The organism is Paenibacillus sp. MY03 (assembly GCF_002165585.1).
In the GTDB taxonomy this organism is placed as follows: Bacteria; Bacillota; Bacilli; order Paenibacillales; family Paenibacillaceae; genus Pristimantibacillus; species Pristimantibacillus agaridevorans.
Genome location: NZ_MXQD01000006.1, coordinates 1 through 56,522 on the forward strand (window position 1 = coordinate 1; position 56,522 = coordinate 56,522).

At 52.4% G+C, this 56,522-nt stretch carries 61 protein-coding genes (1 of these 61 running past the window's edge); 7 read left to right on the forward strand and 54 right to left on the reverse strand.

The genetic code is table 11. The features are described from left to right. The first annotated feature begins 101 nt into the window (after window positions 1-101). The 6 genes from B1748_RS05825 (at window position 102) to B1748_RS05850 (ending at window position 6,161) form a co-directional block, all read left to right on the forward strand. A complete protein-coding gene (locus tag B1748_RS05825) occupies window positions 102-608 on the forward strand; it encodes a hypothetical protein (protein WP_087566950.1) in 507 nt (168 codons plus the stop codon). 150 nt (window positions 609-758) lie between these two features. Further along, window positions 759-1,955 (forward strand): pyridoxal phosphate-dependent aminotransferase, encoded by a 1,197-nt coding sequence (locus B1748_RS05830; RefSeq protein ID WP_087566951.1) that lies wholly within the window; start codon window positions 759-761, stop codon window positions 1,953-1,955. A 546-nt stretch (window positions 1,956-2,501) separates the two neighbouring features. After that, the gene (gene proB, locus B1748_RS05835) at window positions 2,502-3,608 is read left to right on the forward strand and encodes a glutamate 5-kinase (protein WP_087566952.1); all 1,107 of its coding nucleotides are present in this window, start codon (window positions 2,502-2,504) and stop codon (window positions 3,606-3,608) included. A gap of 26 nt (window positions 3,609-3,634) precedes the next feature. Next, window positions 3,635-4,885 (forward strand): glutamate-5-semialdehyde dehydrogenase, encoded by a 1,251-nt coding sequence (locus B1748_RS05840; RefSeq protein WP_256975547.1) that lies wholly within the window; start codon window positions 3,635-3,637, stop codon window positions 4,883-4,885. Between the two features lie 53 nt (window positions 4,886-4,938). Further along, entirely contained in the window at window positions 4,939-5,808 is an 870-nt protein-coding gene (gene proC, locus B1748_RS05845; protein WP_087566953.1) for a pyrroline-5-carboxylate reductase, read from the forward strand. Between the two features lie 125 nt (window positions 5,809-5,933). Beyond that, on the forward strand, window positions 5,934-6,161 hold the full coding sequence (locus B1748_RS05850) for a hypothetical protein (RefSeq protein WP_087566954.1): 228 nt from the start codon (window positions 5,934-5,936) through the stop codon (window positions 6,159-6,161). A 246-nt stretch (window positions 6,162-6,407) separates the two neighbouring features. On the opposite strand, the gene B1748_RS05855 is transcribed toward B1748_RS05850, so the two are convergent. The 21 genes from B1748_RS05855 to B1748_RS05955 form a co-directional block, all read right to left on the reverse strand. Beyond that, entirely contained in the window at window positions 6,408-7,106 is a 699-nt protein-coding gene (locus B1748_RS05855; protein WP_087566955.1) for a DnaD domain protein, read from the reverse strand. A 74-nt stretch (window positions 7,107-7,180) separates the two neighbouring features. Next, a complete protein-coding gene (locus B1748_RS05860) occupies window positions 7,181-8,380 on the reverse strand; it encodes an acetate kinase (RefSeq protein WP_087566956.1) in 1,200 nt (399 codons plus the stop codon). After that, entirely contained in the window at window positions 8,377-9,249 is an 873-nt protein-coding gene (locus tag B1748_RS05865; protein ID WP_087567289.1) for a 3-hydroxyacyl-CoA dehydrogenase family protein, read from the reverse strand. The genes B1748_RS05860 and B1748_RS05865 overlap by 4 nt, the downstream gene beginning before the upstream one ends. A gap of 107 nt (window positions 9,250-9,356) precedes the next feature. Then, window positions 9,357-10,850, reverse strand: a complete 1,494-nt coding sequence (locus tag B1748_RS05870; RefSeq protein WP_087566957.1) for an AAA family ATPase — start codon at window positions 10,848-10,850, stop codon at window positions 9,357-9,359. After that, on the reverse strand, window positions 10,850-11,386 hold the full coding sequence (locus B1748_RS05875; protein ID WP_087566958.1) for a hypothetical protein: 537 nt from the start codon (window positions 11,384-11,386) through the stop codon (window positions 10,850-10,852). Before B1748_RS05875 ends, B1748_RS05870 begins: the two co-directional genes overlap by 1 nt. A gap of 225 nt (window positions 11,387-11,611) precedes the next feature. After that, window positions 11,612-12,106, reverse strand: coding sequence for a hypothetical protein (locus tag B1748_RS05880; protein ID WP_143810255.1), 495 nt, complete (start codon window positions 12,104-12,106; stop codon window positions 11,612-11,614). 32 nt (window positions 12,107-12,138) lie between these two features. Then, window positions 12,139-13,452, reverse strand: a complete 1,314-nt coding sequence (locus tag B1748_RS05885) for an amidohydrolase (protein ID WP_373271261.1) — start codon at window positions 13,450-13,452, stop codon at window positions 12,139-12,141. Then, a complete protein-coding gene (locus B1748_RS05890) occupies window positions 13,427-14,083 on the reverse strand; it encodes a redox-sensing transcriptional repressor Rex (RefSeq protein WP_087566961.1) in 657 nt (218 codons plus the stop codon). The genes B1748_RS05885 and B1748_RS05890 overlap by 26 nt, the downstream gene beginning before the upstream one ends. After that, window positions 14,080-16,983, reverse strand: coding sequence for an ATP-dependent DNA helicase DinG (gene dinG / locus B1748_RS05895; RefSeq protein WP_087566962.1), 2,904 nt, complete (start codon window positions 16,981-16,983; stop codon window positions 14,080-14,082). Before dinG ends, B1748_RS05890 begins: the two co-directional genes overlap by 4 nt. A 15-nt stretch (window positions 16,984-16,998) precedes the next feature. Further along, complete coding sequence (locus B1748_RS05900; protein WP_087566963.1) at window positions 16,999-17,784, reverse strand: tetratricopeptide repeat protein; 786 nt, start codon at window positions 17,782-17,784, stop codon at window positions 16,999-17,001. A gap of 118 nt (window positions 17,785-17,902) precedes the next feature. Further along, window positions 17,903-18,286, reverse strand: coding sequence for an aspartate 1-decarboxylase (gene panD / locus B1748_RS05905; protein WP_087566964.1), 384 nt, complete (start codon window positions 18,284-18,286; stop codon window positions 17,903-17,905). Between the two features lie 2 nt (window positions 18,287-18,288). Further along, entirely contained in the window at window positions 18,289-19,173 is an 885-nt protein-coding gene (gene panC, locus B1748_RS05910) for a pantoate--beta-alanine ligase (protein WP_087566965.1), read from the reverse strand. Then, window positions 19,170-20,075, reverse strand: a complete 906-nt coding sequence (panB, locus tag B1748_RS05915; RefSeq protein ID WP_087566966.1) for a 3-methyl-2-oxobutanoate hydroxymethyltransferase — start codon at window positions 20,073-20,075, stop codon at window positions 19,170-19,172. Before panB ends, panC begins: the two co-directional genes overlap by 4 nt. A 355-nt stretch (window positions 20,076-20,430) precedes the next feature. Then, entirely contained in the window at window positions 20,431-21,411 is a 981-nt protein-coding gene (locus B1748_RS05920; protein WP_087566967.1) for a biotin--[acetyl-CoA-carboxylase] ligase, read from the reverse strand. An 11-nt stretch (window positions 21,412-21,422) separates the two neighbouring features. Beyond that, a complete protein-coding gene (locus B1748_RS05925) occupies window positions 21,423-22,712 on the reverse strand; it encodes a CCA tRNA nucleotidyltransferase (RefSeq protein ID WP_087566968.1) in 1,290 nt (429 codons plus the stop codon). Then, on the reverse strand, window positions 22,709-23,869 hold the full coding sequence (gene bshA / locus B1748_RS05930) for an N-acetyl-alpha-D-glucosaminyl L-malate synthase BshA (protein ID WP_087566969.1): 1,161 nt from the start codon (window positions 23,867-23,869) through the stop codon (window positions 22,709-22,711). The genes B1748_RS05925 and bshA overlap by 4 nt, the downstream gene beginning before the upstream one ends. Before the next feature lie 84 nt (window positions 23,870-23,953). Then, a complete protein-coding gene (bshB1, locus tag B1748_RS05935; protein WP_087567290.1) occupies window positions 23,954-24,649 on the reverse strand; it encodes a bacillithiol biosynthesis deacetylase BshB1 in 696 nt (231 codons plus the stop codon). Next, complete coding sequence (gene mgsA / locus B1748_RS05940; protein ID WP_087566970.1) at window positions 24,646-25,068, reverse strand: methylglyoxal synthase; 423 nt, start codon at window positions 25,066-25,068, stop codon at window positions 24,646-24,648. Before mgsA ends, bshB1 begins: the two co-directional genes overlap by 4 nt. A 67-nt stretch (window positions 25,069-25,135) precedes the next feature. Continuing rightward, window positions 25,136-25,942: a 4-hydroxy-tetrahydrodipicolinate reductase gene (gene dapB / locus B1748_RS05945; protein ID WP_087566971.1), complete on the reverse strand. Its 807-nt coding sequence runs from the start codon at window positions 25,940-25,942 to the stop codon at window positions 25,136-25,138. 10 nt (window positions 25,943-25,952) lie between these two features. Then, window positions 25,953-26,468: a tetratricopeptide repeat protein gene (locus tag B1748_RS05950; protein WP_087566972.1), complete on the reverse strand. Its 516-nt coding sequence runs from the start codon at window positions 26,466-26,468 to the stop codon at window positions 25,953-25,955. A gap of 69 nt (window positions 26,469-26,537) precedes the next feature. Then, window positions 26,538-26,861: a nucleotide pyrophosphohydrolase gene (locus tag B1748_RS05955; RefSeq protein WP_087566973.1), complete on the reverse strand. Its 324-nt coding sequence runs from the start codon at window positions 26,859-26,861 to the stop codon at window positions 26,538-26,540. 305 nt (window positions 26,862-27,166) lie between these two features. Between B1748_RS05955 and B1748_RS05960 the strand changes: the two genes are divergently transcribed. Then, window positions 27,167-28,027, forward strand: coding sequence for a YitT family protein (locus tag B1748_RS05960; protein WP_087566974.1), 861 nt, complete (start codon window positions 27,167-27,169; stop codon window positions 28,025-28,027). A gap of 193 nt (window positions 28,028-28,220) precedes the next feature. Here the strand turns inward: B1748_RS05960 and B1748_RS05965 are convergent, their stop codons facing one another. From B1748_RS05965 to B1748_RS06120, 33 genes are all read right to left on the reverse strand, one after another. Then, on the reverse strand, window positions 28,221-29,108 hold the full coding sequence (locus B1748_RS05965; RefSeq protein WP_179215427.1) for a sporulation protein YpjB: 888 nt from the start codon (window positions 29,106-29,108) through the stop codon (window positions 28,221-28,223). Window positions 29,109-29,166: 58 nt separating this feature from the next. Beyond that, window positions 29,167-29,796, reverse strand: coding sequence for a DUF1405 domain-containing protein (locus B1748_RS05970; RefSeq protein WP_087566976.1), 630 nt, complete (start codon window positions 29,794-29,796; stop codon window positions 29,167-29,169). A gap of 61 nt (window positions 29,797-29,857) precedes the next feature. Next, a complete protein-coding gene (locus tag B1748_RS05975) occupies window positions 29,858-30,706 on the reverse strand; it encodes a menaquinol-cytochrome c reductase cytochrome b/c subunit (RefSeq protein ID WP_087566977.1) in 849 nt (282 codons plus the stop codon). Window positions 30,707-30,724: 18 nt separating this feature from the next. Continuing rightward, a complete protein-coding gene (qcrB, locus tag B1748_RS05980) occupies window positions 30,725-31,396 on the reverse strand; it encodes a menaquinol-cytochrome c reductase cytochrome b subunit (protein ID WP_087566978.1) in 672 nt (223 codons plus the stop codon). A gap of 16 nt (window positions 31,397-31,412) precedes the next feature. Then, window positions 31,413-31,943, reverse strand: coding sequence for a Rieske (2Fe-2S) protein (locus tag B1748_RS05985; protein ID WP_087566979.1), 531 nt, complete (start codon window positions 31,941-31,943; stop codon window positions 31,413-31,415). 239 nt (window positions 31,944-32,182) lie between these two features. Continuing rightward, window positions 32,183-32,608, reverse strand: coding sequence for a DUF2487 family protein (locus B1748_RS05990; RefSeq protein WP_087567291.1), 426 nt, complete (start codon window positions 32,606-32,608; stop codon window positions 32,183-32,185). A 112-nt stretch (window positions 32,609-32,720) separates the two neighbouring features. Then, window positions 32,721-32,903: an IDEAL domain-containing protein gene (locus tag B1748_RS05995; protein WP_087566980.1), complete on the reverse strand. Its 183-nt coding sequence runs from the start codon at window positions 32,901-32,903 to the stop codon at window positions 32,721-32,723. A gap of 21 nt (window positions 32,904-32,924) precedes the next feature. After that, window positions 32,925-33,431: a gamma carbonic anhydrase family protein gene (locus B1748_RS06000; protein ID WP_087566981.1), complete on the reverse strand. Its 507-nt coding sequence runs from the start codon at window positions 33,429-33,431 to the stop codon at window positions 32,925-32,927. A gap of 67 nt (window positions 33,432-33,498) precedes the next feature. Beyond that, window positions 33,499-34,656: a hypothetical protein gene (locus tag B1748_RS06005; protein WP_087566982.1), complete on the reverse strand. Its 1,158-nt coding sequence runs from the start codon at window positions 34,654-34,656 to the stop codon at window positions 33,499-33,501. A 693-nt stretch (window positions 34,657-35,349) separates the two neighbouring features. After that, window positions 35,350-35,937: a histidine phosphatase family protein gene (locus tag B1748_RS06010; RefSeq protein ID WP_087566983.1), complete on the reverse strand. Its 588-nt coding sequence runs from the start codon at window positions 35,935-35,937 to the stop codon at window positions 35,350-35,352. A gap of 45 nt (window positions 35,938-35,982) precedes the next feature. Continuing rightward, window positions 35,983-36,588, reverse strand: a complete 606-nt coding sequence (locus B1748_RS06015) for an anti-sigma factor family protein (RefSeq protein ID WP_087566984.1) — start codon at window positions 36,586-36,588, stop codon at window positions 35,983-35,985. Continuing rightward, window positions 36,585-37,181, reverse strand: a complete 597-nt coding sequence (locus B1748_RS06020; RefSeq protein ID WP_087566985.1) for an RNA polymerase sigma factor — start codon at window positions 37,179-37,181, stop codon at window positions 36,585-36,587. The genes B1748_RS06015 and B1748_RS06020 overlap by 4 nt, the downstream gene beginning before the upstream one ends. A 449-nt stretch (window positions 37,182-37,630) precedes the next feature. Then, window positions 37,631-38,722: a prephenate dehydrogenase gene (locus tag B1748_RS06025; protein WP_087566986.1), complete on the reverse strand. Its 1,092-nt coding sequence runs from the start codon at window positions 38,720-38,722 to the stop codon at window positions 37,631-37,633. A 10-nt stretch (window positions 38,723-38,732) separates the two neighbouring features. Beyond that, window positions 38,733-39,824 (reverse strand): histidinol-phosphate transaminase, encoded by a 1,092-nt coding sequence (gene hisC, locus B1748_RS06030; RefSeq protein WP_087566987.1) that lies wholly within the window; start codon window positions 39,822-39,824, stop codon window positions 38,733-38,735. Between the two features lie 183 nt (window positions 39,825-40,007). Further along, on the reverse strand, window positions 40,008-40,814 hold the full coding sequence (trpA, locus tag B1748_RS06035) for a tryptophan synthase subunit alpha (RefSeq protein ID WP_087566988.1): 807 nt from the start codon (window positions 40,812-40,814) through the stop codon (window positions 40,008-40,010). Further along, window positions 40,801-42,006 (reverse strand): tryptophan synthase subunit beta, encoded by a 1,206-nt coding sequence (trpB, locus tag B1748_RS06040; RefSeq protein ID WP_179215428.1) that lies wholly within the window; start codon window positions 42,004-42,006, stop codon window positions 40,801-40,803. Before trpB ends, trpA begins: the two co-directional genes overlap by 14 nt. Next, window positions 42,003-42,704 carry a phosphoribosylanthranilate isomerase gene (locus tag B1748_RS06045; RefSeq protein WP_087566990.1) on the reverse strand — a complete coding sequence of 234 codons (702 nt, stop codon included), beginning with the start codon at window positions 42,702-42,704 and terminating at the stop codon, window positions 42,003-42,005. The genes trpB and B1748_RS06045 overlap by 4 nt, the downstream gene beginning before the upstream one ends. Further along, window positions 42,701-43,498 carry an indole-3-glycerol phosphate synthase TrpC gene (gene trpC, locus B1748_RS06050; protein WP_087566991.1) on the reverse strand — a complete coding sequence of 266 codons (798 nt, stop codon included), beginning with the start codon at window positions 43,496-43,498 and terminating at the stop codon, window positions 42,701-42,703. Before trpC ends, B1748_RS06045 begins: the two co-directional genes overlap by 4 nt. Continuing rightward, window positions 43,488-44,534 (reverse strand): anthranilate phosphoribosyltransferase, encoded by a 1,047-nt coding sequence (gene trpD / locus B1748_RS06055; protein WP_087566992.1) that lies wholly within the window; start codon window positions 44,532-44,534, stop codon window positions 43,488-43,490. Before trpD ends, trpC begins: the two co-directional genes overlap by 11 nt. Window position 44,535: 1 nt before the next feature. Then, window positions 44,536-46,119, reverse strand: a complete 1,584-nt coding sequence (gene trpE, locus B1748_RS06060) for an anthranilate synthase component I (RefSeq protein WP_087566993.1) — start codon at window positions 46,117-46,119, stop codon at window positions 44,536-44,538. Between the two features lie 372 nt (window positions 46,120-46,491). Next, window positions 46,492-46,866 (reverse strand): chorismate mutase, encoded by a 375-nt coding sequence (gene aroH, locus B1748_RS06065; protein WP_087566994.1) that lies wholly within the window; start codon window positions 46,864-46,866, stop codon window positions 46,492-46,494. Continuing rightward, on the reverse strand, window positions 46,863-47,966 hold the full coding sequence (gene aroB, locus B1748_RS06070) for a 3-dehydroquinate synthase (protein WP_087566995.1): 1,104 nt from the start codon (window positions 47,964-47,966) through the stop codon (window positions 46,863-46,865). The genes aroH and aroB overlap by 4 nt, the downstream gene beginning before the upstream one ends. After that, window positions 47,966-49,135, reverse strand: coding sequence for a chorismate synthase (gene aroC / locus B1748_RS06075; RefSeq protein WP_087566996.1), 1,170 nt, complete (start codon window positions 49,133-49,135; stop codon window positions 47,966-47,968). Before aroC ends, aroB begins: the two co-directional genes overlap by 1 nt. Before the next feature lie 280 nt (window positions 49,136-49,415). Continuing rightward, window positions 49,416-49,577 (reverse strand): hypothetical protein, encoded by a 162-nt coding sequence (locus tag B1748_RS36755; RefSeq protein WP_179215429.1) that lies wholly within the window; start codon window positions 49,575-49,577, stop codon window positions 49,416-49,418. Window positions 49,578-49,648: 71 nt separating this feature from the next. Continuing rightward, window positions 49,649-50,428, reverse strand: a complete 780-nt coding sequence (locus tag B1748_RS06080) for a CheR family methyltransferase (protein WP_087566997.1) — start codon at window positions 50,426-50,428, stop codon at window positions 49,649-49,651. A gap of 30 nt (window positions 50,429-50,458) precedes the next feature. Beyond that, on the reverse strand, window positions 50,459-50,902 hold the full coding sequence (ndk, locus tag B1748_RS06085) for a nucleoside-diphosphate kinase (protein ID WP_087566998.1): 444 nt from the start codon (window positions 50,900-50,902) through the stop codon (window positions 50,459-50,461). 76 nt (window positions 50,903-50,978) lie between these two features. Then, window positions 50,979-51,953, reverse strand: coding sequence for a polyprenyl synthetase family protein (locus tag B1748_RS06090; RefSeq protein ID WP_087566999.1), 975 nt, complete (start codon window positions 51,951-51,953; stop codon window positions 50,979-50,981). Continuing rightward, window positions 51,950-52,810: a menaquinone biosynthesis protein gene (locus tag B1748_RS06095; protein WP_087567000.1), complete on the reverse strand. Its 861-nt coding sequence runs from the start codon at window positions 52,808-52,810 to the stop codon at window positions 51,950-51,952. Before B1748_RS06095 ends, B1748_RS06090 begins: the two co-directional genes overlap by 4 nt. Continuing rightward, a complete protein-coding gene (locus tag B1748_RS06100) occupies window positions 52,773-53,447 on the reverse strand; it encodes a UbiX family flavin prenyltransferase (protein ID WP_256975549.1) in 675 nt (224 codons plus the stop codon). Before B1748_RS06100 ends, B1748_RS06095 begins: the two co-directional genes overlap by 38 nt. Then, a complete protein-coding gene (locus tag B1748_RS06105) occupies window positions 53,447-54,316 on the reverse strand; it encodes a UbiA-like polyprenyltransferase (RefSeq protein WP_087567001.1) in 870 nt (289 codons plus the stop codon). Before B1748_RS06105 ends, B1748_RS06100 begins: the two co-directional genes overlap by 1 nt. 5 nt (window positions 54,317-54,321) lie before the next feature. Continuing rightward, window positions 54,322-55,035: a demethylmenaquinone methyltransferase gene (locus B1748_RS06110; protein ID WP_087567002.1), complete on the reverse strand. Its 714-nt coding sequence runs from the start codon at window positions 55,033-55,035 to the stop codon at window positions 54,322-54,324. A 4-nt stretch (window positions 55,036-55,039) separates the two neighbouring features. Beyond that, window positions 55,040-55,909, reverse strand: coding sequence for a heptaprenyl diphosphate synthase component 1 (locus B1748_RS06115; RefSeq protein ID WP_087567003.1), 870 nt, complete (start codon window positions 55,907-55,909; stop codon window positions 55,040-55,042). Between the two features lie 104 nt (window positions 55,910-56,013). Next, on the reverse strand, window positions 56,014-56,522 hold the 3' portion of the coding sequence (locus B1748_RS06120) for a hypothetical protein (RefSeq protein ID WP_087567004.1). Its footprint extends 94 nt past the window's final position; the window shows 509 of its 603 coding nt (coding positions 95-603); the start codon falls outside the window, past its right edge; it ends in the stop codon at window positions 56,014-56,016.

A 56,522-nucleotide genomic window follows, 5' to 3' on the forward strand; every position in this document is an offset into this window, starting at 1 on the left:
ATTCGGCTGAATTCAATATTCGACGTCGAGTAAGCTTCCAGGATCACATCGTAATGAGAAGCGGACTTTTTGAACAACCTCATAAAGGAGATTAGGAAAAGATGACAATTTTGTTTAATCGAATCACGGTGATCATGGCTGCCTTGCTTATTTTGGCGGCACTTGCAAGTCCTTCCGCTTTGGCGGCGCCCCAGTCTGTCCAGCCTGAACCGCGGAAAGCGGCCGCCCCTGACGAAGCAGGCGAAACGGGACTGAAGCCCGTGCAGGCATTCGATGTTGCTCAAGGCAAAGTCGTACGATCCGTTCCAAACGACAAGTCCTTTCAGAAGATGTCCAAAAAATGGTTGAAGTCCGTTACTGGCCTAGCGCCTCAGATGACGGCGGACAACAGCTGCACCTTCGTCTACCGTATTCCTTTGGCAAAGCCCGCCGTTGTAAAGGCGGACGCCATATCCATAACCACAAACGATGTATTTTTGTTTTATTGCGGAAACAATCCGCCGCTCCTGCTGGTGTTCGACGGCGAACGCAAGCCTTACCTCCTACTGTTCAAAGAAGACATAAAACCGTTCATCCGCAAGGTTGGAATCCCTGTTCTTGCGGATTGAGCACCACGTCTGAAATCGACGTCACCCTTCCGAATTTTCGGCGGGATGGCGTCTTCTAATCTCCTCTTATTCATGCTACATTATTGCTAATGTTCAAGCGTTTAACGCGCTAGGACCGCAGCATGCCATGTGGAGAGTGAGTTGAGAGAGATGAAGAACAGTCCGAACGGAATGAAGATTGAACCCGCAGATCGGATGTCGGCGCTGCCGACGCAATTTTTCGCCAAGTTGGTGGGCAAGGCAAATGCCCAGATCGCGGAGGGCAGAGACGTAATCAACCTGGGACAAGGCAATCCGGACCAGCCGACGCCTCCCCATATTGTAAAAAAATTGCAGGATTCCGCAAGCAATCCTCTCTATCATAAGTACCCTCCATTCAGCGGTTACTCCTTCCTTAAAGAAGCCGTCGCCGAACGTTACATGGAAGATTACGGCGTCGAGCTGGATCCTGCGACGGAGGTTGCCATTTTATTCGGCGGCAAAACGGGTTTGGTGGAAATCAGCCAATGTCTGCTGAATCCAGGCGACGTCTGCCTTGTACCCGATCCCGGTTATCCCGATTATTGGTCCGGCGTTGCGTTGGCCGGAGCCGAGATGGCATTTATGCCTCTTACGAAGGAAAACGGCTTCTTGCCCGATTTCTCCGCGATAAGCGACGAGACTGCCGCCAAAGCAAAGCTGATGTTCATGAATTATCCCAATAATCCGACGGGTGCAACTGCAAACGAAGCTTTTTATGCGGAGGCCGTCCAATTCGCCAAACGCAACGGAATTGTTGCGGCTAGCGACTTCGCCTACGGAGCCATCGGCTTTGATGGACGGAATCAGGTCAGCTTTCTGCAGGCGCCAGGCGCAAAGGAAATCGGCATCGAGTTTTATACCTTATCCAAGTCGTATAACATGGCTGGCTGGCGGGTCGGATTCGCGCTTGGCAATGCCGACATCATTTCCCTTATCAATCTGATCCAGGATCATTATTATTGCAGTCTGTTCGGCGGCATTCAAGAAGCCGCCGCATTGGCGCTGACGGGTCCACAGCAATGTGTGGCGGATTTGTCCGCAACCTATGAGCGCCGTCGTGATGTGTTATTCGAATCGCTGGATGCCATCGGCTGGAAAGCCGATAAGCCCGGCGGCTCCTTCTTCTGCTGGCTGCCGGTGCCGGAAGGATACACATCCGAGCAATTCGCCGATAAACTGTTGTACGAGGCGGATGTTGTCGTTGCCCCTGGCGTTGGCTTCGGCAGTCACGGCGAAGGTTATGTTCGACTCGGCCTGCTAACATCGGAGGAGCGGCTCCGGGAAGCCGTTGCTCGCATAGGGAAACTGGGACTGTTTGGGGCATGAAAGGCTTCAAACGCTGCGATTGCCTTGCTTTACAGGTTCCGTCTATCATGCTATTCTTAATCTAATTGAACATGCAACGTGATGACGGGACCAGTACGCAGGCCAGGCCGCGACCAGAGAGTAAATTCCTTAGGCTGTAAGAATTTACCGAGGGCTACTTGCAGAACCTACCTCCGAACGGCCGGCGACAAACCGGACAGCGCCTTCTGTTACGAGGCACCAAAGATGGATGGCTGCGCTTGCCTAGCAAGCCGCCGTCAATGAAGGTGGTACCGCGGAAGCTTGTGACTTTCGTCCTTTTTACAGGACGGAAGTCTTTTTGCGTACAATGGTTGTTCAAAAAGTCCGCTTTTGATCACGAAGCTTACTCGACATCGAATATTGAATGCAAGCGAAACTTCCGGTGCTCACGTAGCTCCACTACGCTCCGCTCCTCAGTTTCTACTTTCATTCAATCTTCTCGGTGCTGAAAACCGAACTTTTTGAACTCGCATTTAAATGTAACCACGAGATATCTATGGAGATAACGAACAGGAAGTGACCTAAATGCCGGATAGAATTGTAGTAAAAATCGGAAGCAGCTCCCTTACCTCCGAGGAAGGCGGGCTTAATAAGGAAAGAATCGGCTACTTCGCGCGGGAGCTAGCCTTTCAACACGCCGAGGGTCATGCGGTTATGCTGGTTACCTCCGGCGCTGTAGCCGCAGGATTCCGCCGAATCGGCTACGTTTCTCGACCAAAGCTCGTTCACGAAAAGCAAGCGGCCGCGGCTGTCGGTCAAGCGCTGCTCATGCAGGCCTATCAGGAGGAGCTCAGCAAGTACGGCATTGTAGCTGCGCAAATTCTGCTGACAAGAGCGGATTTTTCCAATCGCAGACGGATCCAGAACGCGCTGATGACGATCGAAGAGCTGTTGAAGCAGCGGATCATTCCTATCATTAACGAAAACGACACGGTTGCCACTGATGAGCTTGTCCTTAAGTTCGGCGATAACGATAATCTGTCCGCCCTGGTTGCGGCGTTGACGAAGGCTTCCAAGCTCGTCATTATTACCGATATGGATGGTTTGTACACCGAAGATCCACGCATTAATCCGGAGGCGGTCAAAATTGGACGCGTGGAGCAAATCTCCGATGATATTTTAAAGCTTGCAGGCGGCGCCGGTTCTTCCGTTGGTACCGGAGGCATGCGCTCCAAGATTGAAGCGGCGCGCGTGGCGATGCGCGGCGGTGTGGGAGCCTTCATCGGCAAAGTGACGAACGAGGGCGATCTCGCTGCGGCCGTAAACGGCGTCGGAAGCGGTACGTATTTTGATACGAAGCTGCACAGCCTGTCCATGAAGAAGCAGTGGCTTGGCTTCCATTCGCTGCCACAGGGACGGATCGCCGTCGATGACGGTGCCGCCCATGCGCTTTTGGCTGGCGGCAAGAGCCTGCTGCCGGCTGGCGTTGTGAACAGTACAGGCGACTTCCATCCCGGCGACGTCGTCGAAGTTGTGGATCGTCATGGCGGAACGCTGGGCCGCGGCGTCGTGAATTATGCCGCATGGCAATTGCAAGCGGCTGCCGGACTCGGCAGCGAGGAAGTAGCGCGAAGAGTCGAGGTAACAAGGATTGAAGTCATCCATCGCGATGAATGGATATCGTTGAAATAAGAGGATGGCAAAGGAGGATGACAGGAATGATAAGTGAAGTTAGAAAAAAAGCAACGCTTGCACAAGAGGCTGCGGTTGCCGCGGGCAGACTGTCTACCGCTCAGAAAAACGATGCTCTGCTCGCCATTGCAAATGCGCTCCTGACGCGTCAGGAGGAAATTCTGGAGGCAAATGCCGTAGATCTGAAGAACGGACGGGAGAACGGCACATCTACCTCCCTGCTGGATCGGCTGGCGTTAAATTCGGAACGGATCGCAGGCATCGCCGAAGGACTTCGTCAAATCGTGGAGCTTCCAGACCCTGTCGGAGAAGAGCTGCAATCGATTCAACGTCCAAACGGACTTGATATTATGCAGATTCGCGTGCCGCTTGGCGTCATCGGAATGATCTACGAAGCACGTCCTAACGTAACCGTAGATGCCGCGGGACTATGCCTCAAAACCGGCAATTGCGTCGTCTTGCGCGGCGGTTCCGCCGCGCTGGAATCGAATCGCAAAATTGTCGAGATCATGCGGGACGCCCTAAGCGGAACTGCCTTGCCGCAAGATGCCGTTCAACTGATCGAGGATTCCGACCGTGCATCAGTTAATGAAATGCTAAAGCTGAACGGATTGCTGGATGTTGTTATCCCAAGGGGCGGAGCATCCCTGATTCGCAACGTAGTCGAGAATGCGACAGTTCCCGTCATCGAGACCGGCGCCGGGATTTGTCATGTGTTTGTCGATGCTTCCGCCAATCTCGGCATGGCAGCGGAGATTGCCTTTAACGGCAAGGTGCAGCGCCCTTCCGTCTGCAATTCCATCGAGACGTTGCTTGTCGATGTCTCTTACTCCAGCGAGCAGCTTCAGGCATTGATAGCTCGTATGGCCGAAGCAAACGTCGAGTTCCGCGGCTGCGAGCGTACGTTAGCTCTCCTTCCTGGCACAAGGGCTGCGACGGAGGAGGATTACGCTACGGAATACAACGACTATATTTTGAATGTTCGGATCGTTGATGGCTTGGATGAAGCACTGAGACATATCCGCCGCTATGGCACAAAACATTCGGAGTGCATCGTAACGGAGAACGCTGACAACGCCGAACGATTCCTACACGAGGTTGATGCTGCCGCCGTCTACCATAACGCCTCCACCCGCTTTACGGACGGCTTCGAATTCGGCTTCGGCGCGGAGATCGGCATCAGCACACAGAAGCTGCATGCCCGCGGCCCCATGGGCCTTCCCGCTCTCACGTCGACGAAATTCAGAATTATCGGCAACGGACAAGTGCGAGGTTAACTTTTCCGCATTGCCGCTGATCGTAAAACTACGGATACAGGAGGAAGGATACGATGACTTTAGTCACTCATACAGGCATCGCTGCCTTGAATATATGCTTCTACGGCGCCGGCTCCATGGCCGAAGCCATCGCGCGCGGACTCATCGGTCAGGAATTGATTGCTGCCGATCGAATCTCCATGTTAAATCGCAGCAATGCGGAACGTCTGACAGAGCTCAGCAGCAAATATGGCGTTCGGACCGTACTGCAAGGCGAAAACAACGAACATTTTTTACGTAACGCCGATATTATTTTCCTGGCGATGAAGCCGAAGGATGCTGCCGAAGCGATCGCCTCCATTCGACCTCTCATTTCCTCCGGACAGCTCATTGTGTCCGTCATTGCGGGGCTGTCCATCGGGTCGATCGAGATTCTGTTAGGAGCCAAGCTGCCCATCGTTCGTTCGATGCCGAATACGTCCAGCACGATCGGACTTGGCGCGACGGGCATCAGTTATTCGGAAGCCGTCACCTCCGAGCAGCGCGCCATCGCGGAAGCGATCTTTCAATCCATCGGCATTAATGCCGTCGTGGACGAACCGCTCCAGGAATCCGTGACGGGCATCTCGGGCAGCGGCCCCGCGTATGTCTACTTCTTTATGGAGGCGATGATGAAAGCGGCGACTGAGCTGGGCCTTGATGATAACGTAGCCCGCGATTTAGTCGTTCAGACCGTGCTGGGCGCAGCAGAGATGGTCCGTACGACGGGCGAGGATCCCGCCGAGCTGAGACGCAAGGTCACCTCTCCAAACGGTACGACGCAAGCGGCCATCGAGCTGATGACGGAACGCGGACTTCAAGACAGCATTATTGCCGGCGCCAAACGTTCGGCAGAACGGGCTGGAGAGATCGGAGCTGCTATCGAGAGGAATATTTCAGAATGAGTGCCGCTCATTCTTTGCAACTTCGGCACGCAGCAATTGAATGTAGACCGCATTTGATATTTACCTAATACGCCCAGTATAATAGGATATAAACTTAAATACTTCAACGGACAAGGAGCTTTCCTATGAGTCAAGTAAAACAAATCAAACCTGAACAACCGATTGTTACAGACAAAGAATTCGAGCTAGCCATAAAGGAAAAAACATTGGTCAATATCTTTCAGAATGACATGCAGATTCGTCCCATCGCTACGATTTCCGGTTATAGCCCGGATACGATTCGCATGAGTGACGGCAGTGTCATTCATCGTAACGCCAATTCATTTTTTGCAGCTGCTAACAAAGCTCGCTAATATTTGCTGCAGATCAAAATCACAAATCGATTTTTCAACCCTTTGTTCACAAGTCTTGGAGTTGCATATATTCCTGAACAGCAAAAAAAATCGGTCGAACAGACCGATTTTTTTTGTGTCGTAAATGCTAAAATCAATTGCTTTTGCAGCGATTGATCCCTTATCTCTATCCCTTATAGCTATCTCTTATAGCTATCTCTTATAGCTATCTCTTATATCTTCCTCTTATATCTATCGCTTAAAGTTTCAGCTCCGCCCGCCGTAAAACTTCTCCGAATGCGCGCGCGCTTCGTCTACATTCGTTACCCGATTGCGGGCCCATTCCAGCAAAATCCGGTCAATGTACTTCAGACTTAGCTTGCCCGCGAACACCGCTTCCTTGAGCGCGAATAATATAATCTCTTCGGTATAACGGTCTTCGTCCAGCCAAGCGCCGATCGACTCGCATTCGTAAGGGGACAGCAAACGTCCAAATTCTTGCTCGAATACCGAAAACAAATCGGATGCCGGCTTTCTCTTGCTTGTAATTGGAATCGCCTGATTCCGCTCGGATGGCGAAGACCTCTTCGCGGATCGGCGATCTTCCGCGGCGCGTTCTGCGGCTCTCATCATCCAGCCGCTCCAATTGTAGCGTTCCGCCTGCATCCCCGTACTGCTGTCAACGTAATCGTCTATGGACAGATAGCCGTCCTTTACGAGGCGGCTGATTCGTTCGCCGACCACGCGGGGCGAACTCCCCAGCCGTTCCGCAAGCTGCTCCATCGTAGGAAATTCCGTTCCCTCTGCCGCCGAGTATGACATAAGCTGCAGCATGATCATCACATCCGTATCGCTTAGCCCCAGACTGCTTGCTGTACGTAGAAGCACATGCGGCACGAAAGTGCCTCCCTCCGACATGGCGGCCGACCATCCATGGGCATATGCTTTCCATAGTTCATCGCTCATTGCGGACTTCCCCCTTTCTTCCTCTATACAAAAAGGACCGAGCCGCCCCTTAAGGATCAATCGTTAAGTTGCCTCTATACATTAGTCAGCTTGTATGTATCACGGGCAATCAACAATTCTTCGTTCGTCGGAACCACAAGCACCTTGACGCGGGAATCCGGCTTCGAAATTTCGCGAACCGTCTTCTTCCGTTCGGTGTTGAGCGCATCATCCAGTTCTAATCCGAGGAACGTTATGCCTTCGCATACCGCTCGGCGAACCGATGCCGAGTTCTCTCCTATACCGGCTGTAAACAGCAGCACATCGATCCCGTTCATTGCGGCAGCATAAGCTCCGATATACTTGCGCAGACGGTAGACGAACATATCGAAGGCCAGCTTCGCATTTGCATCTCCTGCGTTCATGGCTTCGTCGATCTCGCGCATGTCGCTGCTTAGGCCGGATATCGCCTGCATGCCGCTGTGCTTGTTCAGCATGGAATTGACCTCGCTCAGCGTGAGCTCTTCTTTGTTGATGACGAACGGCACGATGGCGGGATCGATATCGCCGCTTCGCGTTCCCATCATTAGTCCTTCCAGCGGAGTCATGCCCATGCTCGTATCCAGCGTCTTCCCGCCTACGATAGCGGCACAGCTTGCTCCGTTGCCTATATGGCAGCTTACCATCTTGAGCGACTCGATCGGCTTGCCCAAGAAACGTGCGGCCTCACCGCTCACATAGGCATGAGACGTGCCGTGGAAGCCGTATCGACGAATTTTGTGACGGCGGTACAACACCTTTGGAATCGGGTACAGGTACGAAGTCTCCGGCATAGTCTGATGGAACGCCGTGTCAAACACGACAACCTGCGGAACATTAGGCATATTCGTCTCTACGGCGTTAATCCCCATCATATGAGCAGGATTGTGTAACGGAGCGAGATCGAAAAGGCGCTTAATCTCCGCCTTGACTTCTTGCGTTACGATTACGGAATGTTTAAACGCTTCGCCGCCATGTACGACTCGATGACCAACCGCGTCAATCTCCGACATAGAGGTTATGACGCCGAAATCAGGATGAACCAGAATGTCTATAACGCGCTTTACCGCAGTTACGTGATCCAGAATTTCTCTAACGTCGCGAACCTCGGGCTTGTTTGCGGATTCATGGGTTACAATAGAGGAATCCATCCCGATTCTCTCCACTCGTCCGCTTGCGAGCACGGACTCGTCCATCATATTGTAGAGCTGGTATTTCAACGAGGAGCTGCCAGCATTAATGACTAATACTTTCATGAAATTCGGTCTCCATCCTTATCGTATTGGAAAAATCCGACGCCAGATTTCACGCCGAGATGTCCGCCGCGTACCATCTTTTTGAGCACGATTGACGGACGATACTTAAGCTCGCCGTATTCCCGGAACATTCGCTCCAGAGCGGCAAGCACGGAATCCAAACCGAAGCGGTCCGCCATCTCGAATGGACCATGCGAAAAAGAATACCCGATCCGCATCGCGTTGTCGATATCCTCCGCCGAAGCGACGCCTTCCTCGAGAACGTGCAGAGCTTCGTTGATAAAGAGGCAAATGAGACGAGTCGTCACGAATCCCGGAGATTCGAATACCATGACACTTTTTTTCATGATGATCTCGTCCACAAAGTGTTTGGTCCGCGCAAACGTCTCCTCCGACGTCTTAAGACCTCGCACGATCTCGACAAGATCAACCTTAAGTACGGGATATATAAAATGAATTCCGATCACACGATCTGGCGAAGCCGTTACGCTTGCCAACTCGGTCAAACTGAGCGTGGATGTGTTGCTGGCCAATATCGTGCTTTCGCTGCATATTGCATCCAGCTTGCGGAATACTTCCTTCTTCGCTTCAAGCTCCTCCGTTATCGTCTCGATAACCAACTCGCATGATGCCAGTTCTTCGTAATAAGAGACGGAGTTAATTCGTGACAGAATAAGTTTCTTCTCCGAGTTGGTAAGCGCCCACTTTTCGATCTGTTTGTCCAGACTAATCTCGATCATTTGAAGCCCGTACCTCAGACGTTCCTCCGATTGCTCCAAGATGAAGACATCAAGACCCTTGGAAGCCAACATCTCAGCTATGCCTTGTCCCATCGTTCCGATCCCTATAACGCCAACTTTCTTTATCATGCGATGCATTTGCTCCTTCTAGGTTGATAGTTCCTCTTTATTATAACGTTTTTTGGGCAAAAGAGAAGGCGAACCATAGGTTCGCCTTGAATTTGTAATAAATACGGTTAAGCAACGGCGGAATTGTGAAGTAAGTCTCTAAACCGTTCTCCATCCACATTTTCCTCATCCAGAAGCGTCTGCAAAGCCTGCCCAAACACCTCTTGACGCGAATTCAGCAGCTCCTTCGTTCGACCCATGAGATCATCCAAAATCCCATTCGTCACGGCCGACCACTTGTCCGGCGTCATCATGGATGCATCGATTATGCCCGCATCCGTCAAGCCTGATTCCACCAGCGTCTTTACAATGCCAACCGCCTGGTCGAAGTCGCCCCTCGAGCCCGTGCTGCGTTCGCCATAAAAAATCTCCTCGGCGGCAGCTCCGCCAAGCGCAATCATGATTTGTTCGTGCAGAAACTTCGTCGTATACAAATACTGATCCTGCAAGGGCTGATGACGCACATAACCCAGAGCGCCGCCGCGAGGCGACAAAGCTACCTGAGATACGCTCCCGGGACGAACAAGCTCCGCCATTATGGCGTGTCCCAGTTCATGCAGCGCAACCCGCTTTCGCTCCTCCAGGGATGTTTCCTTGTCGCTTTTCTCTCCCAGCATCACCTTGTCGATTGCCATATGAAGATGACCGGAGGTGATGGAATCCGCATTGTCGCGCAAGGCATAGATGGCCGCCTCATTCATGACAGATTCCAGCTGTGCCCCGGAGAAGCTAAAGGTCTGCTCTGCAATGCCTGTCAAATCGACACTCTCATCAATCGGTTTATTGGACGCATGAATGCGAAGAATTTGAAGTCTGCCCTTTTTATCGGGCAGATCGACGCCGATATGCCTGTCGAAGCGCCCAGGGCGAACCAGCGCGCTGTCCAGCATCTCCTTGCGGTTCGTAGCGGCGATGATGAGAATGCGCGGCGATTCGTTGCCATGAATGCCATCCATCTCTGTCAGCAGCTGATTCAGCGTCTGATCGTATTCACGGTGTTGTCCGCCGTCCCGCTTCCCGCCAATAACCTCAATTTCGTCGATAAAGATAACAGCGCTGGATTTGCCTGCTTTTTTGGCTTTGGCTCGTGCTTCTTTAAACAAATCGCGAATGCGCCCCGCTCCGACGCCGACATACATCTCAACGAATTCGCTGCCCGATGCCGCCATGTAGACGGAATCCGTATATTGCGCAGCCGCTTTCGCAAGCAAGGTTTTGCCTGTACCCGGAGGTCCTGCCAGCAGTATGCCCTTAAGCGGACGAATACCCAGCTTCTCGATCTGATCCCGTTTGACCAAAAAGTCAAGCGCCTCTATCAGCTCCTGCTTTGCGCGGTTTTGTCCGCCAATCTGTTCGAAGGTAAATGAAGTCGACTTCACTTCCTTCCGTCCTTCGCCGCCAGATAATGCAGCGAGCTTGCCTTTGCCTCGCGCCATAAACAAGAGTACGCCGGCAATTGCAGCCATCAAGACGAATGGAAGCACGTTATAGCCTTGCATCTGCAAGAATACAAGGCCGACGATGACGACTCCGATCCCGATCTCCATTCCGTATTTGCGCATTACCACACCTCCATCGTATTAGGCGTTCGCGGCAACACCACGTATTTGGCCGTACCTTCTTGCTCTGATCGGATCGTAATATATACATTGTTCTCATCCATCTCCGTCACCGTTGTTACGCCATCCACGCCAGCGACGGCTTTCTCCATAGCTGCAGGAATCGTGGAATAGGCCTTCGTCTCCATCGCTTCCGCGATTTCGAACATCGCGCCGTACCAGAGCTGTTCAAGCTGTTCATTTGGATCGTTCTCCACTTGTACCATTACCTTCTTGCCCCCGGCGAAGCCAGCCGTTTGTTTCACCGCGTTGCCGTAAGTTTCCCGAAGGCTGGCATCTGCAGACAATTTCAGCTTCACCTTTAATTCTTTTTGTCCAATCTCAGGCTTTGATGCTTCCGCTACTCCGTTCATCTCTTCCAGTTTATCGGCAAGAGGCGCGGCGACGACCATCTGCTTGTACAAGGCGAAACCTCCGAACAACAGTACGGCAGTGACAACAACGGTAATCGCTAGCGGCAATACGCGCGGTTTTCTCATCTCCTAACCCCTCCAATTTATAGTATTTATATATATTAATTATCTATCAACTCGTCTATACGATAGTATATCACATTTTACAGCTAATTTCGGGGTGTAAAAACAGGAAACGGGACCATGGAAGGTCCCGCCTAATTGTATGATATGGCATAAAGTTGAAGTTCAAAAAATTCGGTTTTCAGTACCGAGAAGATTGAAGGCAAGCGGATTTTTTGAACAACCTCTTTAAGAGGAAGGCAGCCGATAGGAATCGATCAGCTTACCATCTTTGTCGAAGGTATAAAAATCATAGAAGTATTGAACGCCTCCATCGGAAGCTGCGGAATAATAGATCTCCCATGCCGGAGCTCCCCGGAATAATCCGGCTTGTACCCGAACGATATTCGTCCCAGGTTTGCTTGAACGGAACTGAGCTTTGAGCTCATCCTCGCCGAGCACGTCGGAAGCGTCGACGGTAAGCGTCGTTTCGTCGCTGCGCAGGAACACGTAATGATAATCATCCTGTTCCCCTGCGCCGAAGCCGACCCATACGGTCTCGTCCCAGATATGTTTGTTCAGCCGTTCTACATTCGATATTTCACCCGTTGCGACGATTCGCTGCTTCGCTTCGGCTTCTGCCGACCAGTGCGGCAGCTGTATATCGCGGTAATAAAGCCCTAACCAGATCAAGAAAGTCAACAGGGCGGCGCTAACCATCCAGATCCACTTGGCCGGTGTCATAAACGGACGTCGTTTTCTTTCCGTAGCGCGCATTAGCCGTTAAGCAGCCGCTCGAATGCGGCTTGCGCTTCCTTGCGAATTTTTTCTTCGTCCAGCAAAGTGCATTGTCCATCCTTCACGACTTGTTTGCCCCCGACCCACACATGGCGAACATCCTTGCCCGATCCCGCATAGACAAGATGCGAGACGATGTCAGTGAGCGGGAAGTACTGAGGCTGGTCGATGTTGACGGCAGCCATATCAGCCTTCATCCCCGCCTTGAGCATGCCGATCTCCTTCTCCTTCCAGATGGAAGCCGCTCCGAGCGATGTCCCAAGCTTAAGCGCCTCCGTAGCAGGTATGGCAGTGGGATCTCCGGATACGCCTTTGTGCAACAGGGCTGCCATTGTAATTTCCTGGAACAGGTCAAGATTATTGTTGCTGGCCGCGCTATCCGTTCCGAGACCGACCTTGACGCCGGCACGAAGCAATTCCGGAAGCCTGGCGATGCCGCTGGCCAGCTTCAGATTGCTCACTGGATTATGCGCTACGGAGACGCCGTTCTCTGCTAGCATTGCAATCTCCTCGTCGTTCAGATGAACGGCGTGCGCGACCAACGCAGGGCGCGAAAAGAAACCCAGCCGATGAAGATGCTCAACAGGCCGAACGCCGTAATCCCTAACGTTCTGCTCCACCTCTGCACGAGACTCGGACATATGCGTATGAAGCGCCAAAGAATGATCATGGGCGGCCTGTACAAATTTTTCGATATATGCGGGAGGGCAAGTATATGGCGCATGCGGCGACAGCATGGTCGTAATTCGGCCGTCTGCCCTGCCGTTCCACTCCAGAGCGAATGCAATCGCTTCCTCAAGCTTCGCTTTTTGCTCCTCTTCCGAGCAAAGGCCGATAACGCCGCGCATCAAAACGCCGCGGATGCCGGATTGTTCCGTCACCTTCGCGACTTCATCCATTCGATCATACATATCGAGGAAGGTCGTTGTTCCCGTACGAAGCATCTCGACGATGGCCAGGGCTGTGCCGGCTCTCGTATCCGCCGCAACATAACGGCCCTCCATCGGCCACATTTTCTGCTCCAGCCATACCTGCAGATTTTGATCGTCCGAATATCCGCGAAGGAGCGACATCGCCGCATGACCATGCGTATTAATAAGTCCGGGCAGGAAAGCCAGTCCTTTGCCATCCAGCTTTTCTACGCTTTCAGACAAGCTTTGCGGCTCGGGCTCCTGCTCGCCGATATATGTAATGGTATCGTTCGAGATGACCATATGACCTTTAATGACCGGGGTCGAGTCGTCCATCGTCACGAACAGGCCATTTCTAATCCATAGCTGTTTCATCCGAATCTTCTCCTTCATGGTTCAAATAATACGCGAGGCTAAGCAGTTCCCTTGTGAAATCGGCATTGTGAATGCGCACTTCATCCGGTACGCGCAAAATCGCTGGAGCGAAATTCAAAATGCCTTCTATCCCCGCCGAGACGAATTGATTTACGACGTTTTGAGCTTCGAACGCAGGGACAGTGATGATGCCGATCCGAATTTTTTGCTCCGCAATCGTTGCGACCAGCTCGCTCATGGGTTGAACGACCAGATTGTTGATATTCGTTCCGATCTTGGCAGGATGGTCGTCGAACACAGCCGTTATTTTCATGTTGTCCTTGGAATATTTGTTGTAATTGCATAAGGCATGACCCAGATTGCCGGCACCAACCAGCGCGACCTTGATCGTCTGGTTCACCTTGAGTATTTGACGAATGATTTCGATCAAATAGACAACGTCGTAGCCAATGCCTTTGCGTCCGAATTCGCCGAAATACGCGAGATCCTTACGAATCTGAGCAGGGTTAAGATCAAGCTTAACCCCAAGCTCCTGCGAGGATACCGTCTGGATCTCGCGGCTGTCCAGCTCGTTAAGCACCTGCAAATAGATAGGGAGTCGGCGCACGACCGCTTCGGATATTTTGGTCTGCTTCAAGTTGTTGCCTCCTTCGTAGCTTCTGGTTCGCTCGCCGCAGTGCTGTCTTTTCCCAGCCATTCTCTAATTCGAGGCACCATCTGATCCGTAAACATCGTTTCGATCTTGGGACCTGGCAGCGAATAGAGAAAATGTTTGCCGTAATAAGCATCGATAACGCGCGTATCGTAGATGATGACAATGCCTTTGTCCTGCGAGGTGCGGACAAGTCGGCCGAATCCTTGCTTGAATCGGATGACGGCCTGCGGGATGGACAGCTTCATAAACGGATTCTGCTTTTGTCGCTGCAGTTGCTCCGCCTTTGCTTCTTGGAGCGGATGATTAGGAGGCTGGAACGGAAGTCTCACGATGGCAAGACAGGTAAGCGCTTCGCCTGGAATATCGACGCCTTCCCAGAAGCTGCTCGTTCCCAAAAGCACGGATTCCGGCTGTTGAAGGAAACGTCTCGTCAGCTTGGTCCGATTGCTGCTGTCGATCCCTTGTCCCAGCACGCCGATGCCTGCCGCGGCCAGACCTATTTTCATAAGCTCGTGAACTTGCTTCAGCATCTTATAAGAAGTAAAGAGCACCAGCATTCGTCCTTTTGTTTCTAGAGCGGCATCGACGAGCGAAGCCGCCAGCTTATCCAGATACGAGTCGTTTACATATGCGCCCTTAACCACCGGGAAGTCGCGAGGGACCATCACCAGCGCCTGTTCCCTGTAACGGAAAGGAGACGGCAACTGCACGGTTTTGAGCTTGCCCTGCGTCTCATAGCCGAGGAGGCCGAGCTGTTCCTCCGCGTACTGGAAGGTTTTCTGCACCGTTAATGTCGCGGAGGTCATAATGATGCTGTCTTTGGCGTCAAAAAAGTACTTTTGAAGCTGTTCGCTAACATCGACGGGTGCCGCGTACATATGCAGCGATCGATAGCGGTATACCGCGCTGGCTTCCATCCAGAAAACAAAACCGGACTGCTCCAGTTTCATAAAGATACGAAGCTCGTCTTTTAAACGCGTCAAATCCCGGATGGAACCGTTAAGATCGGTAATCGTTCCCTGAACGGAGAGATCATCGACCCGCTCCTTGATGTCGTTGATCATTTTTTCCATCGTCTTGATAACCCGCGCTAGCTCGACATAAATATTATTCTCGACGCCGCTCGCTTCATCCCAGCTTGCAGGAAGCTCGGAATGATGGAGTCTAAGGACCGATGATGAAACCGCGCCATTATCAGTGGCGCCTTCAGCTCCTTCGCCCATCATTGCGTACAGCATCTCGAATAATTTGTCCCAATGCTCCCTGATCTCCTGAAAGATCGGGATGATTTCATCAATCGTCTCCGTCCATGCTTGTACATGGTCATCGCCTTCATTCTGCAGCTTGGAACGCAGTAAAGGCAATAACCCCGTTCGATTGTCCTTAAACAACCGGGTCGCAATATGTACGAGTGAGAAATAATTCACGTTCATCCCCAGATGTTTGCCTGCCACTTCCTCCACGTGATGAGCCTCGTCAATAATAAGATGAGAATAAGCGGGCAGCAGGCGATGATCGGCCTGCACATCGGTAAATAACAAGGAATGATTCGTAATACAGACGTCGGCAACGTTCGCTTCATGTTTGGCACGATGGTAATAACAGCGCTTAAACCATGGACAAGCACGATTAAGACATGAGTCCGCATCGCTGGATACCGTAGACCAAAAGTCAGAGCCTCGGCTGCCGAGGTTCAACTCCTCCTGATCCCCTGTCTCCGTTTCTCCTAACCAGACGACCATCTGGGATGCCGTAATCGCATCCTCTACAGGAGAAACCAAATCCCGGGCGTTGACCTTGCCCTCGAATTTGCGCAAACATAAGTAGTTCCCTCTCCCCTTAAAAATGGAGGCTTTTACGGGAAACGGAAGCACATCGGACAGCAGCGGCAAATCCCTGCTTCTCAGTTGCTCCTGAAGATTGATCGTATGCGTGCTGACGACGATCTTGCTGTCGCTCTGCACGCCGTAATACAGGGCCGGGATCAAATACCCCAGCGACTTTCCCGTGCCCGTTCCTGCCTCAATCAAGAGGTGCTGATCGGCTGCGAGCGCTTCGTATACGTGATGAAACATCAGCTTTTGCGGCTCGCGCTCTTCGTAATCCGGAAAACGTTCTTGAAACTTGGCACGAACGGCATCGAGATAAGCCTCGAAGTTCATGTCCTTCGGTATTGCCGAACCCGCTCCATTAGTCCTGGCAGGCTGTTCTTCATTCCATTCTCGCGCCTTAAGAGCAAATTGCCGGTAATAATCCACTTCATTGGACTCGAACACGACGGTTCGCTCCATGAGATTAAGATTGACGTTAAGGAACCAATGCAGGTCCCTGGATTCGTCGATCAACGCAACGAGCCGCTGCAAAGTAAGCAGCGGCAAGGTGCGAAGCTTGCCCACAGCCTCGATAAAAATATGGGCAGTCGCAAGCGCGTCGCTATCCGCGCGATGATGATGATCATGCGTAATGCCGAACGCTGCCGCTACAACGCCTAATTGATAAGATGTAATCGTCGGATATAAGACTCGCAAGAGTTCGATCGTGTCCAGCCTGCGGCCGGTGAAAGGCAAATATCCGCATTTCTCCAGCGCGCCGTTTAAGAAACCGGCATCGAATCCTACATTATGGGCGACAAGAACGGCATCATCCAAGAGAGGAATAAGCTTTAGCAGCACGTCGTGCAGCTCAGGCGCGTCCGCAACGGTCTCTTCCTCGATGCCGGTTAATTGCGTAATGAACGGGGGAATAGGTACCGAAGGTTTCACAAACGAGCTGAACGTATCGACGATCGCCATCTCTTCCGATACAATGACGATGCCGACTTGAATAATGTCGTCCTCTGCACTATGACCCGTCGTCTCCAAATCCAGCACTGCGTATTTCATCCATCTTCGTCCCTCTCACAAACAGCACAACTCCGTGCTTCCGAAATATAACGATAATTGCCCAGGCGATTCCTGGCAGGATCGCAAGTTATTTAATGGATCCGTAAAGCTCGGATAAACTTCGTAAGCTTTGCGGAACAGCCTCTCCGCATATGCCATGTTCATCCGAACCGCGTGAATACACCCAAGGGCATTATATCCTAAAGCGACCCACTTCGGAAAGTCCGACATCACAACAAGCAGTTGGAAGTGACGCTGCGCTTCGTTCCAATTCTGCAGATGCATCTGGCTCATAGCCAGATGAAGTCTTGCCAGATTGCATTCGGGCGCCATGGCAATGACGGTCTGGAATAAAGAAGCTGCTTCGGCAAACATAAATAATTTATAATAGCCTTGTCCTTTGCTCATGAAGGGCTCCGCAGCTTCGGGAATTTCCAGATCGCCATAGGCGCATGGCTGTTTCTCGCTGATTGTGATTGGATAATTTGCGCCAGCAGCTGTATATTCCGAATTCGGTTTTTTGTCTGCTGGATCCTTATCCTTACCCGCTGGTAGCACGGGAAGTGTTGGCAGCGGCGCTCCTCCAACCGGGGCGCTTAAGTCGAACGGACCGCACTCGTCTTGAAAATCGGTGAATTTTTCCTCGAATTGAAGCCATTCCTCGATAAAGGCATCGCTTGTTTTTTTGAGCTGCCGAATCTGCTCCAGGTACTGATCGCGCTCCTGTTCCGTAGCCGAGTTGTAACGCTCTTTAATCCCGTCAAGCCATTCGTTCATCGAAGAGAACATATGCTGTATCATACCGCATCCCGCCTTCGCTTTGGATTAAGGAGTGATACGGTCATTCTTTGTTCCGACGAGGTTTTTCATACGGCATCCCAGACGTTACATAAACGAACCACTTCCAAAGTCCAGTTCGTTACAGGATCGTTGCGTGAAGCTCCTCGGTGAGCACCTTGACCGGCTTGTTCTCATCATTTAGAATCGTCACGATCGGCTTATGGACGCGCGCCTCTTCCGTGGACATGGACGCATAAGAAATTATGATAACCTTGTCGCCCGGCTGAACCTGCCTTGCTGCCGCTCCGTTTAAGCAGATAACGCCCGAACCTCTCGGCCCCGTAATTACGTAGGTTTCGAATCTGGCTCCATTGTTATTGTTTACAATCTGTACTTTCTCGTTCTCCAGCAAATCCGCTGCTTCCATAAGATCCTCGTCAATCGTAATACTGCCTACATAATTCAGATTCGCTTCCGTCACCGTCGCCCTGTGAAGCTTGGATTTCATCATCGTTCTGAACATAATCATTCACCTCCGCCAATCTTGGATGTTTCAAATAAACGATTGTCGATTAATCGCGTAGTCCCGAATTTCACAGCAAGTGCCAGTATAACGGTACCGTTATAGGAAGATAACCGCGCCTCTTCGTCAATCAACGATAGCCCGGGATAGGCTAGCAGCTCCACATAATCGATAATCGCCTGATCCGCCTCGCGAATATGCGATTCCACGCGCCGCTTGAGCCCGCTTGCCGTCATGCCAGGCTCCTCCAGCCACTCCTTTGCGAGGTTTAACGCTTGGGACAGCCTTACGGCTTGACTGCGATGCTCTGCCGATAAGTATACATTGCGGGAGCTTAACGCAAGACCATCGGGCTCGCGCACAGTCTCGCATCGTACAATCTCGATATCGAAATTCAGGTCGTGCACCATCTGTTCTATAACGGCGACTTGCTGAGCATCCTTCATCCCGAAGTAGGCGCGCGAAGGCTTAAGGAGATGGAACAGCTTGCTGACAACCGTTCCTACGCCGTCAAAGTGGCCAGGCCGGGAAGCGCCGCACATCCTGTCCGTTACCTCGTCCACAATCACCTTCGTTAAGGGACGCCCGGGGTACATCTCTTGCACAGTCGGCAGAAAGACGACATCGACTCCGCACTCCGCCGCAATAGCAAGATCTCGTTCTTCATCCCGAGGGTAACGATCCAGGTCTTCCTTGGGGCCGAATTGAAGCGGATTGACGAAAATACTTAGCGCGGCCACGTCGTTCTCTTCTCTCGCCTTTCTGAGCAGGCTGGCATGCCCCTCGTGGAGGTAACCCATCGTAGGCACGAATCCGAGCGACTTGCCGTCCGATGCCCGTTCACCCAGTGCAGATTTCAGTTCCTGGATGGTTCGGCATACAATCATGAGTATTGAACCCCTTTCCTGACATCTGCGGGTGGTTGTTCCGAAGATCCGGCAGTTCCGCCGTACAGCGTTTCCGATGTCTTTGCTTCAGCCTGCGGCTGGAAGGTGTGCTCCTCCGCCGGGAATGCGCCGCTCTTTACATCCTGCGAGAAAGCTTCGATCGCCTGTCTCACCGTAGTGCCGAGATCCGCGTAGGTTTTCACGAATTTTTTCTCGAAATACGGAGAAGCGTATTGCAGCAAATCATGGTATACCAGTACTTGCCCGTCGCAAGACCGTCCAGCGCCGATTCCGATCGTCGGAATCGATAAGGCTTTGGTAATCGCCGCGGCCAGTGGCTCCGTCAAAAGCTCAAGTACAATGGCGAAAGCGCCTGCTTTCTCCAGCGCCAAAGCATCCTTCATAAGCCGTTCCGCATCCTTATCCAGCTTGCCTTGCACCTTGTATCCGCTAAGCTGATGAACGGATTGAGGTGTCAGCCCGATATGGCCCATTACGGGAATCCCGGCCTTTACCAATGCTTCTACATCGCCCGTAATTTCCGAACCGCCCTCCAGCTTGACGGCTTGAGCGCCGCCCTGCTGCATGATGCGCGCAGCATGGGTCAAAGTAGCCTCCCGGCTCGCTCCGTAAGTCATGAAGGGCATATCGGCTATAATAAACGTATGGGTTGCCGCTCGCGCGACAGCTCTCGTATGATACACGATATCTTCAATTGTGACCGGAATGGTCGTTTCATATCCAAGTACTACATTCCCTAGCGAGTCACCTACCAATATAGTGTCGATCCCCGCTTCCTCCGCCAGCTTGGCCGACGGATAGTCATAAGCTGTCACCATGGAAATCGCATTGCGCTCCTGCTTCATCTTCTGAAGACCGGATATTGTCAGTCGTTTCCTCATCAGCTCACTCCCTCTCTTCTTCGCTTTTTGTTCGTGCTCACGCTTAACCTTGTTGTTACCTATTCTAAACACAAAAAAACCTTTTAGCCGCTGTGCTAAAGGTTGCCGAATCAAAAAGGAAATACATGCTTGTCGTGCTTCCTTCTGTCTCGGTCCTTGGCGGCTCAGAGCAGAATGCGCATCCCAATCATTGTCACTAGCAAATTATTGGAAAAATGCCGACCATCCTAACGGTGCAGCTCCAAAAAACGAATGCCGCCCGCTTGACTACAGTGTATCAAAAAAAATGCGCTCCGTAAACGGCGCCTCCGTCAATTTGCATGCAAGAGGCGCTCGATTTTCTGTTGAATGATTATCACTTTGTTAAAGGCTCGCCCATCTCCGCCGAAAATAAAGTAACGAGAGTTCCGTCCTCGCGGCGAACTCTAATGGCTCCGCTATCGTGTAGCGATTCCGGCACTCCCGATACCTCTCCTTGCGGCGTTGTCAACAACACTTTTTGGCCAAGCGAGACTGCCAGCGACTCCCATAATTCGGCGATCGGCCGAAAGCCTTGCTTCAGGAACAGCTCATACAGCTCTTCCCACTCCTTCAAAAAAGCCGCGATCAATTCCGTTCTGTCGAACGGTTGGCCGGCAGCAATGCGAAGAGACACGGCCTTCTCAAGCACTTCCTCGGGATAATCGTTAGCAGCAAGATTCACGCTGATGCCGATACCTGCGACGATGTGTTTTAGACGTTCGTCTTCGGCAGCCGACTCCAGCAATATGCCGCTTATTTTGCGGCCATCGATGAGGAGATCATTGGGCCATTTAATGCCGACATTTAGCTCCGTCACTCGTCTAAGACTTCGGCACAACGCAACTGCCGTTAAAAGCGTAAGCTGCGGTGCGCAGTGGATCGGTACTGGTGGCCTTAACACCATGCTCATCCAGATTCCTTTGCCATAAGGCGAAACCCAACCGCGACCCATTCGTCCCCTGCCGTTTTTTTGCTGCTCCGCAATGACGAGATAACCTTCGGCTTCCCCTTGCTCCGCCGCGTTTCGAGCTAAGTCCTGCGTGGACGTCACTTCGCCTTCTACAAGGAGATTTTTTCCGAACGATCTCGTATCCAATGTTTTGACGATCGTATCGGCATCCAGTCGATCCGGCTGGAAAATAAGCTTGTAGCCCAGCCTGGTCGAAGCCTCGAATTCGTAGCCCGCTCCTTCCAGCTTCTTGATGGTTTTCCAGATCGCCGTGCGGCTGACGTTAAGCTCCTCGCTGAGCCTCTCGCCCGATAAGTACTGTCCGGGATGATCGCGGAACAATTGCGAGAGTCTATCCATACTCATCTTCTAACCCCCTAATCCTCTTCTCTGGCGATGACAGCAGCTAACAACCGGGGTTTGACGTTATCCAAACGTCCAAGAGCGGTCTGAAGCATGAGATGGTCCAGGCTTTCCTTAAGCCAAGGACCCGGCTTCTTGCCAAGCGCTTTGGCAAGCTCCGCTCCATTTAAGTCTAGATCCTTGACGGACCGCACCGGAGCATCCTGCAATAGTTTATTCAGAGCCCTTAGCGACGAAGGAGATAAGATCGACAGAGCGGAGTTCGGAGGTATGCTCGCTTGGATAATAAGCCAGTCAGCAGCCGCAGTCGCGCCGTGATGCAGGAATAATCCGGCGAATCTCTCCATCATCTTCTCCAGCAAAAAACGGTCGGCTAGTTCTTTCAGTCCTGCGCGCATGGATTCGTGAATTCGAATAATGGGCAGGATCCGCTTTGATTTTTTGTTGGACATATGAAGCGACTCCAATGCAGCTTCGGCTTCCTGCAGCGTCCAAGACCCCGCAAGGAGAACCGACGCCCAACGGACATCTAGGTCGTTAATGCCGTCCAGGAAGCTCAGGTCGACTTGCCGAAGCGCTGGATCGCTGAGCTTGTCCACATTGCCCAACGGCAGCTTGGTTCTCGACAACAGCCCGCTCGCAAGCAGCCAAGTCAAACATCTTGCCGGAAGGCGGCTTGCCATCATTTTGTCCAGCTCGGCTAGAATGCGCTCCATCGCGACATGCCGAAGCAGCTCACGATGACGTTGCAGCGCCCGCCAGACGGACGCTGATGGATGAAAGCCATAGACGCCGATAAATCGGATTGCCCGCACCATCCGAAGCGCATCCTCCATTAATCGATCGTCTGCATAGCCTACACAGCGCAATACGCCATGGCGCAAATCGCGCAATCCGCCATAAGGATCGTGGATAACTCCTAAATCGCTTAAAGCCATGGCGTTTATTGTGAAATCCCGTCTTAGCAAGTCCTCATCCAGATCGGTCACATAGGTGACGGCGCTTGGCTTACGGTAATTCTCGTATTGCTCTTCCTTCCGGTAGGTCGTTACCTCGTATGGCGTACCTTCCAGCATGACCGTCACCGTACCATGAGCAAGCCCTGTCGGTATGCAGCGCGGGAACAGCTCCATCACTTCTTCCGGCTTCGCCGCGGTCGCGATATCGATGTCCTTAACGGGTATGCCCAGGATGGCGTCCCGAACCGCTCCACCCACGAACACAGCCTGATAACCCGCTCGCTCCAGCTGCCTTATGATCGGCAAACCCGCATTCATGGCAGGCGTAAGCTCAATTGTATTCATTCGCAGACAGGTTCGGGCAAGTTCGCCTCGATGCCCAGCACCCGATAATAAATTTGTTCGTATTGCGTGGTCACTTTATCGTTGCAGAACTCGAATCGAGCTCTATGCAAACATGCCTCACGGAACCTGGCAGCCAACACCGGATCAGTTAAAATAGCCTCCGCATTTCGAGCCATCTCTTCCACATCGCCAATATTGGACAGGAAACCAGTCTCGCCGTGCGTGACTAGCTCCGGAATCCCGCCCGCATTAGAACCGACTGTCGGAACGCCGCAAGCCATCGCTTCAAGCGCCACAAGACCGAAGCTTTCTTTTTCCGATGGCAGAAGCAGCACGTCGGCAAGCGAGATGACCTGCGCGACGTCCTCTTGTTTCCCTAGAAACTGCACCCGATCCTCAAGTCCCAGATTACGAATCATGCACTGAATCTTGGTTTGCTCCGGTCCTTCGCCTACAAGCAGCAGCCGCGATTTCACTTTTTTGGAGACACGCGCGAAAATATCCACGACGTCACTAACCCGCTTAACCGGGCGGAAATTGGATATATGCATTAAAATCTTTTCGTCCGGCGCCGCGAAATCACGCCGCAGGCTTTCCACTTCGCGAGGATAATAAACCCGTTTGTCAACGAAGTTGTACGTCAGATCGATCGGCGTCGTTATATCGAGAAGTTTGCGGGTTTCCTGGATGAGATCATCCGATACCGCCGTCACGGCATCGCTTTGGTGAATGGCGAGCCGGATTAGATCCTTAAGCGATTCGTCCTGCGCGAGCACCGTAATGTCCGTTCCATGCAGCGTCGTTACCGTTTTTAAGCCATCGCAGCTCATTTGCTTGGCCAGATAGGCACAGACGGCATGCGGAATCGCATAATGGACATGCAAGACATCGAGTTTCTGCATCTTGACTACTTGAGCCATCTTGCTAGCCAGCGACAGATCGTACGGAGGATATTTGAACACGTAATAGTCGTTTACTTCCACTTCGTGGAAAAATATATTTTTATGAAATTTCCCCAATCGGAACGGAATGCTGTGCGTAATAAAATGAATTTCATGCCCCCGTTCCGCGAGCAGCTTGCCGAGTTCCGTCGCTACGACGCCTGAGCCGCCCAATGTGGGATAACAGGTAATGCCGATTTTGAGTTTCCTGGTCATGATTGCCGCACCTCCTGCTGTAGAACCGCTATTCATATGTATTCCGGATGGGTTGTACGTTAGTTCTTTTCATTAAGCTCTTCGTTAAAAGGTTGTTATGCCGTATGGTCGTTTGATCGCGAAGCCTTCGGCATACTGCCAGCCTCGTCCTTGCGCGAGCAAATAGTCTCTCGCCTCAACCCGCTCCAAATATCCATTAGTGAGCGGAGTTGCAACAGAATCCGTTGTAGCGGACTGCTGGAATTGCGAACGATAGGCCTTAAGCGCTGCGCGCTTCTGCTCGTATACGCTCGAAACGTCTATCGCCAGCGATACTTGATCCATATCGTTTATAAAATAATAAATGAGCTGCTCCACCTGAACGGGAGGCAGATGCGACATATAATTGCGAAGCTTGGCATTAAATACGGCCTCTTCGATCAGCTTGCTGGCTTGCACATGATCGGGGTGACGATCAACCCAATACGGAGCGAAAACGAGCCTTGGACGCCATCTGCGAATCTCTTCGACTACGCGTTCGATGTGAGAGCCGCTTAGCGAAAGGCCTCTGTCCGGCAGAGACAGATTGGTCCGGGCAAATAAACCAAGCACCGCGGCAGCTGATTCGGCTTCTTGCCGACGCAGCTCCACGGTGCCGTTGGATGACATCTCTGCTTGTGTCAGATCGCATATGACGATGCGCCGGCCGTCTTTTGCATGCTTCGCGATCGTGCCGCCCATGCCGATCTCCGCATCGTCGGCATGGGCGCCGAATACGAGAATATCGACGGACTCCATTATTCGCCCACTCCGGGCTTGTATTTGTGGACAAGTTCTCGCCATGCAAAATCGCCGCGTTCTACGGCCTTAACAAGCACCTCGGCAGTCGCGATATTTGTGGCTACCGGAATACCTTGCACGTCGCAGAGACGGAGCAATGCGATAATATCCGGCTCGTGCGGCTGGGCCATCAACGGGTCGCGAAGGAAGATAATGAGATCCATCTCGTTCTGCGCAACCATAGCGCCTATCTGCTGATCTCCTCCCAATGGCCCCGACATAAACCGGTGAATGGACAAGTCTGTTTGCTCCATAATGCGGGCGCCCGTCGTGCCGGTAGAATATAATTGGTGTGGAACGAAAACATGTTCGTATGCCGTAACGAAATTGACGATCTCGTCCTTCTTTCTGTCGTGGGCAATAAAGGCGATATTAAGCATGACGTACCCCTCTCTAGCTGAACAATGATAGGTTAGAATCGTTATGAATCCATGATGTTTAGATAGGTTAATCCATGATGTGCTCGAAGCCGTAGATGAGCCCGGCATACGTCATTACCTTCTTGACCGCCACGTTCACGCCAGGCATATAACCTGCACGATCGTAAGAATCATGGCGAATCTTGAGTGTTTGGCCGTAGCCGCCGAAGATGACTTCCTGTTGAGCGAATACCCCCGGCAATCTGACGCTATGTATCCGGAAGCCATTATAATAGCCGCCCCGTGATCCTTCAATTGTCTCTTCTTCCTTTGGGTTGCCTTGACGAAGCTCTTCGCGAACCTGCGAGATCAGCTCCGCGGTTTTGATCGACGTGCCGGAAGGCGCATCCAGCTTTTGATCGCCATGATATTCGATAATTTCGACATGAGGCATATATTTGGAGGCCTGCGCGGCGAATTTCATCATAAGAATGGCGCCAATCGAGAAGTTCGGCGCGATCAGTCCGCCGATTCCCTTCGACTTGCAGAGCTCGTCCAGCTCCACAATTTGTTCAGGTGTAAAACCCGTCGTTCCGATGATTGGACGAACACCATATTCGATTGCGGTCTTCGTATTGCCATAGGCCGCCTGCGGTACTGTAAAGTCGACGAGAACATCGGCCTTGGCCGAACTGAGCGCTTCGTCCAGCGTCGCGCTGACGATTACGCCGCAATTGGGCTTGCCCGCGAAAGTGGCGGCATCAACTGGTCCTGACGAAGGGCTGACTGCAGCTACAAGCTGAAGCGTTTCATCCTCCAACACCATTTTTACGACCTCGCGCCCCATTCGGCCGGCTGCTCCGATTACCGCTACTTTAATAAGCTCAGTTGACATGACGATCACCCTATCCTTTGCTATTCTTCCTTATCTTCCGCCTCGTGTCGGCGTACAGCCGTCGTGCCGCTGCATGCTGAGGGTCCAGCTTCAAAGCTTCCTTGACAAGCTTGCCGGCACGTTCATAATCGCCTTCCGTATAGCGCACCATCGCTAGCGTATAAAAACCGTCAAAGCTTAACGGATCCAGCGAGATCACTTCCGCAAGTTTATCTCCCGCTTCCAGAAGCCGCGGCGGTACCGATGCGAGCAGTACGCTGACCTCCTCAAGCAGCAGCTTGGAGCGAATCAATTCCGAATAATAAATGTATTCGGAGTTGTCCGGCTCAAGGGCGATAGCCGTGTCCGAGTAATGTTTTGCCTTGGTCCACTTATTGCTTCTGGCGCAGGAAACCGCGCATTTATGATAATAGCCGGCATTGTCCGGCTCCGCCTTGATCGCGAGCTCGAACCAATGAATCGCGCTTTCGAAATCGCCGTGAAGAATGTAGTCGTACGCCTTGCGTATGCAGCTTTCCCCGTCCATATCCGTCCCTTCCTCCTTGTACAGGATTGATGGTACAGCATATGTCGGGAGCTTGCTTACAGTTCGTTTTTATTTCTTCGTCCAGCGGTTCGCATCACGCGTGTTGAATTTGTGCATCACTTTATTATGGGCTTCAGTCAGATCGATGTCGAGCGAATTCGCGAAACATGATAAAATAAACAGGATGTCCCCAAGCTCCATCTCGACACTGTTGTCCGCTTCGTCCGCTTTTTTAGGTTTTTCGCCATATTTATGGTTGATTTCCCTGGCCAGCTCCCCGACTTCTTCCGACAAACGGGCCATTAATGACAGCGGGCTAAAGTATCCTTCCTTAAATTGCGAGATATAATCGTCAACTTCGCGTTGAATATCCGCCAATGACTTTTCACTCATGACTGCGCTTCCTTTCCTGACAATCGGTATTCTTTTCTATGTTACCGTATTGCTCAGGCGAAAATCAATGTTTTTTCAAGGCTGTAATTAGGGCGTGTCTGAATGCTCTGAGGGGAGCAGATTTTGCCGAATTTTCGTTCCATGCAAGGAACTTTTGTAAAGGCGTACCGGGGGTACGTCAAGCAAAAGTGACGAAGCAGGGGGCGGAAAGGCGGTGAAAGATGCCCCAGAGTGGGTTTTCAGACACGCCCTAAGCCATACTAAGAGCAACAACCGCTTACAAACCGAAGGGGGTTTTCTGTTCCATGAACCGCATCATGTCCCAAGCCAGAATCATATTGCCCATCCTCGTCGGTACCGCCGTCTACGCATTCGGCCTTCAATATTTCCTGCTGCCCAATTCATTAATGGAAGGCGGTGTAACCGGTATTGGAGTACTGTTGAATTATGCAGCGGGATGGCCTCTCTCCATTACGACGCTGGTATTGAACATTCCGCTGTTTCTGCTTGGCTGGAAGGCTCTCGGCAAGCGACAGATGCTTTATACGATTATCGGCACCGTCTCCCTGTCGTTGTTCCTGGCGTTGTTCGAAATATTTATCCGAAACCAATGGATCATTCCGTTTCACAGTTCCAACGACAACATGCTTATTGCGCTCTATGCAGGAGCCACTCTAGGAGCGGGTCTTGGCATCGTCTTCCGATTCGGCGGCACGACAGGCGGCATTGACATTATTGCCAGAATTTTGTCAAGACGAGGCTTCAGCATGGGACAGATCATCCTTGTATTCGATGCGGTTATTATCGGCGTATCCATGATCTACATATCGTTAGAAAAGGTATTGTATACGTTAGTTGTTGTATTCATCGCATCCAAGATCATCGATTTTATCCAGGACGGCGCCTATTCCGCCAAAGCAGCCTCCATTATTTCGGATCATAGCAAGACAATCGCCGACCGAATCACGGTTGAACTGGAGCGGGGGGTTACTCTGATGCCCGCTAAAGGCGCGTTCTCCGGGCAAAGCAAAGAGATCGTCTATTGCGTCGTGGGACGGTACGAAACCCGTCGCCTCAAAAGCATTGTACGCAATATCGATCCCCGAGCGTTTATCGTTATTACCGATGTTCATGACGTTTTAGGTGAAGGCTTTAAGGAAGAATAGCTCATAAAAAACCGAGTTCAAAAAGTTCGGTTTTCAGCACCGAGAAGATGGAATGCAAGTAGAAACTGAGGAGCGGAGCGTAGTGGAAGCTACGTGAGCACCGGAAGTTTCGCTTGCGTTTCATATTCGATGTCGAGTACGCTTCTTGGCCTACTTCGTGATCAAAAGCGGACTTTTTGAACTACCTATTAGATTATTTGATGGATTTGACTCCGTAGGGCATCTGGCGGTATTTTCTCCATCCCACATAGGTCAGAACAGCCGATATAATCGTCCCCACAAAGAAAGCCCAACGCAGGGGGTATACAGCACTAGCCGGCGCCAGGGCTGGCATGTCGCCGGTTTCTTTGCGGAAGATGTTATCCAGCACAGCAGCTGCCCCATCCAGCGATTGCAGTGCGTTTCTTAGAGACGTCGCTGCACGGGATCCCCTATCCGTTTTAAGCGCATTTATCCTCTTGTCCACGTAGTCCATTTGTTGGATCAGCTCTTGTGTACGCATGCTGTGGCCGCTGATGGCAGCTGCCGCATCCATCCGAAACACATGCATCCGCATCGTCTCAAGCAGCGCGCCCGCGGCATTAGCTGCCGCCTTCGTATCGTTCGTGCTTCTCTTTAAGGCTTGTCCTATCAAGGCCACGTCCTCTCGCAGCAAATAATCGTATTGCAGCCACAAGGAGCCACTGCCGCTGACGACGGCATCCAGCGACAATCGGACTTTGACGGCAAGCTCCCGCCATTCGTTGCCTGGCGCGCTCCTCGAAAGCGCCGTTTCAATGGCGGTCAGATCGGCTGCAACTGCATCCCAGCCCTCTGCATAACCATAGGAAAGCAGCAGCTTATTGCTCATTCCCTTCTGCAGCTTTTGCACTTGCATATAAGCAGACTGACGATTATTATTTATGGCGGCATTATACAACGCAATCCCTATCTCGTCCATCCGATATAACGAATCGTAAGGCTTCCCCGAAAAAAAAGACAATGCCTGAGAAGTCGCTCCCGCTCCTCCCCAGACGACGCTCGCCGATCCGATTGTCATGAAGATACATATGATAAATGGAACTGCAACCCGTATTCTCACGAACATCTCCCCCCATAGACCATACTATGAGGAGTTGTCCAAGCTTATGACAGAGGGATCAGGATTTACGGAATCGGCCCGCTAACCAGGCCGCGGCAAAGCTAGCCAGCGAAAGTCCATACGTAAACAGCTCGACGGCGGTTCTGTCGTCTTCGAGCTCGTCCGGCAGCCAGGGATTGACGTTAAGCGTGTAATCCACGGTGTCGTTTATCAGCAGCCAACCTAACGCCACGGCAAACGCCGCCGTACCGGCTTTCATAAACCTGACATATAGCAGCGCTTCGACAGCCATCGCAAGATGAGAGACGATCAGCATGTAATGGGTCCAATTTAACACGTCTCCTTGCGCTGCCCCGGCTACGATCATCGAGACCGCCCAAATCCCGTATTTGACGGAAGTGACGACAGCCAGCGCTTCGACAATGACCCTTGCCATATTGGCGATGCGGGTAGGTTTCGTAATGGGGAATAGCAGATATAATAGTGACATAGTAAAGAATAAACTTGCTGTCGGAGAATCCGGTACAAAAGGCAGCGTCCACAGCGGCTTGTTGACAGCTGTCCACTGCAATTGGCTGTCATACCAAATGTACCCGTATATCGTACCGAGCAAGTTGCAAATAAACAACAGCCACAGAAATGATCGATTGAGCAGAAAACCTTTGCTCCAGAAGAAGGAGATCCCCATAACGTTCTTCCTTTCAAAAAGAACCTGACCGTATATTACCGATCAGGTTCTTGAAGATTAATTATTGAGTCTGTTTGGTCAGCCAAGATGCAATGGAGTCAATTTCTTCAGTAGACAGTTGGCCATTGTAAGCTGGCATTGCATTTCGACCGTTTGTAATCGTGTCCGCAATCTCTTCTTTGCTTAGGCGATTACCGATGCCGAGCAATGCAGGTCCTGCACCGCCATTAAGATCAGCTGCGTGACAGCCGATGCATTGCGCTTGAATGATCGCTACTGCAGGATCATCAGGTTCGATAAAGGCTGCAGCTTTCTTAAGCGGATTAGGTCTCGGTTCGCCGCGTTCGATCGCTTCCTTCGCTTTTTCCGCGCGAACGTGATGTTCCGGTGTTTGACCGTTCTGATCCAGCATATGCTGGTAGTGATCCCAAGATACGACCGTCAAGTATGTGCATGCTGCCAAGGACAGAATCATCAGCGACGATGCGATTGGACGACGGTAGAAACGGCGTTCCTTCCCTGTATCGAGGAACGGAGCGAGAAACAATGCTCCGAACATGATAGCCGGGATGCCCATCGTGCCGAGCAATACATAATCTTGCGAAACATATGGATATTTCAGAAATTGATACAGGAACAAGAAGTACCAGTCCGGCATCGGGATAAACGCGGTGTTCGTTGGATCCGCGGGATACCCTAGCGGAGCAGGCTCTGCGATCGTCCATGCCAGGAATCCGACAAGCACGACGCAGCCGACCATCCATTCCTTAAGCAGGAAGTTCGGGATGAAAGCTTCCGACTTGCCAGGGAACGAAGTGTAGTCGGGAGGCGTCTGTATGCCTGCGCCTTTCTTGACACGAGAGTCGCCGACAAAAACGACTTTCTCGTTCGATTTATGACCGTGCGCCATAAGATAGCCCTCCTTCGCTTAAAGTGGTCCTGAGATGCCTTGCTTCCGAATCATCAGGAAATGCGCCGCCAGCATGGCGATCAGTGCGCCAGGCAGGAAAAATACGTGAATCGCGAAGAAACGAGTCAGCGTCTGCGCGCCTACGATGTCGCCGCCGTAAAGGAAGTCGGCGATATACGATCCGATGTACGGTACGGATGCCGCGATTTCTACCCCTACTTTAGTTGCGTAGTAAGCTTTGTTGTCCCATGGAAGAAGGTAGCCCGTAAAGCCCAGGCCCAGCATGATGAAGAAAATCAGCATTCCGACTACCCAGTTCATCTCGCGCGGCGCCTTGTAGGAGCCGGTAAAGAAGACGCGAAGTGTATGTAGGAACATCATTACAATAACCAGACTTGCGCCAAAGTGGTGCATGCCCCGAACAATTTGGCCGAAGGCGACCTGGTGCTGCAGGAAGTCAACGCTCGCGTAGGCGTTAATAATATCCGGCACATAGTACATCGTCAGGAACATGCCCGACAGAATCTGAATAACCGTGATAAAAAACGTCAAGCCACCGAAGCAATAGACGAAAGCAGAAAAGTGATGCGCCGGGTTAACATGTTCAGGCACTTCATGGTCCGCCACGTCTCTCCAAAGCGGCGTAATGTCAAGACGTTCGTCGATCCAGTTGTATACATTCTTAAACATCTGAAATACGCCCTCCTTAGACTCTAGTGTTCGGTTTGATGGCTCCCAGGTAAATAAAGCCTTGATCGATCATGACGTCGTACTCGTCGAGCGGCGTATTCGCAACGGTAATGTTCTTGCCGTCCTTCGAATAACGCGCATCGTGACATGGACAATCGTATTCGTTTTTCCCCTTCGTGTTCCAGGCAATCGTGCAGCCTAGATGTTTACAAACCGGAGACAACGCGAATACCTCTCCTTGCTGGTTCTTGGAGATCCAGGCTACCAGCTCCGGTTCACTTTCGTACCATCCATCAACCTGGTGAATTTTAAATTTAAATTCCTGCGGTTCGTTCGTAATCTTGCTTTCTTCGACAACCTTTACGTACGCGCTTTCCCCCTTCTTCTTAAGAAGAGGATCTGCCGCAAAGCGAACCATCGGCAGCACGGCACCGCCCATCATGAAAGCCGTTGTGCCGCCAAGCGTGTATGACAGGAATTGACGCCGGGACATTTCTTTACGCTGAACGGGACGATGCGACGTCTCGTGTTGTTCATGATTACTCATCTTCTGTTCTAACCCCCCTTTGCCAACCATATCTCGCGTCTTGCCACACGGCAAAAACACATGACGAACTAGGACATTACTTATAATAGCCTAGGTGCTTGGGAGCGTCAAGAATATGGCCCGATATTTGCGTCATTCTGGAAATGGCGTTCAATAATTTGTTGTCAATTTGTCACATTTGACCTGCTATGGCATTTGTTTTCCCCATAATTCGATTATATTATACGGAAACAATGGCATTATAAAGGAGATCCGCCACTCCATAGCTCTCTAATTTGTGAACTCACGAATGCAGGCTGGAGTCCTTCCCCGTTATCATCCTTCTGCAGAATGAGATCGGCGCCGGATAAGGTCATGTCCAATGCCGGGTTGGCGGTTGCGATGATAATGTAAACAAATCCGGCGTCCCTAAGTTTATCCACATACCCTGCCAGGACGGTTCCTGCCCTCTCTGCTTCAGATAAATAATGACAAGCCGGATAAGTTACGACCCTGCCCTTGAAAGGGATCTCGACAAGATCCAGCACGTCTCTGAGCTGCTCCAGCTTCTCAGTAGCTTCGTGGGGAGACTCTCCGCCCGTCAAGCCTGTTACGGGCAGCAGACAGGTGTCTAGATAAGGCGACAGCTCGTCCCACCGCTCCTTTTCGATTTCACTGAATTTCATTCCGTTTTCCCCGTTTCTCTTATTTCCTCTCATCCTATCCTTACCATTCTACAAAAGAAAGCTTCCATGCGCCAGTGCGGAATGTTCCGACCTGTCGGGAAGCTTCTTTGCTCTATTGTTTCAGCTCATTCAGTTGCTTGACTAGACGGTAGAACGTATCCTCGTCGCCGTCTGCAAGCGCCTTATCGATGGCGTGGTGCAACTGCTTTGTTTGAAATTTGAGCACCGCTTCGTCCAGCACCATCTCTGCTGCCAAAGCTAGCATCGCCTCGTACGTTACTTTCATTTTGTCCATAGGATACACCTCCACATCGGCTCATGAGATCCTATATTCGATTCCTTTCGTTACGTAGCTTTCCATCGTCCTTCTCATTCGCTGCAAATCGTCATCTGTCAATTCTCTTACGACTCTGGCAGGCGTTCCGAGTGAAAGCGTATAGGATGGTACCTTCTTGTTCTCCGTAACAATCGAACCGGCCCCTATTAAAGCATATTCACCGATGTCGGCGCCGTTTAGTACGATTGCCCCCATTCCGATTAATGTGCCTCTGCCCACCTTGCATCCATGGATGATGGCGCTGTGGCCGACCGACACTTCATCTTCCAGTATAAGCGGCTGATCTGTATTGACATGCCCTACTACGTTATCCTGTATATTGCAGCGCTCACCGATGCGGATTGGCGCCAGATCGCCCCTTAGAACAGCATTGAACCATACGGTGCCGAAAGCTCCCATGGATACGTCGCCAATGATCCGCGCTCCCTCTGCCACATAGCAGTCTTTTTCAAACGCCGGAACGATTCCCTTGTAAGGTATGAACATATTGTATATACTCTCCCTTCTCTACCTCTATTGGTGGGAGAGATTTTACCAATTGGCTAAGTCAAAGTCAATGGGCCAGCTTCAATCCCTTTCCCGAGACGATTGCTTCTCCTGCTTTCGTCATCCTTACAACCGTGCCGTACACTGGATGCTCTCCAAGTCTCAGCAACCCCAGATGCATCATAACCGTCATGATCCTTCGCTCCATAATCGCGTCGGCATCATCGTAATAATAAGGTTTTACGAAAGGTAGCAGCACCTTTTTGATCGAATCTGCGCTGACCCATTCTCCAGCGAGCGCGCCTATCCAGTGAACGAGCGACAGCAAGTTCGCTACGGGCCCCTTGTACAGACGGAGCCAATAAGCGTACAGTGCCTCACGCTCCTCGGGCGGCACTCCCTTAAGACGCTCAAGTCCTTTGTCGGTGACGGAAAGGCATTCGTTTTTTTCGCTGAGATAACCGTTGCTGGCACAGAAATCGTACAGCAGCGAGAAACGATCTGGATACACATTAAAGTGGCGGCCATACCCGAAGCGCCATGCTCCTTTGCCAGGGAGTTCCTCCCGCACGCTCATTCGGTCCAGAAGCTGCAGCAAAAACCGCTTATACATCGACCCATCTGCTGTCAGCTGGATTTCATTATGGTGCACGTAGTGCAGCAGATGCTTGATATCTTCTGTCATGAGGTCCTGCTCGTCTCTGTACATCGGCGAATCACCCGTATAGACGAGCTCCTTCGCGAAACGGCGTTGAAGCGTCTCCTTAAATCTCGTCTTCAAATCGCGCGGCACTTGAAACAAGTAACGATTGGGTCCGCTGAAGCCATTGAATAACCAACCCTGATGCTTGAAGCGCGCAATCACGTCTCTAGGACTTGGCGGCGGTGCAGGCACTACATTTTTTTTGCCGCGCTTTGCTTTGGATGTTGTCTTCTCAGGAGCGGCAATCTGCTCGATGCCGAATCGTGATTGCTGGACTCGCGCGATCAAATCCTCCAGACTGTACGATTCGCGCGCTTCGAACAACAACGAATTCAGAAATCGCATTTCCTCCAGCTTCATGACGTCGATCTGCTCCTCGAATACGTCATGACGGCTTACTCTTGCCAGAATGGACTGGATAAGCTCATTTTTGGAATTACCGTTGCACTCGCATTTATACACATCCGCTATTCGACTGAGCTGGCCGATATCCGCGTATCCGAGCATATCCGATAGGTTCATGGGTTACTCCTTTCATCGCAGATCGGTTGAAATATCTTTCATGGCGATCGCTCAAAGGTTTTATTCCCATTATTGGACAATTCCGAATTTTAATACCTCATATGGAGAGAGAGTCCTTGGTCTTGTTTCAAAAACAGATTGGCCGCTACCTGGCAATTGTGTCGAACGAAAGGTTTTGAGCCCCATTTAGGGCGCTCAGCCCGTTTTTTCACCTCTTTTTTGAGTCATAAGCGTTACTAACGCCTATGGCTGCTAATCAGAGTTACTTTCCGGTCCATCGGCGTTTTTAACGCCTAAGCTGCTCGTTCGCCTACTTTTTGGAGCCATAAGCGTTACTAACGCCTATGGCTGCTAATTGGAGTTACTTTCCGGCCCATCGGCGATTTTAACGCCCACAGCTGCTCGTTCACCTACTTTTTGGAGCCATAAGCGTTACTAACGCCAATGGCTACTATTCAGAGTTACTTTCCGGTCCATCGGCGTTTTTAACGCCTACAGCTGCTCGTTCACCTACTTTTTGGTGCCATAGGCGTTTCTAACGCCTATGGACGCTAATCTGAGTTACTTTCCGGTCCATCGGCGTTTTTAACGCCTACAGCTGCTCGTTCCAACCTATTGTTCACAAGTCTTGGAGTTACATCATTTCCAAACAAAAAAACCGCTCATTCGCCCATGTGGACGAATAGCGGCTTTTTATTGCTTCACGGTATCCAGGTGTTGCGTACAATTATGAAGGACCGGCTCCCACTTCTCTTCGTTCAACGACAGGATCGAGTAAGACAAATTGCCGAGGCGTTGATCTTGAAGCGTGGAGCACATCGCTTGCAGCAGATGGGCAATGAAGCTGCCGTGCGATACGATAAGAATGTTGCTCGCCTCTTCCGCTCTCGCCAGCTCAGTGATCAAGCTCATCCCTCTGGCCCGCATCTCCGCATCAGATTCCGCGCCTAACTTCAGACTTCGCCAGTCTGCTCCCCACTTTTCGACTCGCTGCGGCTCTGTCGTTCCTTCAACCTCGCCGAAATAACGTTCTCGCAGCCTTGTATCCGGCGCGAGCAACGGCACTTGCAGCCGGTCTGCAATTATTTCCGCGGTTTTCCGGGCACGGGCCAAGTCGCTGGACAACACGGCATCCCAGATTTTTTTCTCCGTACTCAGTCTTTCCGCAAGAGCAGCAGCTTGCTTCAAACCTCTCTCGTTGAGCGGAATATCCGTCTGGCCTTGCAGTATGCCTGCGGCATTCCAATCTGTTTCTCCATGCCTAACCAATCCGATGAACAATGGATTTCACTCCTTCTGTCTGCGTGCGTCTTGCCGTAGGTTCGATCAGTGCCGCGTACGGGACAGCCAGTTCATAATGAGAAGCGCCATCACCAGGCCCAGAAGCGAGAGCGCGACGTAATATTGCGGGAATGTCGGCACTACCTGCAAGACGAATGGATCGCTGATACTGGCAACCGGTACTTCCGCGTAAAAGCCGGTAGCGCCGAACACATCGTCTCCCGAAGCTTTAGCCGTATCAATAAGCCCGGTCATCGCCTGCATTTGAGCCTGGGTGGGCGCATCTCTGTAATCGAATACGAATACAAAGAAAGCGACGGCAAACATCGCCATACATGCCGCGATCAATATCGACATGTTGCGCCGGAACGACTTGGAAAATTGATAGCTTTTGCTCGGGACCGGCATGAACCACGATTGCTCTGCATAAATGCGGTCCATCACGTTACGAGTCACATGCTCGGAAGGTCCTATGACGACTTCCTGCTCCGATAACTCCCGGATCAGACTGTCGCTTTCTTCCCATAAGCCGAACAACGTCGAACAATCCGGGCAGTCCAGCAGGTGCGCTTCCATCTCAATTCGAATCCCGTCGTTCTCGGACATGTCTCCGTACATCGGGAGTTTATCCTGAACTTCCGCACATCTCATCTTATATTCATCCCCTCGAATGGCTCCATTGATGTCATTCCTCCGAAATACGGCTCGAGCTGCGTCTTCACGCTGGCTCTTGCACGGAACAGAAGCGACTTGACGGAGCTGACCGATTGTCCCAGAATGCTTGCGATCTCTTGGTAATCGAGTTGGTCATATTCTCGCAGAATGAGCGCGGAGCGCTGTTTCTCAGGCAGATTGTTAATGGCATCCCTTACCATGGTCATTCGCTCGTTGCGCAGCAGCTGCTGCTCGGGCGCCAAATCCGGCGACGCCAGCGGCTCAAAGCCGGCTTCATCCAGCGAGACGTTAGCCGCCTTGCTTTTGCGCAGCTCGCTTAGCACCGTATTGCGCGCAATCGTATACAACCATGTCGAAAAGGAAGCGTCCATCTCCCTGAAGGAATGCAAACTCCGATAGGCTTTATAGAATGTTTCTGAGCATAAATCCTCGGCAAGCAATTCCAGCTTCGAGCTCTTCAGCATATGGAAGATAAAGGCCATGATCTTACGCTGATACCGGCTCATTAGCTCGGAGTACAGGTCGACATTGCCATCCTTTATCTCACGTATAAGCTGGGAATCAGTCATGACAGGCGAACCTCCTCCACCTGCAGGTTATTCCCGGACCACCTGTAACATTGTACTGGTTCGGGAGCCAAAAGTTGCGGTCGACTTCAGAAATTGTGAATCGAGTCCGCGGTAATTAAATATTCGAGTTCCATTATCAAATTCCTGCTTCTTTCGACAAAAAGGATATTTATCCTTCATCCCCCTTTTGTTCCAATAACTAGCGAATGGGTTCCGATAATGAAAAAACGGCAAAAAAAAAACCACTCCGAGGAGTGGCCAGCATCCATGCCGAACGCTGAAGTATTGGATAGGAGTGGAGAGAAACCATACTGTACTTTTATTATATGTATACGCTTCCAGTTTGTCAATAAGCGCTTTCATTTTTATTTAGGCATCTTATGGCATTTTGATTCATTTGATGTCATAAAAAATCCCCGGCCTTGCCCATAAGGGCAGGCCGGAAAACGTTATTGATGAACAGCGTAACCTGTTCGATCCAGCAGCGCGATGGCCCCGTCCAAATCATCCTGTGTCCTGAAGGACAGCCGGAGCACGCCGGGCACATCCTCCCTGCTCTCTATGATCTGAAGATTGCTGAGGTTAATCCGATTGTTTCCTAGCTCCGTCGCGATTCTTCCGATGATGCCAGGATGATCGGGAACGTCGACATAACAATCATATACGGAATGTATCATGCCCTTCCGACGCTCTGGCATTCGGCTGCGGAAGTCGCCGGCCGTACGGAACGATTGTTCGATGCCGGCGCCGTCCATCTCTTCCAGCATCTTCGCAAAACCTTCCATCTCCGACTTCCAGTCGCGGAGCAGCTTCAAGAGCACTTGCCGATTATCGATCAGAATGTCTCGCCACAGGGCTGGATCGCCGGAAGCTATCCGCGTAATATCGCGGAAGCCGCCGGCCGCAAGCGATTCATATAAGCCGTTGTGTTCATTATATCCTCGAACTTGATTGACAAGCGCTACGGCGATGATATGAGGAAGATGGCTGATAGCGCCCACAATATCATCATGGGACTCGGCATCCACCTTTACAATATTCGCTCTTGTGTGCGACAGCAGCTCCGTGAGCCGATCTACCGACTCTGGCGTCGCAGAATCGCTAGGCGTTAGTACGTAGAAGGCATTCTCCAGGAGATGGTACGAGGCAGCCTCTACGCCTGTTCGTTCTGAGCCGGCCATTGGATGGCCGCCGATGAACACGGCATTGCTTAACTTGAGGGTTTCCGCGTAAGTCGTCACAGAAGACTTCGTGCTGCCAACATCCGTAACGATGCATCCCTTTTTGAGATTGAACGTGTTGATCTGATCCAGATACTCCTGCATCATGCCGACCGGCACGCACAAGAAAATAAAGTCCGCAGCTTCTGCAGCCTCTTGCACAGAGGTCGTGCCTTCGTCTACAACGCCTCGCTGCAGATATTTTTCGACCGAAGCCGGACGATTGGAGAAGCCGATCACTTTTATGCCCGGCTTTCCCTTAAGGCATAACGCGATGGAGCCTCCGATAAGTCCGACGCCGAATATAGAAACAGTTATCATCCTGATTGGTCTACACCGTCACTTCCTGCAAGACTTGCCCCAGAGCCGAGATAAACTTCTCGTTCTCCGCCTGCGTACCTACGCTTACCCGGATATGGTTCGGGTAGTAGGTCCAGCGTGCTCTAACGATGATGCCGCGGCGCAGCAGCGCATCGAATACTTCCGATGAAGGACGTTTCACATCAACCATGATAAAGTTGCCAAATGCAGGAAAATGTACAAGTCCCATCTCGTCGAATTGCGCCTGCAAGTAGCGAATGCCTGCCAGGTTGTTCTCGCGGCAAGTTTGCAGGAAGCCGTCATCCTCGAGAGATGCCTTTGCTGCAGCTTGCGCGGCGCGGCTTGTATTAAACGGTTCGCGTACTTGATTAATAAAGCGAACGACGTCGGGATGGCCGACACCGTAGCCGATACGAAGCGACGCGAGACCGTATATTTTGGAGAAGGTACGCAGCACGAGAAGATTATGATGTTCATTTAGCAGCGACACGCCGTTGCTATACGATTCGTCATTTACAAATTCTCCGTATGCTTCGTCAAGCACGACCAATACATGCGTCGGCACCGACTTCAAGAAAGCGGACAGCTCTTCGTGGGAGACGATCGTCCCCGTCGGATTGTTGGGATTGCAGACCCACAACACTTTCGTGCGCGGCGTAACCTTCGCCAGCATCGCCGGCAAGTCATGACGGCCATCTCTGAGCGGCACTTCGACGATGCGCGCATTCTCTACCTCGGCATTATGTTTGTACTGAGAGAAAGTTTCGTCGGCCATTATCGTCTCGTCGCCCGGCGCCAGGAAGGCACGTGCGGTCATTAAAATAATATCGCTGGATCCCGCTCCGAAGATGATCTGATTCGGCTGTACGCCAAGTCTCTCGGCTAATACAGCCGTCAGCTCGACACTGGCTCCGTCTGGATATATATGCGTATTCGACACGCTCTCGATAATTGCCGCTTTGGCTTTCTCGGAGCAGCCATTCGGATTTTCATTGGAGGCAAGCTTGATCACTTCGCTTAAACCTAATTCTCTCTTCACGTCTTCAATCGGTTTCCCCGGTTGATACACGGGAAGATGGACGATATTGCTTTTGGGCTGCATTTCGTCATTCACCCCTTCAATTTGGATATCAGCTGTATAATTGCTAGTTTGTATTGTCTCATATCTCTTTATCGATTTAAAGAGGTTGTTCAAAAAGTAGTATGGTTAAAACAAAAAAATGGCGCTGCTCGGGAATTTCTTCCCGATTAGCGCCACGAGAGCATAAAACAAAATCTATTGCTGTCAGCCTTTCAGTGAAGCAACGAATTGACCGACCAGACGCAGCCCTTGCTCCCTTGTATCTGAGTTTTGCAGCAGCGGCAGCTGCTCCTCAATCTGCCTGACGATTGCGCTGCCAACCACAACGCCGTCGCAGATCCGCTCGAACCGCGAAACCTGCTCGCGGTTGGAAATACCGAACCCGATGCAGATCGGCTGATCGGTTGCTTCCCGGACCGTAGCAAGGAATTGTTCAATGCCGCTGTGGAAATCCGCGCGGACGCCCGTTACGCCCAACGAGGATACGCAATAGACGAAACCTCTCGCCTTGCTTGCAATCCGTTTCACGCGGTCCTGCGAAGTTGGCGCTACCAGCGGGATCAAATGGATATTCGCCCCTTCGGCCAGCTCGCGCACCTCTTGATCCTCTTCGATTGGCAGATCGGGAATAATAAGCCCGCTGATTCCTTTCGCGACGACAAGCTCGAAGAATGCATCCAGACCGTATTGAAGCACAGGATTAAAGTAAGTAAACAGAATGAGAGGTATTTGTACGCCGGCTTCGCGCGCGCGCTCTGCAATGCCGATACAATCCGCCAGCGTCACCGTTCCTTTAAGCGCCCGCTCGGATGCTCGTTGTATAACCGGACCGTCCGCAAGCGGATCGGAATACGGCACCCCAAGCTCGATCATGTCCGCTCCCGAACGCTCCATCTCCTTAATAAGCTCAAGCGTCGTATCCAGATCGGGATCCCCGACCGTAATGAAAGGCATAAGCGCCGATCGGCCCTCGCGCTTCAAGCTTGCAAATTTCGCATCAATGAGATTCATCGTCGTTGCCTCCCAAATATCCCATAATCGCTTCGACATCTTTGTCGCCGCGGCCCGATAAGCAGACCACGATTACTTTGTCCTTATCCAGCGTTGGAGCCAGCTTTAACGTCTGCGCGATGGCATGCGCCGATTCCAGCGCCGGAATGATGCCTTCCGTGCGAGACAGCAGCTGCAGCGCGTCCAGCGCTTCCGCATCCGTGATCGGCACATATTCGGCACGGCCCGAGTCCTTTAGATAAGCGTGCTCCGGTCCGATTCCGGGATAATCCAAGCCGGCGGAAATAGAATGAGCCGGAAGGACCTGGCCATGATCATCCTGCAGGACATAGCTTAAGGAGCCCTGGAATACGCCGTGGCGGCCCTTCGTCATGGTTGCGGCATGCTCATCTGTATCAACGCCGCGTCCCGCAGCCTCCACGCCGAGCAGACGAACGCCGTCGTCATTAACGAACGGATAGAAGATGCCCATGGCATTGCTTCCGCCGCCGACGGCAGCAACGACGTAATCCGGAAGACGGCCTTCGAGACCAAGGATCTGCTCGCGGGACTCGTCGCCAATAATCCGCTGGAAGTCGCGAACCATCATGGGATACGGATGCGGGCCTGTAGCCGAGCCTAAAATGTAGTACGTATCGTCGACATGGCTGACCCAGTAGCGCAGCGTCTCGTTGCAGGCATCCTTAAGCGTTTTTGTGCCGGAAGTGACCGGTACGACCTCGGAGCCCAGCAGATTCATCCGGAAAACGTTAAGCTGCTGGCGCTTCATATCCTCTTCGCCCATAAACACCTTGCATTCCAGTCCAAGCAGAGCCGCGATCGTAGCCGAAGCTACTCCGTGCTGGCCCGCGCCTGTTTCCGCGATGATTTTCGTTTTGCCCATTCGCTTGGCAAGAACGCCCTGGCCGATCGTGTTGTTGATTTTGTGGGCGCCCGTATGGTTCAAGTCCTCCCGCTTCAAATACACCTTGGCCCCGCCAAGCTGCTCGGTCAGCCGTTTTGCGTAATAAAGCGAAGTAGGGCGGCCGGAATAACGGTGCAGCAACTCGCGAACCTCGCGTTGAAATTCAGGGTCCTTGGAATAATGGGTATAAGCCTCTTCAAGCTCAAGCAGGGCGTTCATCAACGTCTCCGGCACATATCGGCCGCCGAACTTGCCGAATCTGCCGCTTGCATCTGGAATCTGTGTCATGATTCAATCACCTTTCTCACGAATGCTCTTATTTTGGTTATATCCTTCCGTCCATCGCTTTCTACGCCGCTCGAAACGTCAACGCCGCCCGGCGAATAGCCGCGGACGAGCTCTCCGACATTCTCTTCGCGCAAGCCGCCCGCCACGTACAAGGGCAGATCGAAACGCGCAGCCGCTTGTTTGTAGGCGTCGATGGCCTGCCAATCGAACGGCTGCCCGGTACCGCCTCCCGGTGCGTCGATCAGCACAGCATTAAGCAAGCCGCGGTATTCCTCCAGTTGGCTAACGGCGTATTCCCGCAACGAAGCGTGTTGTTCTCTTACCTGACCATCGCTTTTGCCAACGGAGAACACCCGCCAAATTCCGATGTCAGGATGTTTGTTCTTCAGCGCCCGGCAATAGTCCGGACTCTCGGAGCCATGCAGTTGGACGACTTGCAGAGGCGCTGCCGCCAGCAGTTCGTGCATCTCGGCAAGCGGCATATTGACAAATACGCCTACCGTTACCGGCGGCTTGCCTTCCGCAGCCCCAATACGTCCCGCAGCAGCAAGCAACGCAGGAGCCTCGCCGATTGACACTTGCCGCTTGCTTGGCGCAAATACAAAGCCCATCTCGTGGAAAGGAAGGCCGTCCATCGACTCGATGGTCGGCACATCCCTTAATCCGCATATTTTGATCCGTGTTGGAGAATCCGTCATCCCCGCACCGGCCCCATCAAATCCTCAACCGCGCCGCGCACGCTGCTCTGACGCATAAAATGTTCGCCGATCAATACGCCATGCGCTCCCACGGACTGGAGATAGGCCATATCAGTCGGGCCTGCAATGCCGCTTTCGCTAATGATCGTTACTCCGGCAGGCATCATGCCGATCAATCGCTCCGTTGTCCCAAGATCCGTTACGAATGTTTTAAGATTGCGGTTGTTAATGCCGATCAGTGTCGCTTTTTCCAGCGACAGAACCCGATCCAATTCCTCCTCGTCGTGGACCTCGACCAGCACATCCATTCCTAACGCCCGTGCCAGCTCGTAGAACTCCGACAATTGCTCCGTCGTCAAAATGGCTGCGATCAGCAAAATAGCATCCGCGCCGATGAGACGCGCCTCGTAAATTTGTCGATAGTCGATAATAAAATCCTTGCGCAGCAAAGGAACATTGACCGTTTGTTTGACAAGCGTCAAGAAATCGTTATGACCCTGAAAGTAATCGCGATCCGTCAAAACGGAGATGCAGTCGGTTCCTGCTTCTTCGTAAGCCCGTGCCAGACCGGCCGGCTCGAAGTCCTCCCGAATCAATCCCTTGGACGGCGATGCCTTTTTGACCTCGGCGATAAGTCCCATGCTTCTGCGGCGGCCATCGGGTCTAAGCGCTTGCTCAAAGCCGCGGCAAGCTTCCATTTCGGCAATACGTCTTTCAATATCGGATAACCAGAATCGGCCCGCCAGTTCTTCTACCTCGGCGCGTTTGGTTGTTACGATTCGCTCAAGAAACATGTGTCAACTCTCCTGTCGTTTGAATAAGCTCTTGCAGCTTGGCCTTCGCCCTGCCCTGGTCGATCACCGCTGCCGCAAGCTCCACGCCATCAGCAAGCGTAGAGGCAAGGCCGCCTACGTAGATGCAAGCTCCTGCATTGGCCAATACGATATCGCGATAAGCTCCGCGTTCATTCCCGTCGAAGATGGAACGAATAATGCCGGCGTTGACGGCTGGCTCTCCGCCCTTAACTTCGCCGATGGGATGACGGCGCAAGCCGAGTTCTTCGGGCGTAAGATCAAATGTCCTGACAACGCCGTCTCGCAGCTCCGATATTTGCGTTGGAGCGGAGATGCTGATCTCGTCCAGTCCATCGTGACTGCTGACGACCAGCGCTCGCGACAGACCTAGCTCTCCCAGCACTTCCGCAATCGTTTCGGTTCGGGTTCGATCGTACAAGCCCAACAACTGCCGATCCGCGCCTGCCGGATTCGTCAGCGGCCCCAGCATATTAAAGATCGTGCGAATGCCTAATTCGCGGCGCGGCGCGGCGGCATGCCGGAGCGACGGATGATACAGCTGGGCGAACATGAAGCAGATGCCGATATCATGCAGACACGCGGATGCCTGTTCGGGCGTCAAGCTGATCTGAACGCCGAGAGCCTCCAATACATCGGCGCTGCCGGTCTTGCCGGACATGGCCCGGTTGCCGTGCTTCGCCACGCGTATGCCGGCTGCCGCAGCAATAATCGAGGAAGCCGTCGAAATGTTGAATTTATGAATGCCGGAGCCTCCCGTACCGCATGTATCCAGCAGTTCGCCAGAGCCGGCTTGCACATGGTTGCCATGGCTGCGCATTGTTTCGGCGAAGCCTGTAATTTCGTCCTTCGTCTCGCCTTTCATGCGCAGGGCGGTAGCAATGGCGCCGATCTGGGCCGGCGTCGCTTCTCCCTGCATAATCGTTCCCATGACCTGCGAGGCTTCCGAACGCGTCAGATGCTGGTTTCCCACGACTTTGGCCAGCGCTTCCTGGATCGTAAAGACCTTAGTCTCCATCCTAACCCCGCCCCTCTCTCGATGCAATCTCGTAATCCGAATTCACGCGCGCGCCGGATTGCTCTTGCTTGGGTAATGGCTTAGGCGATTGGCCGAAGCTGGCTTCCGCTGCGCGAATGGCTTTAAGCATTCCTTTGGCTTTGTTGATGGTCTCCATATATTCACTCTCCGGAACGGAATCCCAAACGATGCCTGCTCCGCTCTGAACATATGCTTTGCCATGCTTGAAAATAATGGTGCGAATGGTAATGCAGGTGTCCATCGTGCCGCCAAAACCCAGATATCCGATCGCTCCGGCATAGGCGCCGCGGGCTTCGTTCTCAAGCTCAGCGATGATCTCCATGGCGCGCAGCTTGGGAGCGCCCGATACGGTGCCCGCCGGCAAGCAAGAGATAAAGGCATCAAAGAAGTCTTTGTCCGGATGCAGCTTGCCGGATACGTTGGACACGATGTGCATGACGTGGGAGTAACGTTCGATCTCCATAAAGGAATCGCAGCGGACGCTGCCGAACTCCGATACGCGCCCAATATCGTTGCGACCCAGATCCACCAGCATCAGATGCTCGGCTCTTTCCTTCTCGTCGGCAAGCAGCTCGGCCTCCAGCGCCAGATCCTCCTCCGGCGTAACTCCGCGAGGGCGCGTACCGGCAATAGGTCTTGTCTCCACGCGGCCGCCGGACACTTTCACCAGCGCTTCAGGCGAAGTGCCGACAATGACCTCATCGCCCATCTTTAAATAATACATATATGGAGACGGATTCATCGTACGAAGTACACGATACACATGCAGGGGATCGACATCCGTCTCGATGCTGAATCGCTGTGACAATACCACCTGGAAAATATCGCCGGCACGGATATATTCTTTCGCCTGCTCCACATTGCCGATGAATTGTTCCTTCGTCAGATTCGACTGAACGTCTCCCAGGTCGGGATCCAACGGGTATGCTGCGGCGGGGGCCATAAATCCGATGGCCGGCGGTTGCTGCAGCCTGGCAACCAGCGCGTCAAGCTTCTGGCTCGCCTGCTCGTATGCCGATGCGATCTCCTTATCCGTCGCTCCTTCCGGAATATGAACGTTGCCCACCATCTGCAGCTGTTGCTTCAAGTGATCGAATACGACGACCTGATCGCAGAACATGAACTGCATATCGTTCATCTGCAGATCGTCGACCGAATGCGGCGGCAGCTTCTCGTAATATTGAAGAAGATCGTAGCCGAAAAATCCGATCGCGCCGCCTGTGAACGGGGGAAGCTCGGGCAGCGACGGGCTGCGGAAGGAACGAAGTTTCGCCTTGAGCAGCTCGATCGGCTTCTCCTTAAGCACGGTGCTTCTGCCGTCGTGCTCCAGCACCATCTCGCCGTTCTTGCCGTACAGCTTTAGGAAGGGATCGGTTCCGATGAACGAGTATCGCGCCCATTTGGCCCCGCCCTCCACGCTCTCCAGCAGAAATGCGTGCTCCTCCTTCGCGAAATGCTGGAACAGGCGGATCGGCGTTTCTGTGTCCGCAAGTACATATCGAACGATGGGAATCAGATTGTAAGTACCGGCCAACTGGATCACTTTGTTCAATTCATTCGTCATGGCGATCGACCTCCGTCTATAATTAGCTGCTCTCGCAGAACTTTCTTATCATATAAAAAAGCTCCTGCCGGAAGCAGGAGCGCCTAATGTAATGATAACGAAGAGATCGGAAAGCCAGACCATATCCATACGATCAACATAAAAATCAACCATTGCCGTAGTTGCGCAATGAAAGCGACAGGCATACCATGCCCCTCCGGGCACCGGCTATGACCAGTGATCGTATATGATAATATGACTCTGCTAAGCTCTGCTAAGCTCTACTCTACTCGTCTCATCTAGGCTAACTAACTGCTTCTCAATACTCATCTATGGGTTCTAATATATAACATGTCGCGTAAGGCGTCAACCCGAAACTTCAGGCATTGGCCATTAGACTTTCGACTTGGCCAGATCCGGCCGCAGCGCTTGCGCACCGCCTAAGTAAACATGATGAATCTCCTTTTGGCTCTTCTCCGTGTTTACGAGCACCATGAGGCGTACGCAACGCTCCAGACTTCCCTTTACAGGCACTTCCAGAGCGCACATCAGCGGCACGAGCTCCCAACCCGGCAGTTGTCTCACGGCTTGAGCCGGAAACGAATCGTCCAGATCCTGCGTCACCGTAATGAGCACGCTGCATATATCGGCGGGATCAATGTCGTTGCTTGACATGATCTCGCGTACCATCGTCAGCGTCGCCTCCGAGATCAGACTCGCTTCATTTGCTTCTACCGTTACAGCCCCGCGTATTCCCCGAACGCTCATCGCTGCACCTCCAATTTCAATTCTTCCACGATTTCCCTTACCCAATCTACAGGTACGTCCGACTTGATTTCTACCTTGCCAATCGCCGTCGGCACGATAAATACCATCGTTCCTTCCGCGAACTTCTTGTCATGCATCATCGCTGACATGACGGCATCCGCGTCGAAGTGCCGAGGCAAAACGACGGGTAGTCCGCAACGTTCCAGCACTCGTTTCGTTACGGTATAGACCTCTTGCGGCGCGCCGTAACGAACGCCCAGCTTCGCGGACCCGATCATGCCGATCGAGATCGCTTCGCCGTGTTGCAGCTCGTTATACCCCGCAACAGCTTCCAGGGCATGACCAATCGTATGGCCGAGGTTAAGAATGGCCCGAAGGCTGTTCTCCTTCTCGTCCTGCGAGACGACATTTGCCTTGACGCCGCATCCTTTGTACAACGCATATCCCAATGCCTCGGGATCCAGGGAGAGCAGCTTAGCCGCATTGGCATCGCACCACGCCACAAACTCGGCGTCCCAAATGAGTCCATGCTTAACAACTTCCGACAATCCGCCGGCAACGTCACGGGGCGGCAATGATTGCAGCGTCTTTAAATCGTACAATACAAATTCCGGCTGATGGAATGCTCCGATAATGTTTTTTGCAAGCGGATGGTTTACCGCCACCTTGCCTCCGACGCTGCTGTCATGCGCCAGAATAGTCGTTGGGATTTGAACGAATTTGACGCCGCGCATATAGGAAGCGGCCACGTAACCGGCCAAATCACCGACAACTCCGCCTCCCAAAGCGACGATAGCCGACTTGCGGTCCAAACCGGCTTCCAGAGCCTTCGTGACCAGCCCTTCCAGCATCTGCAGCGACTTGGAGCTCTCGCCGGCAGGTACGACAGCCGAAGCAGCTTGAAAGCCGCCTGCGGATAAATTCTGAACCAGCGCATCCAAATAATGCGGAGCGACATGCTCGTCGGTAATGATCAGCAATGGAGACTTGGCGCTGATGCCATGCTTCGCGAAGTAGGACGACGCGTCATTTAATAGCCCTTCCCCAATGTAGATGGGGTAAGAGCGCTCACCGAGTTCTACCTTAAGCTCGCGCATCATTAATAGCTCTCCAATTGTTCTTGGTAGCTCTTAAGATTCGCGCGAATCTCCTCGATGGAATCGCCGCCGAATTTCTCCAGGAAAGCCTTCGCCACTTCCCAGGCCACTACATGTTCCATGACGACGCTGGCAGCCGGTACCGCACAGCTGTCCGAACGTTCGACCTGCGCCGTGAAAGGTTCCTTCGTATCGATATCTACGCTGCGAAGCGGCTTATACAACGTCGGGATCGGCTTCATGACGCCGCGCACGACGATCTGCTCGCCGTTGGTCATGCCGCCCTCGAAACCGCCGAGCCGGTTCGTCGCGCGATGATAACCCTTATCCGCTTCGTACATGATCTCGTCATGCACCTGCGAGCCGCGCAGCTTCGCCGCTTCGAAGCCGATGCCGATCTCGCAGCCCTTGAAAGCATTGATCGACATGACCGCGCCAGCGATTCTTCCATCCAGCTTGCGGTCCCATTGTACGTGACTGCCCAAGCCGATCGGCACGCCTTCGATAATACATTCCACGATGCCGCCGATGGAATCCCCTTCTGCCTTGATCTGATCAATATACGCCGTCATCTTGTCCTCCGTGTCCTTGTCCACGACGCGAACCGACGATTCTTCCGTCAATTTGATCAACTCATCGATAGGCAAATGGTTAGCCGGCGCCTCGATCTCGCCGATGCGGATAACTTGTCCTGCCACTTTGATGCCGAATTCCGCCAACAGCTGGCGTGCAATGGCGCCGACGCCGACGCGGGCGGCCGTTTCCCTTGCACTGGAGCGTTCCAGCACGTTGCGCAGATCCTTCAGATTATATTTGAGGCCGCCATTCAGGTCGGCATGACCTGGGCGCGGACGATGCACTCTGCGCTTTTCCTCGTCGCTGCCTTCGATCGGCTCGATATTCATGACTTTGGTCCAATGCTTCCAATCGTTGTTCTGGACAATGAGCGCTACGGGTGCGCCGGTCGTCTTGCCATGGCGAACGCCGCCGACGATCTCGGCCGTGTCCTTCTCGATCTGCATTCTCCGTCCGCGGCCATGACCTTTCTGACGACGCTGCAATTGGAAATTCAACTCTTCGAAATCAAGCTTCAGATTGCTTGGCAAACCCTCTATAATAGCGGTCAACTGGGGACCGTGGGTTTCTCCTGCTGTCAAATAACGTAAACTCAAGCTAAAGCTCCTCCTTCAGCGCTAGGCCCGACTGCGCCCGCTGTCTTCTCCCTTAACATCTTTGCTCATTATAGTACAGAGGTGTAGGTTTGACAAGAAATCACAGCCTATTCCATTGACGCGTCAAAGCGTCTGTGGATTAAATTACATTTTTGTACAATAGTGGTGATTATGTTCGGCGTTATTCGGACTTGCCTGCTATATGCGGAACATACAAAAACCGCCCTTCCACTTGAGAAAGAGCGGCTTCCGATTATATGGTTCGGACAACTGCCGTTATTCAGACAGAACGTCCCTCGAGTCGCGGCCTTTCGGGAGCAGGCAGGATCGACTCGTCTACCAGACGATTGATCTGCTTGCTGTCGACGCCGATTATTTGCGCGCATTCCTGTATCGTAATAATTCCGCGTCTATATGCGGCAATTACTATACGCTTGTCCATCCACGTTCACCCTCCAAGGAGATATCCTTATCACCTAGTATAGGAGAAGTTGGAAGCTCGTATACCCTCCGTTACGTGCGACGATAGAAAAAGGTATCCGCCGTCTCGAATCCGTACTGCGCAGGCGAGAAGATTTGCTCCGTGCTGCCCACGAACAGAATGCCGCCAGGCTTAAGCGATCCCGCGAATTTATGATATAACTGATGTTTGGCTTCTTCGGTAAAATAGATCATGACGTTGCGGCAAACGATGAGGTCGAAGCCGGATTCGAACTTGTCGTAAAGCAAATTGCCCTGTTTGAACGTAACAGCCTTCTTGAGCACTTCGGAGACCGCATATGCGCCTTCCGAAGTCTTGAAATATTTGTTCCTGCTGGTCTTCGGCACATCTCGAAGCGATCGTTCCAGATAAATGCCTTCCTGCGCCTTCTGCAACACGCCCATATCGAGATCCGTAGCAAGCAGCGTCGTCCGGTCAAGCAAACCCATCTCGGAAAGGATCATCGCGATCGTATAGGGCTCCTCGCCGGTAGAGCAAGCTGCGCTCCATATTCGCGGACGCAGGCTGGCTGACGCGATCTCCGGCAGAAAAACTTTTTGCAGCACTTCCCAGCGCTGCGGATTACGCCAGAATTCCGATACGTTGATCGTCATTCGGTCCAGAAATTCATTAAGCAAGGCCCGGTTGCCTTCAATGGCTGAATAATAGTCCCCGAAAGTGGCAAAGCCGTGCTTCATTCGAAGCGTCGTCAGCCGGCGTTTCATCTGAGCTTCCTTATACTGGGACAGATCAATAGCGGTTTTGCGCTTGATCTGGGATACAAATTGCGTGAAGTCTGGATCTTCGGACATGGGAGCCTCCCAATGATGTAAAGGTAATTATCAAATCCAGGCTTGAATATGGTGCTCGAAGCTTACGAGCTCCTCAGGCCGGAAGAAGTTGGCGATTTCCCGCGTCGCGCTTTCCGGGGAATCGGATCCATGAATCAGATTCAAGTTGGTATGTACCGAAAAATCCGATCGGATCGTGCCAGGCGCCGCATCGATTGCATTTGTTTTGCCAATCATGGCACGGGTCAGCGCAACAACATTATCGCCGCTCCATACCATGGCGAATACTGGACCGGAAGTAATAAATTCGAGAAGCGGTTCGTAAAACGGCTTGCCATGATGCTCCGCATAATGTATTTCCGCCAACTCGCGGGAAACGAGCATGAATTTGGCAGCGGTAAGCTGCAGTCCCTTTCTCTCAAAGCGCCCGACGATTTCACCTATCAAGCCGCGCTGCACGCCATCGGGTTTTATCATGAGAAACGTTTGTTCCATCTGCTACCATTCCTTTCTCCATCAAGCTCGTTTAATTGGTTGTTCAAACTCGGTTGTTCGAAATTGGTCGTTCGCTTTAATAATTGCGTTTCCCGACAAAATGCGCAATGTCGATTAAATTCTTTTTCGCCGTTATGTTCGGCAATCCTTCTAAAGCTTGTAAAGACTTTGCAATATATCGATTCGCCATGGCGTCGGCAAGATCGCCGCCTTTGCTTCCGCGGATAAGCTCGATGGCACGTCTGGCATCCCCTCTGCCCTCTCGCGAGCGGATCGAGGCGATCTCGCCAAGCAACGGCTCGCGAATGCGTTCGTCGCGCAACGCCAGTATAACGGGCAGCGTAATGTTGCCCTGTCTCATATCAGAGCCCGGCGGTTTGCCGATCTGCTTCTCTGTGCCGTATAGGTCAAGGAGATCATCGCGAATCTGAAACGCCATCCCGACGTTGTAGCCGAACCGGTAAAGCGCATTCGAGACTTGCCGCTCGGCTCCTGCCGCAATTGCCCCCAGCTCGCAGCTAATCGCAATTAGCAAGGCCGTCTTCCGCCTGATACGGAGCAGGTAATTGCGAATGGATTGATCCGTGTTGAAGAAGTCGCGGATCTGCTCCATCTCGCCGATGCACATCTCGACAAGCGCTTTGGACAGCACCTGGTGAATAATAGGGTTCGGCAGCCTCGTCGCAATGGAGAGCGCCTTCCCGTGTATGTAGTCACCGGTATACATCGCAATACGGTTATCCCACTTCGCCTTGACCGTGGGCTGCCCTCTGCGCGTCTCCGCATCATCGATGACATCGTCATGGACTAAAGAAGCCATATGGATCAGCTCAAGCGGCACGGCGATTTGTTTCATGACATCCAGCTTGTACTCGCCGAATTTGCCGGACAGCAACACGAATACGGGACGAATCCTTTTGCCGCCGGCTTTGAGCAGATGGGTCGAAGATTCCGACAGAAGGGCGTGGTCATCCGATACGCTGCGCTCCAGCTCCTGCTCGATCTGATTCAGATCGCCTTTCATCTTTGCATACAATTCTAATAGTTTCATTCATTCACCTTTTGGGGGATTTGATCTTCTAGAAAAGTTAAGCTGACTTCTCCCGGCAACAGACCAAGTTCAGTCGCGTATCGGAAGTACAACTGAAGCCCTCTCTGCAGCCTCTCGTCGAAATCGTAGCGCAATGCCTGGAAGTAGATACGCCAGTAGGACTCGTCCCCTCCTAGCTGCGCGCATGCCTTCTCAACCAAATGCCCGGGATTGGCCACATTCGCCTCTCTGGTCCGAAGCATCGCGCGGTATAACGCATACACCTCTTCGCCGGCGGCTTCTATCGCTTGCCGTCTCGCGGCAACAACTGCATAGGTCATGCCAAGACCTGTCCACTCATTCCACAATTGTCCTAGATCCAACACCTGCATGCCCTGACAGTTACGAGAAGCGCGAATGGCTGGATCTCCGATCAGAAGCGCCGCATCGGCCGTCTCCAGCATGGTGTCCAAATCCGGCTCCGCAGGCAAGTATTCGGGTTCGCAGCCGTATCTCATCGTCATAATGATGCGGAGCAAGTTAACGGATGTCGCCGAGGTCGTCGTAACGGCTATGCTTGTCGGCCGCTTCTCTTCGATCGGCTGCTTCAGGAACAGCAGGATGGAATGGACCCGGCCTACCGAGCCGACGGACAGCCCGGGCAATAATATATAGTCTTGGGCGTTCGCTCCATACGAATACGATGATATGGCGGATACATCCAGCTCGCCTTGTTGCAGCATATGGTTTAGAGCGGCAGGGACTCTCGAGACCAGCTCGTAAGACAAGTCTCTGCTCTGCTCAGTCAACCCGTCGAACAAAGGCCATGCGTTCGCGTAATCAATCCTCCCGACGGCGATCCGGCGTCCCTGTGTCATGGTGTTCATCTCCCCATCTTCTGTACAAATCATGATCGATGTCTATGTTGTCCAGTACCTTGCCGACGAGGAAATCAATCATCTCTTCCATCGATTGCGGCTTGTAATAAAAGGCCGGCATCGCCGGCACGATCGTAACGCCCAGCCGTGCCAACGTTAACATATTCTCCAAATGGATCGCATGCAGAGGCGTCTCCCGCGGCACAAGCAGCAGCTTGCGTCCTTCCTTAAGCATCACGTCTGCCGCGCGTGTCATAAGATCGTCCGAGATGCCATGCGCTATGGAGGACAGCGTTCCCATGGAGCATGGCATGATCAGCATGCCCTCCACCCGGAACGATCCGCTGGCGATCGCCGCGCCGATGTCGGCGTTAGGATAAAACACGAGCCGACCCTGGCTCAGCCACTCGCCGAACCGACGTTCCAATGCGGCAGTTCGCTTGCTGGCTTCCCAGCCCAACTCTTCCTTGAGCACCCGCCAGCCCGCTTCCGTAATGACCAGATGAACCTCGTACTCATTTGCCAGAAGCTCTTCGATTAATCGAATGCCGTAGATGGCGCCGCTGGCGCCGGTAATGCCAACTACCCAGCGCCGGCGCCGCATGGCAGCTTTGCTTGAACCTTTGCCCTTCTCCATTAGCCGAACACCACCAAATCGATAAAGGCAAATGCGAACAGCACAACGCTTAGCGTGCCGTTCATGCCAAAGAATGCTGTCTGTACGCGGGACAAGTCATGCGGTCGAACCATGTAATGCTGGTAGAATAACAGCGTTACGGACAAGAGCGCGCCAAACAGATAGAGCCAACTGAGCTGCGTGCTGACGAACAGCAGGATAAAGCCGATCGCAGTAACGACGTGGAGACCGCGGGCAATCCATAACGCGCCGGCAATGCCGAAGCGAGCCGGAATGGAATGAATCCCCTCTCCCCTATCGTATTCGAAATCTTGCGTTGCATAGATAATATCGAACCCGGCGATCCACAGCGCCACGGTGCCGTACAAGAGCCACGCCGATGCCGAGAACTCTCCCGTAACGGCTACCCAGCCCCCCAGCGGGGACAATGCGATGGTCAAGCCCAGCACAATATGGCACAACCAAGTAAAACGTTTGGTATAAGAATAGATAACAAGGAAAAAGACGGCGATTGGCATCAGCTTCATCGCGATTGGCTCCAGATTGTAAGCCGCGATAAACAACAATGCGAACGAGACGATAACGAACGCCACGACCTCAACCGACTTCAGCAGACCCGCCGGAATCGCGCGGTTGCTCGTGCGAGGATTTTTTTTGTCGATGGCGGCGTCGATGACCCGGTTCAGGCTCATCGCGGCGCTTCTTGCTCCGAACATAGCAAGCGTTACCCAGCCGATCTCGCTCCAGGACGGGAGGTGGCCGTTCAAGGCGACTGATCCCAAAATAGCCCCAAGGAACGCGAACGGCAACGCGAACACCGTATGCTCGAATTTAATCATTTCCAAAATTATGCGCAGTTTGCGAATCATGACCCCTAATCAGTTCCCTTCGTTCCGATATGCAGCGCGGCAACTCCGCCGAAGAACAAATCAACCTTTGTCTTCTTCAATCCGGCTTGCTCATAAAGCGCAGTCAGGCCCTTGGAATCCGGGAATTGCTTAAGAGATTGGGGAAGCCACTGATATTCTTTGTGTTTGCCGGCCAACAGCTTGCCGAAAAGCGGCATGATTTTCTCGAAATAAAGATAATAAATGCCTTTAAAAGGCTGCCAAGTCGGCTTCGACATCTCCAGACAAACGACCAGGCCGCCCGGTTTGACGACGCGACGCATCTCCTTGAGCACCTGCAAATAATCGGGCACATTCCGAAGGCCGAAGCCAATCGTCGCGTAGTCGAAGGAATTGTCGGGGAACGGGAGCTCCATCGCGTTGCCCTTAACAAGCTTGATCGTATCCTGCAATTGAAGTTTTTTGATCTTCTCGGCGCCGACATCCAGCATATTTTGGCTGAAATCAAGACCTACGATGTTGCCATGGCCGCTTGCGCCCGCCAGATCAATCGTCCAATCGCATGTACCGCAGCAAATATCAATCGCGCTTTGTCCGCGCTGCACGTTCATCTTCTTCATGGTGAACCTGCGCCAGGCTTTATGCCGGCGAAAGCTGATTACATCGTTCATGAAATCGTATTTCGGTGCGATCGTCTCGAACAAGGCGTGAACGTGACTTTTAGAAGAATTCGTATCCACGTGATCACCTCATCTCGTTAAGTGCCGGCATGTAACCGCCAGTGTTATTCGTAAGTCCGTTAGCGATTGCCGTCAACTCTCGTATCAGCTTGTCCGACTCCAGCCTGCCGATCGCTGTTTTCAGAGCGATCAGGCCGCTCCCCAGCTTCGCGGCAAGATGCTTGCGAACATCATATTTGTGTACAAGAGTAGCAATGTAATCCTGCTCATATACACCATCGGCAAGCCGATGACGTTCTTCCTCGTTGCCTACCTGGAGAAGATGCCAATACGCCCAGCTTCTGTCGAAGCGGTTGGCGTCTTCGCTGCGCTCCAGCTCTTCGATCGCTACCTCGCAGCGCGAGATGCCGCTTAGCAGCTCCGGCCATACTCGCGACAGAGAACCTTCAAGCAAGCTGGCGAAGTGGCCGAACAGCTCGCTTTTGAGCTGCACGGCGTAGCCAAAATAATCGTCGGCGCCAAGCCTCATGCCGCGCATGCGGGAATATAAATTGACCTTCAAGCGATTGACCTCGCAGACGGCATCGCTCAGCTTTGTAATCATCCCGATCTGACCTGCCTTCGCCAGAAGCTGATAGAACCTCGCGCTGAAGTAATCGCCCGCCAGTACCTTCAGCTGCCTGGAGCGCATCTCTTTCTCCGTTTTTCTGCGCGTGTCCGTATCGATCATGTCATGCGTGTCCATCCCCATCTGAACTAGGGATACGACCGTCGTGTACAGCTCGCTATGCTCGCGGCTGTCATTCTCTTCGTTCAGAACGGCATAAAGAAGCCGCAGCCGAGGCTCGGCGGGCGGCGGCAGATCCGTATGTGTTTGTATCATATCATAATTGATGTAGCTTGATGTTAGTTCAGAAATACGGTATTTCGCCATAGATCGAAGCCTCCGGACAAGTGTAGCAGAATTGCCGCTCAATAATCTCACGCTATTATAGCACAACTTGCACCAAAGATCACATTATGCGCGCATAGCGTCCATCAATTTGCAACATCCTCCGGCTCGCCTGCTTCGGCAGGTGTTGGCAGCGCATCGGCCGAAAAACCGCTGACGGGTCCGAAGCGCGTCTCCCATGCTCGCGTAAAGCTAAGTCTGAGCCGCTGACGCCATACTTCGTCGTGCACGGGATCGGCATACGCCATGGATTGCAGCTCGTCTTCCAGCCAAGCATCGCTCCTGCGCAAGTCAATTGCCGCAAGCAATGTCTTGCGTTCTTCCCCGCGTTCGGAAATCCTGACGAGGAGCCGTTCAATATTGGTTACTTCTCTGAACGCAAGCCCGGTCAGCTTCCCGATATCCGAAAACAGGGATTGCGGACGACTCTTCCCGGGAGACACAATCAGCTCCAGCGTCAGTACGTTCCCGTTCCATTCCGCATGTCCCAGCTTCTCCCTCAGGGGCACATCCGCCAAAATATCGACCAAATTTACATTCGTCAGTCTGTTGTTTTGTTCTGGGCGCATGACCGCCACTTCGCCTTTGGCGCGAG

What these genes read in the sequence shown, in the direction of transcription:
- proB (WP_087566952.1), top strand. Translation starts at nt 2,502, where the DNA reads ATGCCGGATAGAATTGTAGTAAAAATCGGAAGCAGCTCCCTTACCTCC.
- bshA (WP_087566969.1), bottom strand. Translation starts at nt 23,869, where the DNA reads ATGACCAGGAAACTCAAAATCGGCATTACCTGTTATCCCACATTGGGC.
- B1748_RS05855 (WP_087566955.1), bottom strand. Translation starts at nt 7,106, where the DNA reads ATGAGCGATGAACTATGGAAAGCATATGCCCATGGATGGTCGGCCGCC.
- dinG (WP_087566962.1), bottom strand. Translation starts at nt 16,983, where the DNA reads ATGAAATACGCAGTGCTGGATTTGGAGACGACGGGTCATAGTGCAGAG.
- B1748_RS06025 (WP_087566986.1), bottom strand. Translation starts at nt 38,722, where the DNA reads ATGATAACTGTTTCTATATTCGGCGTCGGACTTATCGGAGGCTCCATC.
- B1748_RS05975 (WP_087566977.1), bottom strand. Translation starts at nt 30,706, where the DNA reads ATGGCGCACGGTCATAAATCGAACGAGAAAGTCGTTTTTGTCGGCGAC.
- B1748_RS06100 (WP_256975549.1), bottom strand. Translation starts at nt 53,447, where the DNA reads ATGGAGAAGGGCAAAGGTTCAAGCAAAGCTGCCATGCGGCGCCGGCGC.
- B1748_RS05920 (WP_087566967.1), bottom strand. Translation starts at nt 21,411, where the DNA reads ATGAGTATGGATAGACTCTCGCAATTGTTCCGCGATCATCCCGGACAG.
- B1748_RS06015 (WP_087566984.1), bottom strand. Translation starts at nt 36,588, where the DNA reads ATGAGATGTGCGGAAGTTCAGGATAAACTCCCGATGTACGGAGACATG.
- B1748_RS05985 (WP_087566979.1), bottom strand. Translation starts at nt 31,943, where the DNA reads ATGAGTAATCATGAACAACACGAGACGTCGCATCGTCCCGTTCAGCGT.
- B1748_RS06115 (WP_087567003.1), bottom strand. Translation starts at nt 55,909, where the DNA reads ATGGCGAAATACCGTATTTCTGAACTAACATCAAGCTACATCAATTAT.
- trpE (WP_087566993.1), bottom strand. Translation starts at nt 46,119, where the DNA reads ATGACGAATGAATTGAACAAAGTGATCCAGTTGGCCGGTACTTACAAT.
- B1748_RS05825 (WP_087566950.1), top strand. Translation starts at nt 102, where the DNA reads ATGACAATTTTGTTTAATCGAATCACGGTGATCATGGCTGCCTTGCTT.
- B1748_RS05850 (WP_087566954.1), top strand. Translation starts at nt 5,934, where the DNA reads ATGAGTCAAGTAAAACAAATCAAACCTGAACAACCGATTGTTACAGAC.
- B1748_RS36755 (WP_179215429.1), bottom strand. Translation starts at nt 49,577, where the DNA reads ATGGACAAGCGTATAGTAATTGCCGCATATAGACGCGGAATTATTACG.
- B1748_RS06080 (WP_087566997.1), bottom strand. Translation starts at nt 50,428, where the DNA reads ATGTCCGAAGATCCAGACTTCACGCAATTTGTATCCCAGATCAAGCGC.
- trpA (WP_087566988.1), bottom strand. Translation starts at nt 40,814, where the DNA reads ATGAATCTCATTGATGCGAAATTTGCAAGCTTGAAGCGCGAGGGCCGA.
- B1748_RS05870 (WP_087566957.1), bottom strand. Translation starts at nt 10,850, where the DNA reads ATGCGCAAATACGGAATGGAGATCGGGATCGGAGTCGTCATCGTCGGC.
- ndk (WP_087566998.1), bottom strand. Translation starts at nt 50,902, where the DNA reads ATGGAACAAACGTTTCTCATGATAAAACCCGATGGCGTGCAGCGCGGC.
- B1748_RS05860 (WP_087566956.1), bottom strand. Translation starts at nt 8,380, where the DNA reads ATGAAAGTATTAGTCATTAATGCTGGCAGCTCCTCGTTGAAATACCAG.
- panD (WP_087566964.1), bottom strand. Translation starts at nt 18,286, where the DNA reads ATGTTCAGAACGATGATGAAATCCAAGCTTCACAGGGCGACGGTGACG.
- trpC (WP_087566991.1), bottom strand. Translation starts at nt 43,498, where the DNA reads ATGTTTCTTGAGCGAATCGTAACAACCAAACGCGCCGAGGTAGAAGAA.
- B1748_RS05925 (WP_087566968.1), bottom strand. Translation starts at nt 22,712, where the DNA reads ATGAATACAATTGAGCTTACGCCTGCCATGAATGCGGGTTTGCCGATC.
- B1748_RS06045 (WP_087566990.1), bottom strand. Translation starts at nt 42,704, where the DNA reads ATGACGGATTCTCCAACACGGATCAAAATATGCGGATTAAGGGATGTG.
- trpD (WP_087566992.1), bottom strand. Translation starts at nt 44,534, where the DNA reads ATGGAGACTAAGGTCTTTACGATCCAGGAAGCGCTGGCCAAAGTCGTG.
- B1748_RS05970 (WP_087566976.1), bottom strand. Translation starts at nt 29,796, where the DNA reads ATGGGGATCTCCTTCTTCTGGAGCAAAGGTTTTCTGCTCAATCGATCA.
- B1748_RS06090 (WP_087566999.1), bottom strand. Translation starts at nt 51,953, where the DNA reads ATGAAACTATTAGAATTGTATGCAAAGATGAAAGGCGATCTGAATCAG.
- B1748_RS05960 (WP_087566974.1), top strand. Translation starts at nt 27,167, where the DNA reads ATGAACCGCATCATGTCCCAAGCCAGAATCATATTGCCCATCCTCGTC.
- hisC (WP_087566987.1), bottom strand. Translation starts at nt 39,824, where the DNA reads ATGCAGCCCAAAAGCAATATCGTCCATCTTCCCGTGTATCAACCGGGG.
- B1748_RS05865 (WP_087567289.1), bottom strand. Translation starts at nt 9,249, where the DNA reads ATGATAAAGAAAGTTGGCGTTATAGGGATCGGAACGATGGGACAAGGC.
- dapB (WP_087566971.1), bottom strand. Translation starts at nt 25,942, where the DNA reads ATGTCAACTGAGCTTATTAAAGTAGCGGTAATCGGAGCAGCCGGCCGA.
- B1748_RS05955 (WP_087566973.1), bottom strand. Translation starts at nt 26,861, where the DNA reads ATGAGTGAAAAGTCATTGGCGGATATTCAACGCGAAGTTGACGATTAT.
- B1748_RS06105 (WP_087567001.1), bottom strand. Translation starts at nt 54,316, where the DNA reads ATGATTCGCAAACTGCGCATAATTTTGGAAATGATTAAATTCGAGCAT.
- B1748_RS06000 (WP_087566981.1), bottom strand. Translation starts at nt 33,431, where the DNA reads ATGTTCATACCTTACAAGGGAATCGTTCCGGCGTTTGAAAAAGACTGC.
- B1748_RS05880 (WP_143810255.1), bottom strand. Translation starts at nt 12,106, where the DNA reads ATGACACCGGCCAAGTGGATCTGGATGGTTAGCGCCGCCCTGTTGACT.
- B1748_RS05995 (WP_087566980.1), bottom strand. Translation starts at nt 32,903, where the DNA reads ATGGACAAAATGAAAGTAACGTACGAGGCGATGCTAGCTTTGGCAGCA.
- B1748_RS06020 (WP_087566985.1), bottom strand. Translation starts at nt 37,181, where the DNA reads ATGACTGATTCCCAGCTTATACGTGAGATAAAGGATGGCAATGTCGAC.
- mgsA (WP_087566970.1), bottom strand. Translation starts at nt 25,068, where the DNA reads ATGCTTAATATCGCCTTTATTGCCCACGACAGAAAGAAGGACGAGATC.
- qcrB (WP_087566978.1), bottom strand. Translation starts at nt 31,396, where the DNA reads ATGTTTAAGAATGTATACAACTGGATCGACGAACGTCTTGACATTACG.
- B1748_RS06095 (WP_087567000.1), bottom strand. Translation starts at nt 52,810, where the DNA reads ATGACACAGGGACGCCGGATCGCCGTCGGGAGGATTGATTACGCGAAC.
- B1748_RS06005 (WP_087566982.1), bottom strand. Translation starts at nt 34,656, where the DNA reads ATGAACCTATCGGATATGCTCGGATACGCGGATATCGGCCAGCTCAGT.
- B1748_RS05830 (WP_087566951.1), top strand. Translation starts at nt 759, where the DNA reads ATGAAGAACAGTCCGAACGGAATGAAGATTGAACCCGCAGATCGGATG.
- B1748_RS05900 (WP_087566963.1), bottom strand. Translation starts at nt 17,784, where the DNA reads ATGATACAGCATATGTTCTCTTCGATGAACGAATGGCTTGACGGGATT.
- B1748_RS05840 (WP_256975547.1), top strand. Translation starts at nt 3,635, where the DNA reads ATGATAAGTGAAGTTAGAAAAAAAGCAACGCTTGCACAAGAGGCTGCG.
- B1748_RS05950 (WP_087566972.1), bottom strand. Translation starts at nt 26,468, where the DNA reads ATGGACGGGGAAAGCTGCATACGCAAGGCGTACGACTACATTCTTCAC.
- B1748_RS05875 (WP_087566958.1), bottom strand. Translation starts at nt 11,386, where the DNA reads ATGAGAAAACCGCGCGTATTGCCGCTAGCGATTACCGTTGTTGTCACT.
- proC (WP_087566953.1), top strand. Translation starts at nt 4,939, where the DNA reads ATGACTTTAGTCACTCATACAGGCATCGCTGCCTTGAATATATGCTTC.
- trpB (WP_179215428.1), bottom strand. Translation starts at nt 42,006, where the DNA reads ATGACACAGATTCCAGATGCAAGCGGCAGATTCGGCAAGTTCGGCGGC.
- panB (WP_087566966.1), bottom strand. Translation starts at nt 20,075, where the DNA reads ATGAGGAAACGACTGACAATATCCGGTCTTCAGAAGATGAAGCAGGAG.
- aroH (WP_087566994.1), bottom strand. Translation starts at nt 46,866, where the DNA reads ATGAGCGTTCGGGGAATACGCGGGGCTGTAACGGTAGAAGCAAATGAA.
- B1748_RS05990 (WP_087567291.1), bottom strand. Translation starts at nt 32,608, where the DNA reads ATGAAATTCAGTGAAATCGAAAAGGAGCGGTGGGACGAGCTGTCGCCT.
- aroB (WP_087566995.1), bottom strand. Translation starts at nt 47,966, where the DNA reads ATGATGCGCGAGCTTAAGGTAGAACTCGGTGAGCGCTCTTACCCCATC.
- panC (WP_087566965.1), bottom strand. Translation starts at nt 19,173, where the DNA reads ATGATTGTATGCCGAACCATCCAGGAACTGAAATCTGCACTGGGTGAA.